We start from the raw sequence: 57671 nt of genomic DNA, 5'->3' as shown, positions 1-57671 counted from the left end.
CGTCTGGCGCGTGTACAAAGCTTAGCTCTCGAAATAAAGGCTTTTGCTCCCAAAACAACTCACGGAAACAAAGCGTCACGCGCACGGCAGCACCCATGCCCAGCTGCTGCAAAGCCGTCCTCCAGGCCGAAGGCAGCGCTGGTTCCAAGTGCAGCGCTGCCGGCCCTTCGCCCTGTAGGAGAGGGAGTGGGACAGTAAGCACTAGTGCCCGGGCCTCAAAGCGCCGCAGCTTACCCAGCTGGAGGGCATGAACAATCACGTGACCTGGCTCCCAGTGCACCTCAGTCACACGGGTTTGGAGCATGCAGGCTGCTGAGGCTGCCACCCTACGGTAAAGCCAACGTGCTAGGCGACCATAGCCGCCTAATGGACGAAACTGGGGATAATCGAAGGCTTCGCCGTCCCGCAAGCGCCACATAGCAGCCAGTGCCTGGAGGCTGAGTTGCCCTGGATCGGCAGCTTCAAAGCCTTCGGCGATAATACGTGCCAGCGCGCGTGTGGAAGGGGGCAGCGCGTCTGTCAGCACGCGCTGCCAAAAAGCAGCTACGGCTTCATCAGAAGCCTCTGCAGGAGGTAGTTGGCGAAGAAATGGCTGCAGCGTTTCCAGAAAATGAACAACCGATAGCTGGCCTTCAAGCCACACAGCGTGCGCTTCTGGAACGCGCAGCAAGGGAATACCTGCCTGCTGCATCAAGCGCAGCGTTACCTCAGGACGGCCATGAACGAACTCTGCCCCCAGTTCAATGGGGACGGGCAGCGTCGCGTCCGCATAGGTATACACCCGACCCCCGATGCGCTCACGGGCCTCCAGGAGCAATAGGCGCAGTCCTGTCCTTCCTAAGGCCTCGGCAGCCGCAAGGCCAGCCATCCCTGCGCCCACCACAATTACATCCCAGGCTGGTTTGCGACGCATAACGCCCTGTTAGTGCTCGTTCATGCCCCGCAAGAGTTTTTCGACCTCTTCCTTATGACGGGTTTCATCGCTGATAATCTCATCCAGATCGTTGGCCAATCCGTAGTCGCCAAAAGCCTCAGCCTGCTGGCGACGCTGCACATAGCGTGCGATGGTCTCGGTCTCAGCCCGTAGCACTTCCTCTAGCATAGCTCGGTTGGTTTCTTGCAGCGTCACCTGGGCCGGCTTAGTGGTGGGGATCCCTCCTAGGGCCGTGATTTTATTGGCCAAAAACTGGGCATGGCGTAGCTCTTCAGGAATTTCGGCTTCGAAGAACTGCTTGAGCAGCGGCCGGTGGATGCCGCTTGTCATGGCCGCATAGGTCGCATACATCAGCACTGCCTGGTATTCATGAGCCAGGTCTTCGTTGAGCCCCCGAATAAGCTGCTCGCGGGTAACTTCTTTGACTTTCGTTTCCATAAGTTTGCTTTCTGGTTTAGGTACCACCTGCTTTATGGTATGCCTGTGGGCGTGTAAGGTTTGCAGTCGGGCTGTGACAGTCCTGGAAAGATTACAGGCCCTGGAATTCAGCCCATACGGGAGCGTGGTCCGAGGGTTTAGGGCCTTTACGCTCTTCTCGATGCACACCGGCAGCCGTGCAAAGCGCAGCTAGCGGAGGCGTAGCCAGCAGGTGGTCGATGCGCAAACCGTCACCTTTAGGAAAAGCCAGGCCACGATAGTCCCACCAGGTATAAGGTCCTGGGCCTTCGTAGTGTTGGCGAATGAGATCGACTAGCCCCCAGTCCAGCAAACGACGAAAAGCTTTTCGAACGTCCTCATGGAAGAGCACCGAGTCGGCCCAGGCCTCGGGAAAAGCAACATCACGGGCTTCGGGCGCTACGTTGAAGTCGCCAGCCAGGAGCCATAGCGCCTCTGAGCTCGCCTGCATGGCCAGGTAAGCGCAAAGCCGATCAAGCCAGGCCAGTTTGTAATGCCAAGCTTCGGAGCCTACGCTACCGCCATTGGGGACGTAGACGCTGCACACCACAAGCTGCTTCCCACAACGGGCCTGAAGAAAACGGGCTTCGCTTTCACCATTAAGCCCGCGGCGCACCTCGCTCAGCGGCAGCCGACTCAAAATAGCCACACCGTTATAGGTTTTTTGGCCGAAGAGGGCCAGCTCGTAGCCTCGCTCGCGGAATGGATCTTCGGGGAAGTCGTCATCGATCACTTTGGTCTCTTGCAAGCAGACCACATCAGGCTGCGTGCGGTCTATCCAGGACAGCACCCGTTCCAATCGGGCCCGTATGGAATTCACGTTCCAGGTAGCGACCCTCATATTGCGGTGCAGGATTGGGTGGAAGTTTCGGGTTGGCCATACCAGCTCCGCAGTCCACGCTGCGCGGCTTCGCAAGCCGCGGCTTCCGCACGTTTTAGATCGGTAAAGACGCCAAACAGGGCTGCTCCAGAGCCTGAAAGTGCGCCATAAACGGCACCTGCCTCCAGGAGCCAACATTTCAGAGCTTGCAGTTCAGGATAACGGCTGAACACAGGCAGCTCAAAATCATTGATCAGCTCGCGCTGCCAGCGTTCAGGATCATTTGACCGCACCACTTCGACCAGTGGAGGGCTGGGGCGTTCTCGAGGCTGCACTAGCCGGTAGGCTTCGGCTGTAGCCACTTGCAGGGAAGGGACTACCACCACCAAGTAGTAAGGAAAGTGGAAATCCGGGAGTGGATGCAGCACTTCGCCACGCCCTGTAGCCAAAGCAACTGGCTGAGGCCACAAAAAAAATGGTACATCTGAGCCCAAAGAGGCAGCAAGACGCTGCAAGGCTTCCGACCCGAGACGCACCCCCCAGAGACGACTAAGAACCCGTAGCGTAGCAGCAGCATCGCTAGAGCCGCTGCCTAGCCCAGCGCCATAAGGCACATACTTTTCCAGGTGCAACCGTCCCCAAGGCCGGCGTTGCAACCATTCAGCCAAGCCGTAGGCAGCGCGCACGCACAGGTTTCGGGCATCGGTTGGAAGCAAAGGATCCGAACACGTAAACGCAAAAGACGTATCGGGGGCTGCGTGGACCTGGTCGCCCCAAGGAATACGCAATAAGACCGTCTCAATGTCATGGTAGCCATCCGAACGCCGCCGGAGCACACGCAAGCCCAGGTTGATTTTTGCCTGAGCTACTTCCGTCAGTACTGCCTTTGAGGTTGGCTCCTGCACGTTGCAAAACGACACAACTTTATCGTAGCTTTGTTCTGATTAAGGGTTAAAGTACTAATGCCTTGCCTTTGATCTGACGCCTATCGGCCAAGTTTGCTACAATTTTGTTTTCTCGCCTTCCACACCAGTTTGAGGGTACGGACGATGCATCGTTACGGCACTTGGGTAGTCTTTGCATTGCTAGGAGGGTTTTTAGGGACGGCAGCCGCTCAAAACTTAGGCATGCCTGCCAGGCAAGCGGAGCCGGTTTCCGTTGAACTATTACGTCGTCTTGAGCCGCCTGGGACCCCTTCGGCACTCGCGCTCGAAGGCCCCATCGATCCGCATCGTTATCGGGTAGGCCCTGGCGATCAGTTTATGGTGACCATCGGGAGCACGCCACCCCAAACCTTCACCGTAGAAGTATCGGCTACCGGCAGTCTGGTCATCCCAGAAGCTGGGGCGCTAAACGCAAGCGAGCGCATACTGGCCGAGGTGCAAGAAGCTGCGCAAAGCTTGCTTAAGGCGTACTATCGCAATGTGCCGGTCGAGGTGACGCTGAGCCGCCCTCGCACGTTTTATGTGCATGTGACTGGTGCCGTACCGGTGCCAGGGCGCTTTCTCGCTTCTGCTACTGCCCGCGTTAGTGATATTCTGCAGCAAGCCTTTACTTCACCTCGTTTGCCTGAAGAGGAAGAAAAAGGAGAAAACGCTGCAGCCATTGGTTCGGCACGTACAGCGCTGCATGCCTTCTATCAACCTTCTTTACGAAACGTACGCCTGCATCACCGCAACGGGGAAACCGAACACCTAGACTTGGTGCGCTACTATGCGATAGGAGACCTTTCGCAGAACCCTTACTTGACCGATGGCGACGTAGTGGAGGTCCCTGCGTTTCACACGAACCGGGATGTGGTGTTTGTTTTTGGCGAAGTCCCCTATCCTGGTCTGTATGACTATCGTGCAGGCGACACGCTCCTAGACGTGTTGCTATTGGCTGCAGGCCAGGAAGGACTAACCCGATTCGACCGCGTTCGGCTAAGCCGGCCTGTGGCTGGCTCAGATAGCGTGCAGGTTATGGTTCAGGAGTTTGCGATTGCTGATTTGCTGGCAGATCCCGCTCGTGCACCACAGCTCAGGCCTGGAGATCACGTTCAGTTTTTGGTACATCGCCAGCCTTATGTCTTGGTTACAGGTGCTGTACGCTATCCTGGCTCCTATCCGATTGTCCATGGCCAAACCACGCTAGCTGAGCTCATTGCGATGGCAGGTGGACTAGCCCCAAAGGCAACCCAACGCTTTGCTTATATCGAACGCGGCCCCGCGTATCCGCCCATGGTCTCAGCAGGAGACACCAATGCGGTAAGCTGGCTTCCCAGCCAAGCGAGCAATTTGGATGTTTTTGCTAAGATATCTTTAGCCCAAAATTTGCAACAACGATGGCTGCTTGTGGATTTGGAAAATGCTTGGGCGGGACGTGGACCGAATACGCGGCTCTTTGATGGGGATCGCGTTTATTTTCCAGAAGACCGCAACAGTGTGCTGGTTGTAGGGCATGTGCCTCGGCCGGGTTACGTTCCGTACGTACCTGGCCAGTCTGCCCGTTACTATGTTTCGGAAGCAGGAGGACCTGGTCCGCGTCCACGCGGTATTTATGTGTTTAATACAGCCACCGGGCGTGTACGCGAGGGGCTGCAGACCCCGGTGGCTTCGGGCGATGTGATCTTTGTGGATGCCCAGCCTGCTCCTGATACGCCAGAAATGGCGCGTCTGGTCTTGGAAGAGCAGGCTTCACGTCGCCAAAGTCGCATGCAAACGGCCCAGGTGATTCTTTCCACCTTTGCCACCATTGCTGGAATCATCACTGCCTATGCCGCCATCACCCGCTGACGGTGCTGCTACGTCGAATTTGCGCACCTGGGAAGCGCTGCGTACGCTCTATGCAGCCCGTAAGCTGCTGTTGGGCGTAACCCTCACGGCAGCCATTGGTGCCGTCATCTTGGCCCTTTTGCTCCCCAACTGGTACCGGGCTAGCGCCCGCGTGCTTCCCCCTGCAGGCACCGCGTTTTCTCCTTTGGCTTCACAACTTTTGCGCGACCTTCCGGGCGCTCTGGGCAGTTTCTTGGGAAGCAGTACGCGGGATTATAACCGCTATCTCAGCATCCTGACCAGTCGTAGCCTGCACGAGCGGGTCGTGGATCAGTTCAACCTGATTGCGGTCTACAAGCTAGAGCGGGAAAAACATCCTCGTGAAGCAGCCCTTCGCGAGCTGCGTGACAACACGTCCTTTGATGTCGATCGCGACTTTGAGTATCTGGAAATCTCGGTCATGGATCGCGATCCTAAGCGAGCAGCCGACATGGCCAACTTTATGGTAGCTGAGCTCAACCGTATCAATGCCCAGCTGCTGACCGAAAACGCCACCCGCTACCGCCAGTACGTTGAGCGCCGTTACTATGAAGCTTTGGCCCGGCTCGACTCGGTGCTCGATGCCCAGCAGCGCTTTCAGGAAAAGTACGGCCTTTTCAATGTAGAGGCGCAAACGCGGGGACTTTTAGAATACATGGCGGCGCTGCGCGCGCAGGCTTTGGAGACCGAGATGCGGTATGAAGCGCTCCGCAGCCAGCTGGGCGATGAAAATCCCCAGGTACAGCTGCTGGCCGAAATGCGGCGTGCGGCCGAAGCGCGCTATCGCCAGGCATTAGCAGGCCAAGAACGGTTGCTGCCTGTGCCGCAGCGCGAAATCCCTGCTGCACTGCGGCAGTACCTTGAGTTGGAACGCGAACGGGTCTTGCAAACCCGCATTCTTGAAGTGCTTGCTCCGCTGTATGAGCAAGCACGCTTTGAGGAAGAACGCCGCGTCGAAGCAGTGCAGGTGATTGATCCTGCCGTTCCCCCTGTTCGAAAGGCCTGGCCTCCACGCACGCTTTTGGTTATTGGAATCACGCTGGCTGCCTTTGCGCTGAGTGTGCTTGTGCTCTTGGCGCGCGCCTGGTGGCAAGCGCAACGCCCACTGTTTGACCACTATGTCCTTACGATGCCAACCCGTCAGTCACAGTCATCCCCTTAGCATCATCGCTGTGGAGAAGCGGCAAAACGCCGGCCCAAGTCAGCGCAAAGCCGCTCCAAATAGTGCTGGTCAACTTCGTCGAAAGCGCTCAGGTAATTGGAGTCCACATCCAGCACAGCTAGGAGGCGACCTTCGGGTGTAAGTACAGGGACAACAATCTCCGACTGCGTCGTTGCCGAACAAGCAATGTGATCGGGAAAGCGGCGCACGTCGGGCACCAGCTGGGTACGCCGCGTACGCGCTGCAGCACCGCATACACCTCGGCTGAACGGAATGCGCAGGCAGCCCTGCGGGCCCTGATAGGGTCCCAAAATAAGCAGATCGTCCGAAACAGCCCGGTAAAAACCCGTCCAGTGATAGTAATCGAAAGCGTGATGGAGCGCACAGGCTACGGTAGCCATGGCTGCTATCCAGTCCGTTTCCCCTTCAAGCAACGCATCGATATAGGCCAGCACCGCCTCGTAATGTTGGGTGCGTTCGATTTCAGGTGCGCCCAGCGTTAACGGAGGGTGTATAAACTGTACTTCAGCCATAAGCGCTATGGATTTAAACGGTTCGCTGCGGTTCTCGGGGAGCCACCTGGCGGATGAGCTCACGTGCGCTTTCTAAGGCAGCTTCGGTCACTGCTGCCCCGCTCATAAGCGCCGCAACCTGATGCGCTCGCTCTTCGTCTGACAGCCGCCGAATGCGCGTCTTGGCCCGACCTGCCTCGAGGATTTTCTCGACCAAAAAGTGCACGTCGCCAAAGGCAGCAATCTGGGGTAGGTGGGTAATGGCAATAATCTGATGATAATTGGCCAGCTCGTGCAACCGCTCACCAACCCGATGCGCAATGGCGCCCGAGATGCCGGTATCGATTTCGTCGAACACCAGAATGGGCAGGCGGTCGCTTTTAGCCAGAATCGTTTTCAGGGCCAGCATGATGCGACTGACCTCGCCGCCTGAAGCCACCCGTACAAGAGGTCGAAGCGGCTCGCCAGGGTTGGTCGTGAGGTAAAACTCGACCTGATCCATGCCGGTCGCAAAGGCCGCATAACGTTCGGGCTCGCGGCCAGGCACAGGCAACATGATCCAGCCTTCAGGATCTGCGCGACGCGTAAACCGCACTTCAAACTGTGCAGCTGGCATGCCCAGCACGGCCAGTTCAGCTTCGATAGCACGCTCGATACGCTCAGCCACTTCATGCCGCTTAACCGAAAGTCGCTGGGCAGCTGCAGCGAGGTTCTGCAGTGCTTCCCCGAGCTGCTGGTCTAACCGTTCCAGTGCTCCTTCGAAATCCACTGCCAGTGCATATTGACGGCCGATTTCAGCGCGATGGGCCAACACCGCCTCGAGCGTTCCACCATACTTGCGCTTCAGCAGCTCCAGCTCGACCAGCCGCGACCGAATGGCTTCAAGCCGCTCGGGATTAAACTCGATGCGGGCGTTGTAATCCTGCAGAAACTTAGCAATCTCGGCCACGCTGATCTGCGCCGAGCGGATCTCCTCCAAGGCCTCCTCAAAGCTGCGGTCGATGCGCACCAAATCTTGCAGCTCATTGCGGGCTAGCACCAGCTGGTCGTGGACGGCATTTTCTGACTCATAGAGCATTTCATAAAGCCGGGCTGTGGCTTCGTAGAGGTGCTCCGCGTTTTCCAAGATGCGCAGCTCGGCTTCCAAGGCTTCCTCTTCGCCTTCTTGGGGTCGCACGCGATCGATTTCTTCGATTTCGAAGGCGTAGCGCTCTTTTTGCTCCTGCAGCTCCCGCCGGCGGGCCATGAGGGCTTCACGCTCGCGCATTAGGCGCGCAACTGTTTCGTAGTGCCGCTGGTAGGTTTCGCGCAAGCCGCCCAGGCTGCCAAAGTTGTCGAGCAGTTCTAGGTGCGTTTCCGTGCGCAGCAGGCTTTGGTGTTCGTGCTGGCCGTGCAGGTCGATCAGCAAGGCGGCCACATCGCGCAGGAGCTGTACAGAAGCCGGCGTATCGTTGATAAAGGCTCGGCTCTGGCCTGCCATGATTTCACGCCGCACGATAAGCTGCGGCAGAGGCTCAATGGCATTGGCCTCAAGCAGCGCCTTTAGACGAGGCGTATCGGCTTCGTCAAAAATCCCTTCGACAATCGCTTTTCGGGCGCCACTGCGGATCATGTCGGTATCGGCGCGCTCGCCAAGAATCATCTTCAACGCGCCGATCAGAATCGATTTGCCTGCACCGGTCTCACCGGTCAGAATGTTTAGCCCGCTGCCGAACTCCACCTCCAGTTCTTCAATAAGGGCGTAGTCGCGGATGTAGAGCGTGCGCAGCATGGCTGGCGAAGCGTTCAGCCTAAGGCTTAGCGATTGCGCCCGTGGCAATGCTTGTATTTTTTACCGCTACCACAGGGGCAAGGGTCGTTGCGTCCGATTTTTTCGCCCACTACGACAGGTTGCTCTTTGGCCGTAGGGTCCTGCCGCGCTGGTGCAGGCACTGCCTGAGGGCTACCGATCTTTACCCCGTAGGAGTCAACGCTTGCGTGCTGAACGTGAGCCCGGGAAGGATCCAGTCGTCGCGTACGAGCGGCAGGCACTGCGGGCCGCGTTTCAACCAGCGGTCCGGCCCGAAAGATGAACGAGATCGTATCGCGGTTGATCTTGTCGAGCGTCTGTTGGAAAAGGCGAAAACCTTCAACCTTGTATTCGACCAGGGGGTCGCGCTGGCCAAAGGCCCGAAGGTTGATGCCTTCTTTGAGTTCATCGAGCTCGCGCAAGTGCTCGGTCCAGTGCTCGTCGATAAAATGCAACAGGGCTACCCGCTCTAGCGCATTGTTGATCTCCTGACCACGTGTGCGCAGCGCTTCGTCGACGCGGGCCACTGCGCGCAGAATGCGGCGGCCATCGGTAAAGTCGACCACCACGCGCTCGGGGGTGTGTTCCAGTCCATCTTGGTTGAGAAACGCCTGCAGCCGCTCATAAAAAGGCTGCGCCAGCATCTCTCGCTTGCGACGGTAAAAGTCCAGTGCTGCTTGGTAGAGGTGATCCGTCACGCCATCTTCGCCTAGGCGTGCGAACGTTTCGCGGTCAATTTCGTAATCAAAAGCTAGTGTGCGCAGCACCTCCTCGCGCATCGCCTCAAGGTCGGCCTCTTTGTAGTGACGCTCAACAATTTGTGTAACCACGTCGCGCAGCATTTCGAGCACGTCGTGGCTGGTTCGTTCTCCCGTAAGGGCATGGCGGCGGCGGCCGTAGATTACGCGACGCTGCGCGTCGAGCACGTCGTCGAACTCTAGCTGTCGCTTGCGAATGGCAAAGTTGTTTTGCTCGACCTTTTTCTGAGCTCGCTCGATGCTCTTGGTCACCCAGGGGTGCGTAATGACCTCTCCTTCTTCCATTTTGAGCCGATCCATGATGCGGGCAATGCGCTCTGAGCCGAAAAGCCGCATCAGGTCATCTTCGAGCGAGACGTAAAACTGGCTTTCTCCGGGGTCGCCCTGGCGACCGGCACGACCGCGCAGCTGCAGATCGATTCGCCGGCTTTCGTGCCGTTCGGTACCGATAATGGCCAAGCCGCCCAGTTCCTTAACGCCCGGACCCAGCTTAATGTCGGTCCCGCGGCCGGCCATGTTTGTCGCGATCGTCACTGCACCCCGCTGGCCAGCCTGCGCTACGATAAGCGCCTCCTGTTTGGCGCGGTCACGGCGGGCATTAAGCACGTTGTGCGGGATGCCCTCACGCTTAAGCATGCGGCTGAGCATCTCCGACACTTCAACCGAGGTCGTGCCTACCAGCACGGGCTGGCCTTTTTTGTGGTATGCTTTAATTTTTTCGATCACCGCGTTGTATTTCTCCCGCTTGGTGCGGAAGACGAGGTCTTCGTGGTCAACGCGAATGACCGGCTTGTGCGTAGGAATGACGATGACGTCGAGCTTATAAATTTTGTAAAACTCCTCCGCTTCGGTAATGGCTGTACCCGTCATGCCGGCCAGCTTGTGGTACATGCGGAAGTAGTTCTGGAGCGTAATGGTGGCGTAGGTCTGCGTAGCTGCCTGGACTTTGACGCCCTCTTTTGCTTCAATGGCCTGATGCAATCCATCAGAGTAGCGACGACCTGGCAGCACGCGGCCTGTATGTTCGTCGACAATGAGGACCTTACCGTCCTGAACAATGTACTCGACGTCTTTTTCGTAGAGGGTGTAGGCACGCAAAAGTTGCTCAACTGCATGCAAGCGCTCGGCCCGCTCGGCATAGCGATTGTAGAGTTCACGTTTTTTCTCTTCCAGCTCTTTGCGCAGCAGGCGACGATCGTTTTCCAGTTTGTTTAAGCGCTTTTCTTCGGAAAGGTCAGAGCGCTGTGCTAGTTCCGTTTCAAGCTGCTGCAGTTTTTGCTGGTATTCTTGTTCGATGCGGGCCGTCTCCTCACCCAAGTCGGGCAGCACAAACATGTCGCGGTCCTGACCGGCAATACGGGCAATCTCGTCGAGGCCTTTTTCGGTGAGTTCAATGGTATGGTTTTTCTCGTCGAGGGCGAAGTAGAGCACTTCGTCCACGAACGGCATGTTTTTGGCATTTTCTTGCAAATAGAAGGCCTCGGTACGTTGCAAGAGCGTTCCCACGCCCGGCTCGGCTTTGAGCTTCATAAAGCGCTTATTGCGTGGGAAGCCTCGCGCTACCCGCAGCAAGGCCAGTCCTGCCTCTTCCTCAAGGGCTGCAGCCCGTTTGCGGTCGCCAGCAGCTTCGGCCTCGTCCCGCTCTTTAAGCTTTTGTTCAGCTTCAGCCACAAGCTGCGCCACGAGCCGCTGCTGCAAATAGACAAGCTTCTCGATGACGGGCTTAAGTTCAGTGAAACGTTCGTCCCCCGATTGGGGCACAGGGCCGGAGATAATCAGGGGGGTGCGGGCTTCATCGATAAGCACCGAGTCGACTTCGTCGACAATGGCATAATGATGCCCGCGCTGCACGAGCTGGTCGGGATCAATCACAAACGAGTGGTCGCGCAGGTAGTCGAAGCCAAACTCGCTGTTGGTGCCATAGGTGATATCCGCTTGGTAGGCACGGCGGCGGCCTTCGGAGTGGGGTTCGTATTTGTCGATAACATCGACCGTCAATCCCAAGAACTCATAAATTGGCCCCATCCACTCTGCATCGCGTTGCGCCAAATAGGGGTTGACCGTCACCACATGCACCCCTCGACCGGCCAGCGCGTTGAGATAGACGGGCATAACAGCTACCAGCGTTTTGCCCTCGCCCGTCTTCATTTCAGCAATTTTGCCTTGATGGAGCACAATGCCGCCCAGGATTTGCACGTCGAAGGGCACCATATCCCAGACGATCTTTTGCCCGCCAGCCATCCACTCCTTGCCCAGTAAACGGCGGCAAGCTTCTTTGACGACAGCAAAGGCTTCGGGAAGCAGCTCATCTAGCGTGTGCTCAACGCGCTCCAGCCATTCCTTTTCTAGCTCGTCGAGTTCGTCGTAGAGGCGCTCCCGCTCCTCTGGCAAAAGCGCTTCAACGTGGCCGTCACCGCTCATATCGGGCATCTCGCCCCGCAGTTGGGCCTCAATCTCTGCCTTGCGTGCCTCAATGTCGGCAACAGCTTCCCGGATGCGCCGCTTAAACTCATCGGTTTTGGCGCGCAGCTCCTCGTCAGTTAAGGCCTTAAACTGCTCAGCGTAGGCGTTGACCTGATGAACAATCGGCCACAGTTTCCTCAGCTCACGCTCGTTGCGGTCTCCTAAAAACCGCTTAAAAAAATCAAACATGGTAAGCTTTGCTCGCTACAACTATAGGCTCAAGGGCGATTGGACGCATTTAGGTACCGGCACTCTCACGCCCTGCGGTGCAGTCCGTTCCCTTGCCGCCGACTAGGCGTGCGGCTTACATGCACTTTGGACCGAAAGCCTGCTCCTTGCTTACCAACGCGTGTGCTCCTCGATGGGCAAGGTACTGTACATGAGGTGCAGCAGTAGGCCCGAAAGATCCCACCGGCTTGCCCGCTGCTCTTCGACAACCGAGCGAAACCGCCAGTCGTCAAACGTATCGTCACACAAATAGTCCGTAGCCCGCACAAACGTCGGCCGCCCATCCACGTACAGCCCCACCTGCCGATGCAAAGTTACTTCCCGAAACGTGCACAACCCTTGCGTGCTGCGCACCTGACGCACCGTGACCTGGCCCCATGGCGTATCGCTTTGCCAAACCTTCATACCAGCTTCGGGCTCCTGCAATGCGCCCATGCCCCGACACCCGCTTAGGAGCAAGACGAGTCCGCAACCCAAAATCCAGCGCATGGGTATTCCCAAAGTGTTTTAGGAAGCTAAAGTCTTGTATGAAGTTACGCCCAAATAGGTCCCTACCCCACCTGCCAAGGGGCATTTTTCTTGAGCAGCTGCTCAGCAGTGCATTAGCAGGTTAGGGCGCAAACAAACCAACGGATTTGGTGCGTCAATCGGCATCCATTAGGCGGGGGCACCCGGGCCTTCAAAAAACCAGGAGTAGAACACCTGTGCTCCGCGCCCGTCTTTGCAGCCGGGGAGCATGTTTTTCAAATTGCGTCATGCGCTGGCCAAAAGTGCGTTTCTTCACCACACTTGTGTTGGATGCCTACCGCAAGCGTTCCCTAACCCTTCAGGAAACCGTCGTGGTTTTGCGCTTGCGCAGAGGTATTCCTTATCCAAAGGATGGTAACCCAGAGAGATGTTGTGGCCTGGCTTTTAATTACGCTGGCGTATCACCTCTCGGAATAGCTTGGCCGCTTTCAGCGTCGAACAGGTGCAGCTGAGCGCAGTCCACGCTAAGCGGTACTTCGCAGCCAGGATCAAACCGTCGGCTAGCCTCTACCTGAGCCACGATCGGCGTTTGGCCCACACGGGCGTAAAGATGCGCTATGGCTCCCAAAACCTCAACCGTCTCCACTCGGCCGTGCATCATGGCCTCTTCGGGTAAAGCAAGACGTACAGCTTCAGGTCGAATCCCGAGGGTTACAGCCCGCCCCATAGGCAGCCCTGACCAAACTGCCTGAGGGAGCGGAATGCGCACCCGCCCATCTTCAGCAATAAACCAGTGCTGTTCAACACGTCCTTCCAAAAAGTTCATGGGTGGGCTGCCGATAAAGCTGGCCACAAAGCGGTTGGCAGGCCGGTGATATACTTCCATTGGTGTGCCGATCTGTTGCACGCGTCCTTGATTAAGGACCACGATACGCTGGCCTAGAGTCATGGCTTCCACTTGGTCATGCGTCACGTAGAGCATCGTGCGACCCAGCTCACGGTGCAGCCGGGCCAACTCGGCGCGCATCTCTACACGCAAACGTGCATCCAGATTCGACAGCGGCTCATCAAACAAAAACACCTGGGGCTCGCGCACAATAGCCCGTCCAACCGCTACGCGCTGACGCTGCCCACCCGAAAGCTGGTGTGGTCGACGGTTGAGCACTTGCTCTAGCTCCAACACCCGAGCAGCTGCCCGCACCCGGCGCTCAATTTCGGCTTTGGGCATGCGCCTTAGCTTTAGCCCAAAGGCCATGTTTTCGTAGACGGTCATGTGTGGATAGAGGGCATAGTTTTGAAACACCATCGCAATGTCTCGGTCGCGTGGGGGCACGTCGTTCACCACCCGATCGCCAATGCGAATCGTACCGCGTGAAACGGTCTCTAATCCTGCCACCAGACGCAACAGCGTCGTTTTGCCGCAGCCTGAAGGCCCCAAAAGTACCAGAAACTCGCCATCGGCTACCTCCAGCGTGACATCTGCCACAGCCACGTGGCCATTGTCGTACATTTTCCAGACATGCTCTAGCTGAACTCCAGACATAGCTCTGTGAAATTTGCTCGCTTGTAAATTACGTTGACAATCTTGAAATCATACAGCGCTACTTTTGGGTGCATTAGGCTCAGCGACGTATGTTTCGGCTAGGACTCATCGGCTATGGCGGTTTTGGCCGCTTTCTCCATCATGCTTGGCAGCAGATGACCGACGTGGCGCTGGTAGCGATTGCGGACCCAGCGCTGCCCAAGTTGCCAGCGGGCATTCAGGGCTACACGGACTGGCAGGCTTTGCTGACCCATGCAGACGTAGAAGGGGTTGCCATCGCTGCCCCACCTCATCTGCATGCTGCTATTGCTTGTGCAGCTATGGAGGCTGGCAAGCACGTATTGATCGAAAAACCTCCAGCGCTTACCCTCGAAGAGGTTCGCTGGCTTCAAGAAACCCAAGCGCGCACCGGTCGGGTGGCCATGGTGGATTTTGTGCTTCGCTATACGCCGCTGGTAGCGCTGGTGCACACCTGGTGCCGCGAAGGTACGTTTGGCCGGCTCCGTCGCGTAGTGGTCGAAAACTACGCTCAGGATGCTACCTTGCCGCCAACGCACTGGTTCTGGGATCCCAGCCAATCGGGTGGCATTCTGGTTGAGCATGGTATCCATTTCATCGACTTGGTACAGGGCTGCACATCGGCCGCACTGGTTAAGGTACAAGGGGCTGGGGTATGGCGCACACCTAGGCAAATGGACCGCATGCTGGCTACGGTTGTCTATGCCGATGGTTTGGTGGCCACGCACTATCATGCGTTTGCCGGGCCTGGGTTTTTCGAGCACACTTCGCTTCGCTTTGTCTTTGACCTGGCGCGCCTAGAGCTTACGGGTTGGATCCCGCGCAGCGGACATCTGGTTGCCTTGGCTACCGAATCCGTTGCCCAGCAGCTCCAGACCCTACCCTTTTTTAGGACCCTACGGCAACTGCCGGTAGAAGCCGTGCCAGACGAGTCCCGCCCTGAAGGCTGGGGTCTAACCAGCACCTCTACCGACCCGCATGTTTGCCGCTTCGGGGAGCACGCCTACAGCGTAGACCTGCTCCTCGAAGGCACGCTTGCGCTTTCGGCTTCCAAAGCCGAAATCTATCAAGAGGCCCTTCGGGCTGTTTTGCAGGACTTTGTGCAGGCCATACGTCACCCAGACCACCAGCCGCGCGTTATGCTGCGCGAAGGGCTGGTCAGTTTGCAGGTAGCGCTTGAGGCCTCAAGGCAAGCCGGACTGCCCGTAGGCTATAATGGAGCATAAAGTTGCCGCTTATCGATCCGATCAAACCACTCCACGAGTGGATAAACGGTGGGCGCAGCCAGCAGACGATAGCCAAAGCCCAAGAGCCGTACCAGTACCATATTCATCGGAATGACGCGCGTTGCCTCGAGGGCCTCCAGGTCGATCGTCACCCTGTAAGTTTCAGCAAGGCGTGCTACGTAAGCGTTCACGGCTTCGCGTGCTGCCTCCTGAAAAGCAGCTTCTGGATCTTTGGGTTGTTTCCGATCGAGCAGCCGGTAAAGGCGCCACTGTTGCTCCTCAGCAAACGGGCCTAGCACAGATCCGGGCGCAGCTACAGCAGCCAGCTCACCGGCCAATCCTAGCGTAGGGGCCAAGCGGTAGTCCAGCGTGTCGACAGAAGCGCCTGTGCAGCTTCCCGGCGTTTGCTCCCACTGCCGACGCAGCACGCTAGCCTCTGCTTCTGAGGCTAACGTTGCGCGACATAATTTGACGAGCCACAAGCGACCTTGCCAAGCCTGGCGCAGCGAATCGGCCAGCACACGTTGCATGCCACGGGCCAGATAAGCCGTGCGCCAAAGCTGCAGGTCCTGTTGCAACTCAAACCGGTATTCAAGCCCCCGCGCCCGAGCTTCCTCAAGCAAAAACTCTTCGGTAATCAGCTCCCAGAGCTTTTGACGCAGGCGATAAGGCACTGCTTCCACTGCCTGCACGGCAAAGTCTTGAGAAGCTAAGCGGTCAAGCACGTAGTCGAGGGATCGCTGAAACGTGGCTGCCTCAATCAAAGGCTGCTCCAGCGCATCGGATAGCGTGAAGCGCACCCCTTCCCAGTCCGCTGAAGCCAATCTAAGCGGCACACCTGATGGCTGTTGTCTTTGCTGAAGGGCGAGCTGCGTCTGGATGGCCTCAGCGAGCTGGTAAAACAGGCTGTCGCGCACACGCGCGGCTTTGCCCTGACCAAAGCGCGCCATAAACGTTTGGAAACGTGCCCGCTCGCGCCGCTGGCGCAGTATGCGTCCGGCTTCGTAGCGGACTTGCTCCCAGGTGTCGGGAGTGACCAGCACGGGCGTATTTTGGTCTCGAAGCTGCACTACGTAATAGAGGCTGTCGATACGTACAGGCGGACCGGTTTCGCCTGGGGCTTTAAGTGCAACGTAGAGGAGGTTTTCAAAGGCTTCGGCCAGCTCGCCCCATCGGGCTGTTTTGTACTGTCCAGCTTGGCCTTGCAGCTGCGCAAGCGAATCCCAAGTGCCCACTGGGTCGTGGGACCGCTGCACGATCTGATAGAGGTGGACCGCTTGCAGCGAATCAGGCAGCGTCAGGTAGGCGAAAGTCACCGGACGCAAGCGGCACCGCGCTACCGAGTCGATTTCGGCCTCTGTAAGCTGGACTGGTGCTTGTACCTCTTGGCGATAGAGCGCGTCGAGCAGCAGCATGCGCTCGATTTCTTGCAGGATCGGCTTGAGCGGTCGCTCCTGGTCAAGTCCACGCCGAGCCCCCTCTTGCGCCAGGAGTTCCTCGGCAATGAGGGCCAGCAGAAAGGCATGCTTGGGCACGATGCTCGTGCCGCTACGCTCTTTGCCGATCCACACGGCATGCTCATAACGCTCCAGGAAGCGCGCCCGATCGATGACGGTTTTACCCACACGAGCTAGCGGGGTGCGCAAATCCTGTTGGGACTGCGCTTGCGCAGTTGCGGCGGGCAGCGTAGCCAATAAGCCTAGGGCAAGCAGCAGCGCGTTCATCTGGATGCCTGTTCTAGTGCACGCACCAAGGGTTCCAGAGGTACCGAAGCTCCAAAAATTCGGCTATCGGCACCGGCATAGGGAATCACTACTTGGCCGTTCCATAAGTAGGCAGCACAGGTAAAAAGCACGTTGTCTACGCCCAATTCGGGGTCGCCTTGCCGCTCGCCTTCAGCGGCTGGACGCATGAGCGGCTCGATGCGTCCCACCACTGGCGAGGCTGTTTGCGCGAAGTCCAGCAGTGCGGCTGCCAGGTTGTACTCTCGGGCACCCTCATGGGTGTAGTGGCCTTGATGGTAGATCATCAAGAATCGCCGATGATCTAGCGCAATTGGAGGGCCACCGGCGCCAATCCAGGATTGGGCAAATTCTCTATAAGTATAGCTAGGAAGAAGCATGCCTCGGCTTTTCCAAGGGCCAGTGACCTCTTGCGCCTCAGCCCAATGGATCGTCATGGCGTCTGGCCCGGCCATAGGCCGGTGTAACAGCAGCCAGCGACCGTCGACGGGTTCTGGGAAGAGCGCTGCATTTTTATTGTCTACTTGGTTTAGCTCACCTGGAATTGGGCCATGTAGCTTCCAGTCCAGAAAATCCTGGGTCGAGGCCAGGCAGATTTGAATCCGACGCGGCGCCTTAGGGTCTCCGAGGACTTCTGTGGCATAGCCCGTGTAGAATATGTAATAGGTATCGCCCACGCGGGTGCATCGGGGATCTTCGACCCCCAGGTTATGGAAGTCAGCCGTGGCATCGACTACAGGAAACGGAAAGCGATACACGAGCTCCAGGGTGGGCGTAAGCAGGGCCAGTCCTAGGCGCGATGGAGCATGATGGCGCATGGGGTCATACGCTCCTTGAGCCCGGTACACTAAGGCCACAACGCCTCCGGCCTGCGCAATCTGCCGACGCGCCGCCCTTGGAAGCTTCCAGCGCTCTGCGAGCCGATGCCACTCGTCAGCTTCTGTGATCAAGGCCGCAGCCGGATTAAACACGACACGCGACTCCCAGGCATGCTGCGCAATGGGCTCAAGCACCGGTCGCCCACCGTGCAACCGCACGGGCACTACGGGAGGAGGTGTAGTAATCGTACGCATAGTCTTTGCGATGAGCGCTTGGGCTACGAAGAAACCTCTGCGGGACAGGTGCGCAGGTAGGTAAGCACGTCTGAGAGCGAGGCCCGCGCCAGGCCGACTGTCCGATCTGCTGCCCCATAGTACACATACAGCATATCGTTGATCACGACAGCGCCTTCCGGAAAAACCACGTTCGGCACATCGCCTTCCCGTTCAAAAGGGAGTTCAGGGGCCAACACAGGTTCTGGCGTGCGGGCAATGACGCGCTTGGGATCCTCTAGGTCTAGCAATGCCATACCCATGCGGTATACGTACTGCATATCGACGCCGTGGTAGAGCAGCAACCAGCCCTCAGGGGTTTCGATCGGTGTTGGGCCAGCTCCGATTTTTTTGGCTTCCCAAGGAAACTCAGGCCGAAGGATCACGTGCTCGTCGAGCGTGCGCAGGTGGCGTTCCCAAAGCGCGGCTGGGGGATGAAAAAGCTGCTCTAGGTCCTCGAAGTAGATCAGCTGGATGGAAGGCGCGATGCGGTGCAACATCGCAATGCGTCCGCGAATGCGTTTGGGAAAAATCACGGCATCCTTATCGGTCATTTCAGGGCCGACGATGCCATGTTTGGTTACGGTACGAAAATCCGGACTCGAGGCTAGCCCAATGCGTACGCACCCCGGCGTAGCAAAAGCTGGAGCACCCAAGGCGGTGTACGTGATCAGGTAGAGATCGTCGATGCGGCTAATGCGGGGGTCTTCGACGCCAAAGCGGTCGTAGGGCGCGTCTGGATGGATAAACGGCTCCGGTCGTACGGTAAAGTGCACCCCATCGCTACTATGGGCATAGCCGATGTACGACACATACGGCTCAAATCCCCAGGCTGGCTCGCCAGGCCGGGTTTGCTCCAAAGGCACACGCCGGTAGCCTGCCGGCACGCCCCGAAAGAGCAGGTGTACTTGCGCGCCGTCGTACCAAGCGCCTGGATTAAAGACCGCGCCCGAAGCCCAGGACACCTCTGGCATCGGGCTGAGAATCGGTTCGGGATGGCGTTGAAACAAGGCTACTACGGAACTAGTGTACGACATACGTTTCTGGGTTTTAGGCACTAGGGGTTTGCAACTTTTGGGGTTACTGTTTGGAGAAAACGCTCCAGCTCTTTCCCTTCTAGAATCTGGAGCCGCTCTTCGGTCAAGTTGAGCACCACGGCCACGGTATGGGCCGAGTCGGCAGTAAAAACGCGGTAGGCGTAACGGATCCCATTATGCAGAGTTTCAACAGGGGGTGCAGCGCGCGCCTTAAGCCAACGGCGGGCTGCAGCGTGCTGCTGCACTTCAAGTAAGGTGTAGAGCGCTTCAATGGTCGACTCTGCGCCGGCATTGTAGTTGATGGTTTCTGGGCCTTGAATGCCGTCGTATCCGCGACCGGTAGCGGGATCATACATGGGCAGGCCCGCATCGTTGTTGCCTGTAAGCCAGCTTGCAGCCAGCCCAGCCATCGTCGCATAGCGCACCTCGCCTGTTCGTTCGTAGAGCCGGATGAGACCAACGCTTACTGTGCGCACGGCATAAGCAATTTGCTCGTAGCGCCCAAGGCGGGTTGAGTCGTCGAGGGACATTTCTTTCAGCCAGCCGTAGACGAGCAGTCGTGGATAAAAGTGTTCGGCCTCACGGATGGCCGAATCGAGGTATCCGGCCTCGGCCAGCGCCTGCGTTTGCGCATTCCCCCAGCCGTGCCACAGGTCGATCCAGGAGGCATGCGCTGCATAAGGATGGCGACGCATGGAGCCGTACTGCATCAGGGCTATGCCTTCGGCAAGCTGGCGGATGATGCGGCCTAGCGTTGTATCGGGATTAGCCTTCTGGAGTCGTACCAGTCCGAGTAAGAGTTCACTCGAGGCATCGGCGCCGTAGTGGTAAACCAGCCATTCAGGCACGCTGCGGCCGCTTACGCGCCGCGTGCGCGGGTAGTGCACCAACCAAGTACGCTCTAGCGGCACCAGGGCCTGGCGCGCAGCACGCGCAGCTTGCGCAGCCAACTTTGGATTGCCCTGTCGCAGCACGTCGGCCGCCATGCCCAGCGCCCATACTGCCCGCGCGGCCCACCAACCAAACGGCTCAGCCCGACTATTGGGGTGTGTGGCGTTGATATCAAGCCGGTTGGAGTAGACAAAGTTGTAGAACAACCCATCAGGTCGTTGCATGTAGAGCACAAAGCGCAGGAGCTTTTCGGCTGTGCTTCGCGCAGCTTCGTCGCCGGTCAGCTCATACAAGCGCAGGTAGAGCACGGCTGCACGCGCGGCATCGTCCACGCAAGCCGCTCCTTCATCGGGGTCATCCACCCAATCATAGTCGGGGGCTTCAGCATAGATGTGCACGATGCGCAGCACCGAGTCGCCCCGGACCACATCCTCGCTCAAATGCTCCAGGTGGGCCAGATTGATCGAAAAGGTTGTTGGCTCTGGGCGGTTGCGCAGCTCGGTTAAGCAGCCCGTTAGCAGCACCAGCACCAGAGCGCTATGTAGGGTACGGTGCATTAGCCTTTGAGCCCTCCTGTGGCAAAGCTTTGGATGAAGTAGCGTTGGAAAAACAGGTAGGCCAACACAATAGGCAGCGCTAGCAGGAAAGCTGCTGCCAGTTGGGGTCCGAGCTGCCCTTCGGCACCGCCACCTACAGCAAATAGCGCCACCATCTGGGGCATCGTCATCCACTGCAGCTCACGCACGACCAAAATCGGCCAGAGCACCTCATTCCAGCTAGCCATAAACGTCAGGAGCCCTACCGTAACCAATGCCGGTATGGACAGCGGCCAGATGATGGTAAACAGGATGCGTAGCTCGCCACAACCGTCTATCCGTGCAGCATCAAGCAGGTCTTGTGGAATGGTGAGGAAGCTCTGCCGTAAGATCAACACCCCCGTCGCGTTCGCCATAAACGGCACGATCAGGCCCAACAAGGAGTCGGTCCACCCCAGCCGAACTACAAGCGTATAGAGGGGAATGAGCAGCAGCAGAAACGGCACCATCAGTGTAAAAAGCAAGAGGGTAAAAACGGCTTCGCGTCCACGCCAGTGCAGTTTAGCTAGTGCATAAGCAGCCATTGAGTTGAGCACCAAGGCTGAGGCTGTCACGGTAACAGCCACGACCACGCTATTCAGCAAGGCTCTGCCAATTGGAATGCGTTCAAAAACCAGGCGGTAGTGGTCTAGCGTCCACCGGGAGGGCCACAGCGTCAGCTCGGGAATCTCAGGCTCCGGCGTAAACGTGGCGATTGCCATCCAGACGAACGGATAGGCAAACACGAGCAGGCCAGCCAGAAGCAGTATGTAGAGGCCCAGTTGACGCATGGCTCAGCTCCAAGTGTCGGCTTCTACCAAACGCCGCTGCAGCAGCACCACGACCAGAATGATCAGGGCAAAACAAAAACCCAGCGCTGCGGCATAACCCATATGGTTGAAGTAAAAGGCCTGGTTGTAGATGTACAGCACGGCCGATAACGTCGCGTTTAGCGGTCCGCCCCCGGTCAAGAGGTAGGGTTCAATAAAGAGCGAAAAACCACCAATGGTCGAAAGCACTACCACCGTCACTATGGCTGGATTGAGCATCGGCAGCGTGACATGCCACCATCGTTGCCAGGCGTTAGCCCCGTCGAGCTCGGCTGCTTCGTAGAGGTGTTTTGGAATGTGCTGCAACCCCACCAAAAACAGCACGATGTAGAGCCCTACGTTTTTCCATGTAGCCATCAGGGCAATCGAAGGCATAGCCAAAGCCGGCGATACTAGCCAAGGCACAGGCTCGCCGCCCAGAGCCCGCAGCATGCGGTTGATTAGCCCTGTATCAAAAGCAAACAATTGCTGAAACAGAATCGTGATCACCACGCCCGAGACCACCACCGGCATAAAATAGGCGGCACGGAAAAAGCCCCGGCCTTTAAGCGGACGGTTGAGCAACTCGGCAAAAAACAAGGCTACAACGATCTGCAACGGAATGTGTAGTGTCAAAAACAGTCCCGTATTGAGCAGCGCTCGAAAAAACAACTCGTCGCGGAGCAAGCGCGCAAAGTTCTTCAGTCCTACGAATTCCATTGGGGTAATGATATCCCAGCGGTGGAAAATGAGCACAAAGGAAAACAAGAGGGGATAGCCAAAAAACACGACCAAATGCAGCAGGTACGGTGCCACAAGCAAATAGCCCCCCAAGCTGCTGCGTTTGCGTAGGCGCAAGCGTTCAGGAAAAAAAGCAGCTATGTCCTTCGGTTTACGCATTCCAGTCCAGAATCATTTGCATGCGGCGTAGAGCTCGGCGGGTTGCTTCGGAAGGGGTGCGCACGCGGTAGACAGCAGCGGCCTCAAATTCTTGCGCAATGGCATCCAGCAGCTCCTTCAGGTCCGGCACGCTATCGACGCTGCGTGTGTAGGCGGCCTGTGCAGCAAAGTGCGCCAGCAGCGGGTATTTCGCAAATACGGGAGCAAAGTAGGGGTCTTCCAGCAGTCCCTGGCGTACGGGAATCTGGCGGGTTGCTTCGAGCAAGCGGCGGTCAGCCTCCCGAGAGACCAGAAAGCGTACAAAACGCCAAGCGGCTTCGGGATGCCGTGTGGTCGCAAAAATCGCGATGTTCTTGTAGTCTCCGTAGGTGTAGACCGGGCCTTCGTGGTCATCAGGCACGGGGATAGGGGCTACCTCATAGCGCAACGCTGGGGGAGCATTTTTTTCCAGCCAGACAAGGTGCCAAGGGCCAGTAAAGTCGGTAGCCAGTTGCCCGCGGATGAAAGGCCCGCCTCCCCCTTGAAGCGACGTTTTGGGAAAAGCGCCCATGGCATAAAGCTGGGCAAAAAACGCAAACACTTGATTGGAAGCGACCGTGTCTAGGGCCAACTGACCTTGGCGATCAAACAGCGTGCGCCCGCCTGAGGCAGCGATGTAGAACGCATAGTAATCGAAGTAGCGTTGCCACCAGATGGGCCGGATATCGCGGTAGCCCATCCAGCGGTCTATTAAGCCGTCGCCGTTGGTATCGGCTGCAATCCGCCGGGCTGCTTCGAGGTACTCGCTGTAGGTGCGCGGAGGTCGCTGCAGTCCTACCTCCTCGAATAACCCTGCGTTGTAGAGCATCATGATCGGGTTGGTTTTCCAAGGAAGCTGGTAGACGTGGCCATCAGGCGCCCGAAACACCTCGTGGAGCGTGGGAGGAATGCGGCTGTTCCAGAGAGAATCAAACCCGGCAAAGCGATCCAGCGGTAGCAAAGCCCCGGCTTTGACAAAATCGCGCACAATGCCAGGCCAAATGTTGGAACACACATCAGGTGTCGTGCCGGCAACTACGGCGGCCAGCAGCACCTCTTCGCTCGACTGTCCGGCTGGAATAGGCTGCACGACAACCTGCACCTCGGGGTGCAGTGCGTTCCACTCGGACACCAACGTTCGGGCCAGAGCGACTTCGTCAGGGTTTGGGGCAGTCCAGTAAACCAGCCGTACCGTCCCGGCCTCTGGCGTCGGCAAGGGAAGCGTGCGGTGACAGCCCAGCAGCATCAGGGCACTCAACAGCAGCACGTGCCATTTTGGGTGATGTGCACTGGTGTTACCACGCATGGGGGTTAGAACGTAATGCCCAGACCTACAATGTGTATGCTGCCCAGCCGCCCACCGTCTCGATACGCGTATTCCAGCTTTGCTAGACCGCCTGCGTAGGGCAGCACCTGGTGCACGGCCAAGCCGGCCGACAGTCCGCCCTCGGCATCGGGGAGAAATAGCGCGTGGTAGCCTCCGCGCAGAAAGACGCGCTGTTGAAAGCTGTATTCCATGCCTAGATTTATGCTTTCGTAGTTTGCTGCGGGGTGCAACGCATCGGCCGTAAAGAGCACCTGGTGCATGCGCGTTTGAAGCGGCCGCAGCGCTATGCCAAACTGAAAGTTGAGCGGCAGGCTCCAGCTGTCCGTTTCATAATTTGCTGGAATACGGTTGTTATTGCCCTCGCGGGTAGGATCGGGGTCCACAAACGTGCGCAGGTTGCGGCCGCTAAGGCGCATGTCGGTGCCAAAGTTGTAAATCGCTGCACCCAACGTCAGCCCGCCGAAAAAGTCGGTTCGGAACTGCACGCCTAAGTCTACGGCAAAGCCAACGGCTGAGCTGTGCCAGATGCGCTGTTGGATGAATTTCCCCGTAGCCCCGATGGCAAAGCGATCGGTAATGGCGCGACCGTAGGAAAGCCCTATAGCCAGATCGGCGGCGTCGAACCGCTCTCCAGTGCCTTCAGGTCGATCTTCTGTCCGCACGAGCATCTCGGGCACCGAGAGCATGGTGACCGAAACACCTAGCGTGCCCAAGGGGCCTAGCTGCAGCGCTGCGCCCAGGTAGTCGAAGCTCACGTCGGCGAGCCAGCGGCTGTGCACAGCCATTGCCTCGCCACCTTCGATGTGGGCCAGGCCCGCTGGATTCCAGTAAAGTGCCGAGGCGTCGTCTGCAGCAGCTACAAAGGACCCGCCTAAAGCCATAGCCCGAGCGCCTACGCCAATCTGGAGAAAGTCGGCAGCTACGGTGCCCGCCTTCGAGACCGTCTGTGCCCTGACCGGCAGGCTCAGCACCATGACTGTTCCGGCCAGTGCCATCCATCGCATCAGGTGTCCGCGTCGCATAGCTTTAGCTACTTGATGACGGCAAAGCGTCCTACGTACTCGCCTACACCTGGCGCTTCAACGTGGAAAATGTAGACGCCATAGGCGAGCTGCATGCCGTCTTTGGTGGTCAAATCCCAGGCAAGTTGGCCGTTTTCGATACCGCCATAGTGCTCCAGCGTCTGCACATGCTGCCCAGAAAGCGTATAGATGCGGATAGTGCATACTGGCGGCAGGTTCATGAAGTAAATGCGCCGCTCGCCACGCCCAATGCGGTAAACACTGGCGGGCTCAAACGTGCTTGTAGCGACATAGGGGTTAGGAACCACGTAAATGTCGCGCAACCCCTGCCGGGCCTTAGCGGCATCAAAAGCCGGTGGCTGAATCGCAAACCGAATGTGGTCGCCTGTCTGGAACGGCTTGTGCGTGCGAAAACGGAAGCTGGTCCCAGAACGGGGTGGGCGATCGGGCTTATCGGGATCAGCTACGGGATCAGGAGGCAAAAAGCGAATAGCCCAAGAGGCCCGCCAGCGGCTACCTTGCAGCTGCGGCTCGCTGTCGGGCGTCTCGCCCATGACCAAAATGATCAGATCGCCATGATCGTATCGGCCGTTTTGCAATGCTGGCCGGTCTTCGACGATGATAAAGGGCTGTCGCTTGCCCGTCGTTAGGTTTTTAATGTAAAAGGGCGTAGGAATTTGGCGCATGCCTAGTGCAAGGCGCAGCGAGGTATCGGCGAAGCTTTCGGTAAAGTGCACTTCAAAATCTGCGGGAAGCGGCACGTAGCGCGCTGTGCCTACGACAGAGCTGGTCGAAGCTGGCTGCACGATTCCCGCATAAGTGGTCTGCTCATCGGTAAACACAATTGAACTGCCATCGATGCTGACGCCTTCAGGAACCGTAAGCGTTAGCACCCAGCCACCTTCGAGCACCGCCAGTTCGTTGAGTCCCACATGCAGCGTTCCTTCCTGCAACACAGCACCATCCTCAAGGCGCTGCACGTGGTAGACAGCCTCTGGCTGGTTTTGCCACAGGGCTGGGTTTTCGAACGTTATTTCATAGGTAGCTGGGCTTTGAATGGCTTCCGGTGCTACCAGCTGAAGTTCAACCGCTCCGGTACCCACGGTCTGTCGTTCGAATGACGCTATTTCAGGCGGCACGTAGCCAGCGGCAGGCGCACGAGGCGTAACCACAGCTGTATTCAGATCCAGGGCAACAACCTGCCCAGCGAGGTCGGTTTTGATGGTGGCTGTCGTCAGGCTAGGAGCAATGCCGCGCACAAAACCTTCCGGATCGAGCACCACGTTACCGTTTTCATCACGGGCTACGTAGCCTCGATCGTAAGCAACTACGGCGTAGTAGTACGTTTGGCCATTTTGCACGTCACGATCGATGTACACGTGGCGCAGGCCGGTATCGTTACCTAGGTCGAAGTGCACCCCATTGACTGCTACTGGATGCAACCCGCGGATACCATTTTTTAAATCAAACTGCGCGATTGGCTTGCGAAAAGTTGGGGTGCCATAAGCATCCGTGATCAGGAAGTTTTCATTGAAGTTAGGCTCACTAGAGCGGTAGATCAGGTATCCTTCGAAGTCGTTTTCTCGCAGGAAAGGATCAAACGACCGCTCTGCCACGTCATCCCAAATGAGTGTTACCTGTCCATCACCGGGGATAGCAGTTAGGCGCGGCTTGTCTGGCGGACGGGCAAACTGGTAGTTGGCATTGTAGATTTGCTGTACAGTCTCCTTTTTTCGGGCCAGCGAGGAATTATCAATATTGCGCGGACTGGCAAAATCCCGCTCTGCAAAAAGCAGCGCCATGGAGAAGCGTTCGGTCTGGCCTGGCTGTAGGGGGAAAGGTCCGGAAGAGAAAAACATGCCTAGGTTGCGCCCCCCTTCAAGCAGGATGTCTTCCAGCGGAGGCAGTGCCTGCGAAAAGACGCGGTAGTTTTCTTCGTCGTCGATCAGCTCGTAGCGGTGCACGTCGAAGATGGCAAAGCCCGTCAAGCCGATCTGATCTGACTCGTCTTTATCCGTAGCATCAAAGTTGCGTTCGCCGGGGGTGGGGCGCCCATCAGCTTCTCCACGGTCGGGGCCCGTATAGCCTGGATCGCCCGGGCAGACGCCGTCTTCGCCACAATCGTCATTCACTGGTTCACCCGGATCCCAAATGCCATTGCCGTTTAGATCGGTAAAGCCAACCCAGTTGAGGTTCTCATCGCCCGTCCACCAGCGGCCAGCGCGGTAAGCCGGGCGCAGCTCTAGGGGTCCATAAAAACGTTCAAAACGCTGCAAGTCGTAGTGCTGCGCTACATAGGCCCGGATAGCTTCTTGGCCTTCGATGAGTTGTCCTGGACCGCTGTCACGGCGCTCGTCGGTAATGCCGTCTTCATCGTTGTCAATGCCGTCGGTATGGTTGCCAGGTGACTCCAAGAAAGCATAGCCGGCCACGCCGACGGGTCCCCAGCGACCTGGAGTACCAATCCCATCAAAATCCCAGGCAAAAGCCAGGTCTAAGCGTGTGTTATAGGCCCCTTCGTCATCGCCAGAGTCGTCTGTGCCGCCTACGCCCCAGTCGATATATTGGGCATAGAAGATGTCTGGATAAAAAACATCGCACTCATTGGTGATTTCGTAGTGCCAAAAGATGACATCCTGGGCCAGCACGTGCGTCCACTGAAAGCCGCGTGTAGCCACTTCCAAGCCGAGCCCGCCGCGGGTGGTGTCTCCGCGACAGGGAAAGAAGCGATGGGGCGGCTGTGTCCACTCGAAGTCGTACGCATCATCAAAGACGAAATACGTTTCCAGGTCGGCATTTTGGATACCTCGGCCGAAGTAGCCATTCCAGTAGCCGGCCCATTCGATAGGTCGATCAGGCCAAGATGCAGGCCAGGTGCTCGGATCGTCGCTGCGGGCAGGGGAGGCTTGGCGTGGATTGGCGTAGCCTGGCAGCGGTGCCCATCCCCAGGGGACCTTAGTTACCGGGTCGCGGTCGATGAATTCCCGGTAGTTTGTGCTCATAGGATAAATCGTGCGCCCTTGGCTATCCTGCGTGCGGGCCGATACGATCAGGGCCACGCCGTCGACGTAAGATCGACCTGTGCCTTTAGGCCACTCGCCGGAGGGTTGGTCGGGCCAGCGGGCCACCTCGCCATGGTTGGCATAGAGCGTGCGCACGCGGTTGCCATCCATAATGCCCCATTGCGTCAGTCTCGGGTCGCCTTTGTTTGGGTCAGGCGTGCGCTGTCCATAAGCCGACGCGACCAGCAACAATCCAATCCATCCAAGCTTGCCTGCACGTACCTGCATTGCGCTAAAACGTTACGTTCATGCCCAGATTGACCAGCCGGGGCGCCGAGTAGAAGTCGGGCCGGCGTAAAAATTCTTCCTTGGTGTTCAATCCCTGCGGCTCACCGGAGTAGTAGCGCAAGTTGGGAAAAGCTCGTCCGGTATCGGTGTAGACCTGGATTTCATTGCGGTTGTCGAACACGTTGTAGATGCGGGCAAAGAGCTGCAACCCAACGGGTCCAAGCTGCCACAGCCGACTGGCGTACAGGTCAAACTGCACAAAACCAGGTCGCCGCGCGGAGTTCTCTACACCGATGCGCTCGTCGGCAATCGAGGGTGTATAGGGCAGGCCTGAGCCTAAGCGACCGACCAGCGTCACTGTCCAGCGCCGCACATCCCCTACACTCAAGCTGGTATTCAGTTGGTGGCGCCGGTCCCAGTCGAGCGGCACCAGTTGTTTTTCGGGCTCAATCCCGGCCTGCTCATCAATAAGCACAGCGCGCGGGTCACTCGCATTACCCCGCGCAATTTGGAACGTGTAGTCCACCGAAAGGCCAAAGCCGCCCGCCATGCGCCGTTCTAAGGAGACCAAAAAGCCTTTGACCTGCCCATAGTCGCGGTTTACGTAGCGGCCGTACTTTTCAAGCTGAAACGGTTCGTCAAAGCCTGGCGCAATAACTTCGAGACGTGTACCCAGCAGGTTGCGGATGTCCTTGTAGTAGAGGACCACATTTAAGCCGAGTACATCCGAAAAGGCCTGTTGCAGACCAATTTCATAAGCCGTAGTCTGCTCTGGCTCTAGGCCAGCATACCCGAAAGCGCGGCTTAGCCCACGTTCTGGATCGTAGATGTAGTCGGCATTTGTGTACAGGTAGTCAAACGCTGGCATCTGGAAGAAGTGGCCGTAAGCCAAACGCACCGCGCCATTTTCGCTTAGCGGGAACGACAAACCTAAACGTGGAGAAAGTTGCCAGCGAGCTGGTGCCGGCCGTCGCGGCGAAGTGCGTGGTCGGCTAAAATCTTCAAGTACTTCCCCCTTTGGATCGAAATAGTCAAAACGCAGACCGATATTTACAATGAGATAGTCGAACTCCATCTTGTCCTGCAGGTAAGCGCTCAGCTCGACAGGTCGGCGGTGGTAGTAGACATGATCGGGCGTGTGCACGGGCGGAATAGCAGGTTGAAAGCCGGTGGAGGGGTTGCGCTTGACGGAAAAATCGCGTACGGTTAGCGTATGTTGCTTCAGCTCAAGGCCGGTTTTCACCTGATGCCGCCGCGTTATTTGGCTTGTTAGGTCTAGGCGCGCTGTGAAGGTTTCAGTTTTGCGTTGGAAGTGCTGCATTATCGCGCCTCCGCGATAAAAAGCAAAGTTACCCCCTAGCAGGCGTAAGGCATCATCGCGGGGATAGCGAGGGTCCAAGGGGTCTTCGTAAACGTAGCTGCGCACCTCGTTGGTAAAGTAGGCCCCTTTGAGCTCCGCAAACGTACTGGCCGTAAACACCTGGGTGTAAGTAGCCAAAAAAGAACGAGAATCCCCATAGACGGTGGGGATGCCATTCGGGTTGTAACGGAACAAATGGTTGTAGTTTTGGCCCTGGTCTTGTTGCCAAAGCCCACTAAGCGTCAGCTTTTGCTGGCCAAACAGGCGAGCCGTGAGCTTAGCCTGAAAGGTGCGCTGTTCGCTCCAGTTCATCGAAACCAGTGCTGAGTCGCCCAAGGCTGGGACAAACACCTGCCGGCCGTTAACGGTCACGTACTGGGCACGGGGATCGCTTTGATCGACTGGTAGCACGATGCGACGGCCATAGAGATAGCCGTCGTTGCGCACGTAGCGTCCGGAAGCAAAAAACGTTAGCCCAGAAAAGCCGGGAAGCAGTGGGCCGCTCAGGTCACCCTGCACCGACCGCGCATGCATCGGAGAAAATCTGCCCAAGCCCATAAACAAGTCGCTATCCCGGCTTAGATAGTCACCCATATAGGCTCCTATCGAGCCTTGATAGCGCACGCTGCCTTCCCGCGTGACAATGTTCACCACGCCCGATTGGGCACTGCCGTACTCGGCATTGAAGGTGCCCGTAATCACTTCGATCTCCTGGATGGCGTTGTTTTCTACCTGGAAGGCAAACGAGCGGTCGTAGACATCGTTGATCTGGATACCATCCACCAGGTAGGCTACTTCGCCGATGCGTCCCCCGCGAAAGTGTCCTTCCACAACGCCAGCTTGCAGGTTAACCACGTCGGTAAAGGTTTCGACAGGCAATACGGCCAGCTCTTCGCGCGATACGGCAGCGGCCGTAGCCGTCAGGTCGCGCTGGACCAGTGGACGCGTTGCCGTAATGACTACTTCTTGCCCTACGAGCGCTTCTTCTTGCAGCGTAAAGTTGACCTCCGTCGTTAGGTTAATTTGCACGCGCACGTCTTGCACCACCTGCGTAGCAAAGCCAACCATCGACGCGCGCAGCGTGTAGGTGCCAGGGCGCACGTTAAGGATCACGTAGTAGCCTTCGAGGTCGGTCGAGGCTCCTTGCTGCGTTTCGACCACCAGCACATTTACGCCAGGGAGCCCTTCGCCCGTTTGGGCATCGGTTACGCGTCCAGTGATTTTACCGGTGGTCTGTGCCCAGAGTGGCAGCACGCCCACGAGTCCCCAGAGCCCGATCCAAGCAGCGCAACGCCTCATCATAACGCGTACATTCGCATAGTCTAACAAAAGGGGCTGGGAGCTGCGGCTTGCAGCTCCCAGCCCCCGCGCCTCACTTCACCAGCAGCATGGTACGGGTTTCTACGTAAGCTCCAGCCCGAAGCTGGTATAGATAGAGGCCTGCTGGCAGGTCGCGGGCATCAAAGCGCACCTGGTGTGTGCCTGCTTCGAGCAACGCGTCCTGAACCAGCGTAGCGACCTCTTGGCCCAGGAGGTTATAGACCGTCAGCGTAACACGGGTAGGCTGCGGCAGCGAAAAGGCAAGCGTAGTGCTGTTGCGGAAGGGGTTAGGATAGTTGGCATGGAGCAGAAAACGCTCGGGCCGACTGCCCAGGCTGCCCTGACGGATGCCCGTTGGCGTCAGGACATTGCCGCCAATGCGTACGATGCTGACGTCGTCCCAGTAGGTAGTGCCGGTGAAAGCATGCCAGTAGCGCAAACGCAACTCCATCCCCACCGCCCCAGCCTTCGGATACAACACAAACGCATACTGACGCCAACCCGACGAATCCACCCGCTCCGCCAACGGAATCACCTGATCGTTATAATCCCCATTCAAACGAATATCCACCCCACCAATCTCTCCCCAACCCGCCGCACCACTCTCCATCTGATTATACCACAACGCCGTCAACCCAATATTGTAATTACCCAAACCAATCGAATCCGGATTACCTACCCCCTCATACCGCACCCAAAAACTCACCAACACCGGCTCCCCAGCAACCACCGGAACCCGCTCACTGATCGCCACCGCCTCGTACTGCGCCGTACCCTGCAAATCCTCTATCCGCAACGCCCGCTGACCACTACGCACCGAAGCCCCCGTCACCGTCACCGCAAACTCCTGACCCTCAGGCCAAACCTCCAAACCCCGCGGAAAATCCGGCCACCAATAATACCAACCCCCACTGACATCCATGTTCGCATTAAAGAAATCCCCCTCCCAACCCGGCGCCCCAGCATCCACCTTCCGCACAAACACATCGTCCAAATACACCACCCCCGTAGCCTGCGAACCCTTCCGAAACACAATCCGCACACTCGCCGCATCCTCCGGCAACACCAACGACCCCAACGACGCATTGTCTATCCGTACCCAACCGTTCGTCGACGCCTCCTGCTGCGGCACATCCAACACCAACGGCCCTCCCAGCAAATCCTGACCCTGGGCATTGTAAAACTCAAAAACCAACTGAAACTTCTCCTCCTCCGTCTGCGGATTTACATTCACCCCCTCGGTCCATACCCAACCCCCCACCAACAACTCCAAATTCCCCGCAATCCGCGGCGTCCAGTTCCGAACCGCCTCATCCTGAATCCATGCCGACGAACCCGACCCCGAAAGCTTCAAACTCCACTCCGGCGTGCGCGAACGCTCCCGCGTCCACTCCGCACCCAAACCCTCCGCCCGCCAATAACTCGGAACACCCAACTCAAATCCCCCATCCGAAAGCAAATTAGGTAGTGCCGCGAGCACCTGGGAAACGGGCGCAATGAAGACGTCGTCCCAGTAGGTAGTGCCGGTGAAAGCATGCCAGTAGCGCAAACGCAACTCCATCCCCACCGCCCCAGCCTTCGGATACAACACAAACGCATACTGACGCCAACCCGACGAATCCACCCGCTCCGCCAACGGAATCACCTGATCGTTATAATCCCCATTCAAACGAATATCCACCCCACCAATCTCTCCCCAACCCGCCGCACCACTCTCCATCTGATTATACCACAACGCCGTCAACCCAATATTGTAATTACCCAAACCAATCGAATCCGGATTACCTACCCCCTCATACCGCACCCAAAAACTCACCAACACCGGCTCCCCAGCAACCACCGGAACCCGCTCACTGATCGCCACCGCCTCGTACTGCGCCGTACCCTGCAAATCCTCTATCCGCAACGCCCGCTGACCACTACGCACCGAAGCCCCCGTCACCGTCACCGCAAACTCCTGACCCTCAGGCCAAACCTCCAAACCCCGCGGAAAATCCGGCCACCAATAATACCAACCCCCACTGACATCCATGTTCGCATTAAAGAAATCCCCCTCCCAACCCGGCGCCCCAGCATCCACCTTCCGCACAAACACATCGTCCAAATACACCACCCCCGTAGCCTGCGAACCCTTCCGAAACACAATCCGCACACTCGCCGCATCCTCCGGCAACACCAACGACCCCAACGACGCATTGTCTATCCGTACCCAACCGTTCGTCGACGCCTCCTGCTGCGGCACATCCAACACCAACGGCCCTCCCAGCAAATCCTGACCCTGGGCATTGTAAAACTCAAAAACCAACTGAAACTTCTCCTCCTCCGTCTGCGGATTTACATTCACCCCCTCGGTCCATACCCAACCCCCCACCAACAACTCCAAATTCCCCGCAATCCGCGGCGTCCAGTTCCGAACCGCCTCATCCTGAATCCATGCCGACGAACCCGACCCCGAAAGCTTCAAACTCCACTCCGGCGTGCGCGAACGCTCCCGCGTCCACTCCGCACCCAAACCCTCCGCCCGCCAATAACTCGGAACACCCAACTCAAATCCCCCATCCGAAAGCAAATTCATAGGCGAATCGGCTGTCAGCCGATCCAGCAGCGTCTGCTGTCCCTTTGCAGACCAGTTTCCTATACCTAGGCATAGCAGGCTAAGCCCAATCACTCGGCCTGCTTGTCGTAGCAGTGTACCCATGGCTGTTCTTGGTTGGTGAATGGCTTATGCGAACCCGCTGCCGGAACGCGAAGCGGTTCCACCAAGGCATCGGGAAAGGCTTTATTGCTCTTGCCTAAGTTCTTGGGCGCATCGACGAAGCACGCACGACCAGTTCCGTAGGCACAACGATGGTGTGCTGGCCGCGGGCGTAGGGCCGCCGCGCTTGCGCGGGTTCAAGCAGCTCCACCAGATGACGCATGGCCAGCTCACCTAGCTGCTCTTTGTAAACCCGCACGCTGGTCAGCGGCACTGGCGCTTGCGCTGCACCCTGCACGTCATCAAATCCGACCAGCGCCATATCGTCGGGCACCCGCAGTCCAGCTTGGGTAAGCGCATCCATTAGACCTAGCGCTAAGGCGTCATTCGCACAAAAAACCGCTGTTGGACGCTCGGGTAAGTCCAGCAGCCGTGCGCCCAGACGCTGCCCCGTGACCCGCGTCGGCTCGGCCTCGGGGTCGACCACCACCAAAGCAGGGTCAAAGGCCAAACCCGCACGAACCAGCGCAATCCGATACCCTTCCAAACGATGAGCAATGCTGGGGTGACCCAAATCCGCACCAACAAATGCTATCCGTCGATATCCCTGCTGCAGCAGATGCTCTACGGCTACACGCGCTCCCCCTTGGTTATCAATGACTACCGCCGGCAACCCAACCGCTTCATAGTCGATCAGCACCACCGGTACTTCCAGTGTCTGCACCTCTGCTAAAAAATCCTCGCTCACTTTACCTGCCACCAGCAAGCCGTCAATGCTACGCTCCCGCAAAAAACGCGGCGTGTCCTCCCCTTTCCGATAGGCCCGAGGAATAGTGGTCAACAACACGTACAGGTTATGCAACCGCGCCTCGAACTCCGTACCTAGGAAAATATAAGTGTAAAACGGTTCACTGCGGGTAAAGTGATCCTCCCGGAGCACAAAACCAACGTTGCCGGTGCGCTGTAGCGACAGGTCTCGCGCTGCACGTGAGGGTTTGTACCCCAAAGCTTGGGCAACCTCAAGCACCCGTTGACGGGTAGCCTCACTCACATTGCCTTTGTTGTTTAGCACCAGCGAAACAGTCGAAATCGAGACATTGGCCGCACGCGCCACATCCCGAATCGTGCTTCGCGATGTACCCATAGACTTCTTTTGTTTATCGAACCGCTTTACTAAAGTAAACGCTCTTTTTTTATGTTGTCAAGGGGAAAAATTTGTCTCCTTACCTATCCTGGTGTAACCTGCTTTCCGCGGCCTCCGTTAAATGTTTTGTCATTTAGGCACGCTGCTAAGGTCGTCCATGCGTATCCGTTTAGCCCGAAATGCGCACGAGGTTGCCCGATGCTTTCCCGTACTGACCCAACTGCGTCCCCACCTCTCTCCAGAGGACTTCGCGCAACGCTTGCCTCGCCTGCGCCGGCAGGGCTATCGTTTGGCCTATCTAGAAGATCGGGGACACGTATGTGCCGTGGCTGGCTTCCGCATCCTAGAAATGTGGTCGCGTGGCCGTTTTCTCTATGTTGACGACTTGGTGACAGAGGCCTCGCAGCGGAGTCGCGGCTATGGAGCTGCCCTTTTAGCTTGGCTGGTGCAATATGCCCGTAGGCATGGCTGCCAACGATTGGACCTCGACTCTGGCGTGGAGCGTTCTGCTGCCCACCGTTTCTATGAGCGCTGTGGCCTTCAGGTTGTTGCCTTGCACTTTGCACAGCCCATAAGAAAAGATGACCGCGAACCCTGATTTCAAGCAGCTTGCGCAAGTGCGCTTTTCGCGATTTGCCGAGCACTATGTGCACAGCCCGGAACTGGCGTCACAGGATGATCTAGCACGCCTTTTGGCGATCGCTCAGCCCCAGTCGCACTGGCACGTGCTGGACGTCGCCACAGGAGGTGGGCACACGGCCGCAGCTTTTGCCCCTTACGTGACTCACGTTTGGGCTACGGATCTAGTCCCAGCCATGCTTCAGGCAGCTCAGGCCCACTTTGAGCGTCTAGGCTTGACGAACGTGTCGTTTCTTGTGGCCGATGCCGAAGCTTTGCCGTTTCCAGATGCCTCCTTCGACTTGGTGACGTGCCGCATCGCTCCGCATCATTTTCCCAATGTGTCCTGCTTTCTTCAGGAAGCAGCCCGCGTGCTTAGGCCTGGCGGTCTATTGCTCCTTCAAGATCATCTGCTTCCGGAAAACGAGGCCTGGGGAGAGGCTATCGATGCGTTTGAACGGCTGCGCGATCCTAGCCATCATCGGGCTTACAGCGCTACGCAATGGCAAGCCCTGGTGGAAGCAGCCGGGCTTTGGGTTGAGCACCTAGAAACATTAACCAAAGTGCATCCTTTTGAAGCGTGGGCCGATCGTCAAGGCTGCTCAGCAGAGCTCAAGGCAAAGCTTATCGCTTGGATGAAAACAGCCCCACCAGGTGTGCAAGACTGGATGCAGCCCAAAGCATGGGGCACACCAGAAGCCACGTTTCTAGGCCATTATGTTATCCTTTCTGCTCGCAAACCTGGCAGCGCCTAGCCAGCCGCGCGCAGCACGTCGAGTGCTAGACGGTTGTACACGCGTCGGTTGCTCAGGAGTCCAATGCCCAGCGTAAGCCCAGCGGCGCCCAATAATGCCACAGGCAGTACCCAAAGCGGCTCTGCAGGGGCTGTATCAAACACGCCTGCAGCCAACAGCGTAGCCGATCCACTGGCTAGCAAGACACCCGCTAGGGCTGCCAGCGTGCCCAGCAGTCCGTATTCCACCATCGTTATCTGAAGCACTTGACGCCGCGAAGCTCCCAACGTTTTGAGCAGGATGGTCTCTTCTTCGCGAGCCACCCGGCTAACGGTTGTTGCACCTAGGAGCACGATGATACCGGTCAACACGCTAAAAAGCGCCATGAAATGGAGTACCCGGGCCACCTGTTGGAAAATCTCATCGGCTACCTGCAGCACCAAGCGCAGGTCGATGGTCGAGACGCTTGGAAAGGCCTCAACGGCTGCACGCTGCACCTGGGGTGCAGCTTCACCGGCCTGCACGAGCAGGACATACATCTGCGGTGCCGCTTCAAGTACGCCGCGCGGGAAAAGCACGAAAAAGTTCGTCCGAAAACGCCGCCAGTCCACCCGTCGAAGGCTTCCCACCACCGTAGGGATTTCCACACCTTGCACATCCCAGACCAGTGTATCCCCCAGCGTCACGCCCAGCGCTGCAGCAATTTCTTCCTCAAGCGACACAGGCGGCATAGCTGTACCTGGGGCTACAACCGGGGTAAAGGCACCTGCAACCAGGGTTTCCGTATCGGTCAGGTGATCCCGATACGACGAGCGGTATTCGCGTCGGAAGGCCCATCCCAGCCGAACGGTTGTATCAGCCAGTTGGTCAGCAATACGACGCCCATTGACTGCGGCCAGACGCATAGTAACAATCGGCACTTCTTCAACTACCGAGAGGCCATAGGCTTCTATGAGCTGGCGTAGGCTGTCGCGCTGATCGGGTTGCACATCGAAAAACACCAGGTCGGGCCGACCAGGGCCACCTGCTTGTCGCACTTGTACCAGCAGGGTCTGCTCGATCAGCAGCACGAGCACCACCAGGAATGTCCCTAGCCCAAGAGCCAGCATCAGTACCGACGTTTGGTTGTTTGGCCGGTACAGGTTAGCCACCCCTTGCCGGAGTACATAGGGCCAGTAAGTGGGCATGATGCGCCGCAATAGGCTGGTCAGGCCACGGGCTAGCAGGACAAGCCCGCCCAAAACGAGTATGAGTCCCAATGCATAGGCAACCCCCATCCACGGCTCCGGGGCTTCTGCTATGGCAAAAGCTGTCAGTCCTGCTAGTAGGACTAGCCAAGCACCTCGGTAGAGCCAGTCGCGCTTGACCGGCACTGGATCAACCGAGGCTTGCAACGCCCGCAGTGGCGTCACCCGTCGCACCGGAAGCAGCGGCAGCAAGGCAAAAAGCAAGGTAAAAACAGGACCGCCAACCAACCCCAGCAGTACTGCTGAACGCTCGATTTCTAGGGTAACTTCGAGGGGCAAAAAATTGACCAAAAGGCGCGCAAGCAGCGCTTGCACGCCCAAGCCCAGCAGCGTTCCCAGCAACCCGGCAACTGCACCCATAGCCAATGCCTGCAAAAGGTAGACGCTAAAGGTTGCCCAAGGTGTTGCCCCTAAGCATCTGAGCACAGCCACTTGGTCAAGACGCTGCCGAACGTACACATGTACCGCACTGCCTATACCAATACCCCCCAAAATCAGCGCAATAAAGCCAATGAGTCCTAGGAAACGGTACAGGTTGCGCAATACCTCATCCCAGTTTTCTCGGATTTCCTCTACCGTATCAACGCCAACGCGCAGCGGCCGCAAGCGGTCGCGCAACGCTTTACCCAAAGCTTCAGCGTCTCTGCCGTCATCAAATCGAAAGTAGATCGCATATTCTGCCCGGCTGCCAAAGCCAAGCAGTAGCGTATCGAGCATTGCCAGCGGCACGTACACACGTGGGGCGGCCAAAGCCATAATGGCCGACTCGGAGGGCGTTTGCACCAGACGCCCAAGGATAGGATAGCTTCGTCGACCAATGCGTACCGAGTCGCCTACGCGCACGCCGTAAGCGTCGAGCAGTGAGCCATCGACCAGCGCACCGCCTTCCTGCAGGTAACGGTCGGCTGCTTCGGGCGGATCGGTCTGCATCTGTCCATAAAGCGGCCAAGGGCCCCCAACCGCCCGTACGGAAACGAGACGTACATGGCCAGTACGCGGGAAGTAGGCCATCGAGGTCAAGTAAACTACCTGGGCCTGCTGCCCTCCAATCGTGTCAAGCAGTAGGCTCAGGTCATCAAAGGGTGCATCGCGCTCCAGCCGTAAATCAGCTCCAAGGAGTGCGCGTGCCTGCGCATCTACCCCTTTACGTAAGTTTGCCCCCACACCATGCAGGGCAACCAGTGCGGCAATGCCCAGCACCATAGCCGATACAAAAAGCAGCAGGCGATGCCGGCTCCCCCGACTGTCGCGCCAAGCCATGCGTAGCGCCCAGCTAAGCGAAAAGGTTGCTTGTTCAGCCATGCTGTGCAGCCCGAAGTGTTGTGCGGTGGAGCACGTCGGCCGTCATACGTCCAGCACGTAGCTGCAGGATGCGTCCGGTCCGTTGCGCCAGTTCCAGGTTATGGGTAACGATAACCAGCGTCGTGCCTGCTGTGGCATTGAGCTCAAACAGCAGAGCTTCGATAACAGCGCCGGTCTCTGCGTCTAGGTTGCCTGTAGGTTCGTCAGCAAATAGGATGCGCGGCTGATTCATAAACGCTCGGGCCAGCGCTACCCTTTGCTGCTCTCCTCCAGAAAGCTGCCGTGGGTAGTGGTGCATTCGATCGGCAAGCCCTACCCGTTCGAGCAACGCCATGGCACGTTGGCGCGCCTTACGGTCGCCCTGTAGCTCAGCCGGCACCATTACGTTCTCCAGCGCCGTCAGCGTAGGCAAGAGCTGGAAGGTCTGAAAGACAAATCCCACCAACCGATTACGCAGAGCAGCCCGCGCATCTTCGTTGAGCACGGTTAGATCATGACCGTCCAGCCACACCTTTCCCGACGTAGGCAGGTCCAGTCCGGCACACAAGCCCAGCAAGGTCGTTTTACCGCTGCCCGAAGGACCCACAATCGCGCAGGTTTCGCCTTCAGTCACGCTAAATGAAACGTCCTCTAAAACGGTCAGCACCCGCGAGCCGCTCTGGAAGGTTTTGGTCAGATGCGCAACCTGTAACATCATGATATCGACATGGGCCGTAAAGTGTCTGTTATAACGCTTTGGCTTCTGATAGTTCTGGGGATAGCAGCTTGCCGCCGGGCTTCAGGACCTGCCGTGCAGTCCGAAACACAGACCGATACCCTGGCAACGCAACCTACCGATACGCTGCAAACCAGGCAGGTGATCACGGTGCTTGTGCTGGGCAACAGCCTGGCAGCTGGCTATGGCCTTTCACCAGCCGAAGCCTTTCCGGCACTGCTCCAACGCAAGGTCGATTCGCTAGGCTGGCCCGTGCGCATCCTCAATGCTGGCGTTAGTGGCGAAACATCGGCCGGAGGCCTGCGCCGCATCGACTGGCTCCTCCGAGAACGCATCGATATCCTTATCCTGGAGTTAGGGGCCAACGACGGCCTGCGCGGCATTGATCCAGAGATCACGCGACGTAATCTGCAAGGCATCATCGACAAAGTGCGGGATCGCTATCCAGAAGCGGACATTATCTTAGCCGGTATGCAGATGCCCCCAAACTTGGGCCCAGACTACACTGCGGCATTTCAGGCAATTTATCCCGATTTGGCTCGGGCAAACCGTGCACACCTGATTCCTTTCCTGCTTGAGGGCGTGGGCGGCGTCCCAGAGCTGAACCAAGCTGACGGGATCCATCCTAAGGCCCAGGGCCAGCGTATTGTAGCCGAAAATGTTTGGCGCGTTTTGCGCCCGGTTCTGGAAGCACGCCTCGCTACCATTGTTTAAACCCGTGCCTTTTGATGCTGACGCAGGTAGTCCATCTCGGCTTTGAGCCTAAATGCTTAGCGCCCGCGTGTTGTGGAGCTTTTGCAGTCGCAGCGGTGCTGTTCTCCGAGTGTCTTAGATCACAGGAAGGGTAAGCACTACATGGTGGCTAGCGCCATCCTGAACTAGGGGAATCCGCACGTGGGTTGACGCAAAACGCAAAGCTTGGCCATCCAGCCAGACGTGGGGTTGTGTGCCTTCGCGACGGGCCTCGATGTGGTATTCTGTGTTACTTTGGGGGTGCCGATAGGTGAGCCGATAGCCTGGCCATGCCTTGGGCCAGCTTAGGCGCAACGTCAGCCAGCGACCTGCCTCGATGCCAAAGCCGATGATCTCTTCAAGGAGCACGCGGTACATCCAGCCCGCCGATCCAGTATACCAGGTCCAGCCGCCACGTCCTGTGTGCGGCGGTTCGGCATAAATGTCGGCTGCTAAAACATAGGGTTCTACTTGGTAGCACCCGAGGTCGTCGGGTGTTTTTGTCCGCGTTACGGGGCTAATCCACGTCAGCAGCTCGGTCGCCCGATCCAGCTGTCCCATCCGGGCCAGTGCCTGCACAACCCACAAGGCAGCGTGGGTATACTGGCCACCGTTTTCGCGAACGCCGGGGATGTATCCCTGGATGTAGCCTGGATGTGGGTGCATATCCTCAAAAGGTGGGGTCAGTAGCCGCACAAGTCGCGCAGCAGGATCGATCAGATAGGTTTCTACAGCGGCAAATGCCTGCTGTGCGCGTTCGCGTGAAGCTACCCCCGAGAGTACTGCCCATGCCTGAACCAGGGCATCAATTTGGCAAGCTGGTCCTTCCCGAGTGCCTAGCGGGGTTCCATCGTCAAAGTAGGCCCTCCGGTACCAGGCGCCATCCCACCCAGCCGCCTCCAAAGCCTGCCGGAGCTGCTCGCGATGAACCTGGTAGCGAGCTGCCCGCTCCTGTTCACCCCGTTGCTTACACAAGGGAATAAATCCATCCAGCACAGCATAGAGCAAAAATCCTAACCAGACGCTTTCGCCACGCCCTTCGATGCCTATGCGGCTCATGCCGTCATTCCAGTCGCCGCTACCCATAAGGGGCAGGCCGTGCGGGCCTGTTTCTAAGGAGCAATCAATAGCTCGCAGGCAGTGCTCAAAAAATGACGCAACCGGCCCTGCTGTTGGGTGCACGATCTGCTCGGTTACTCCTGGCGGCAGCAGCGGTCCTTGCACGAACGGCACAGGCACCTCCAGCAGTGCTTCATCGCCGGTTACTTGCAGGTAGTGCAGTGCAAGATAGGGAAGCCAGAGCCGGTCATCTGAAAATAGGGTGCGCACGCCTAGGCCTTCGGGATGCCACCAGTGCAGCACGTCGCCCTCGGGGAATTGATGGGCTGCATGCAGCAAAAGCTGCTGTCGCGTCCAATCCGGGCGTACATACACCAAGGCGGCAGCATCTTGCAGCTGGTCCCGAAAGCCAAACGCACCGCCGGCCTGATAGTACGAAGAACGCGCCCAAAGCCGACAACTGACGGTTTGATACAGTAGCCAGCCATTGGCCATCAGATTGAGCGCTGCACAAGGGGTTTGCACCTGGAGATGCCCACGGAGTTCTGCCCAGAACTGCTGCACTTCCGCTAAAGCCTGCGCAACTTGCTCCGGTTGGCTGTAGGCCTGAGCTAAACGTCCAGCCTCGGCTTGGCTTACGGCTTCACCTAGCAAAAAGATGACCTCGGCCTGCGCTCCTGGGCTCAAGGACAACTGCACCTGCAGGGCTGCGCAGGGATCTAGGCTGTCTCCAAAACGAGCCTTAAGATGCCTGTGGTGCGTCAGCGCTTCTGGCGCTTCAGGTCGACCTGCAGCACCAAAAAAGCTGCGGCCGTCGCCGCTAGCCCACACAGCAGCTGCTTCTGGGGCAGCGCAAGCCATAAATGCTACTGGACGGCCTTCTTTTTCCGCCAGGATCATCCGATTCGTCGGGGAGTAGCGGGTGCGTATGCCGGCGCGATCGCTCAGCGTTTCGCCCAACACCCAACGGGCTACATAAAAAACCGAAAGCAGGCGTGGCTGCAGGCTTTGATTGTGCAGGCGCAGGCAAATCAGCTTAACAGGAGCGCCTCGGGGCACAAAGCAGCAAACTTCCTGCGCTAGTGCTTGGCTGTGATGCCGAAAGCGGGTGTAGCCCATGCCATGCGTTACCTCATACGGTGCTGCGACAGGAGCCGGTGCCGGAAGTGGTGACCAATAGACGCCTACCACCTCGTCGCGCAGATACAATGCTTCGCCGCAAGGGTCAGCCACTGGATCGTTGTACCAAGGCGTCAGCCGATTTGTCCGGCTATTTCGCGTCCAGGTGTAGCCTCCCCCCCGCTCGGTCACGATGAAACCCGCCTGTTCGTTAGCCACCACATTCACCCAGGGCATTGGTGGCAGCGCTAGGGTGCCCTCAGTCTTAGGCCTTAAGCGCACCACGTATGCATCGCCCGTCTCTGTAAATCCCCCCCAGCCGTTGTCGTAAACCAGCGGCGCTGTTGGAAGCGGCCCGACGCCTTCCGGTGTTGCGCTTCGATAAGGAGCGGACCGAAAATGCTGCACTGCAGCAAAAATTTTACGGCGTTGTCCTTTGCGCGACGGGCCAAGCTGCGTTAGGCTGCAGCGGAACTGCTCAAGGTGTACGGGCAGTGCATAGTGATCTTCAAGCATGCCCATGCCAAAATGTAATTCTTTGCTGCCTTGAGGCCTAAGCACGATCTGGGTGCGTAAACACAAAATCGGATCAAGCACATTGCCGGTAGTTTCGCTCAGCCGAAACGGTCCTGAGAGCGCCTCCGGTATCCTTAGTGTGTGCCCGCGTCCTAAAAAACGCCGTCGATCGGTCTCCCAGGTTAGTTTGCCCTCGTGACCGTAGATTAAATGGACCAGCGTCCTACTGGGCTCTTCAGGACTGCGCGCGCGGCGCCAAACTGCCAGTCCATCAGGAAGGGCGGCCGTCTGCATAAAAAGCTTCCCAAACGCAGGGTGACATGCGTCAACGTAAGGATCGGCCAGTACAGGCTCGGCATAGCTGGTCACTTCAAGGTGGCGGGTGCAGCTGGTGTGGTTGATGAGCCGCAGCCGCCGCACTTCCATCATTTCGCACAGCCACACCTCCAGCATAAGCTCAAGGCCCCCATCCTGACGCACCAGCCGCCAGCATTCTGGTCCTTGGTAGAGGGTGTACGTTTCCGGCTGCCAGCCGCTTGGACGCAATCCGGCCGACCAGTACCGCCTCGTTTCCAAATCCCGTATGTAGAAAAAATACCCTACTTCTGGCGCAGCCGGATCTGGATGCCAGCGCGTGAGCAGCATTTGTTCCCAGCCTAGACCACCCCCGCCATCATCACCCAAAAAGCTCCAAAGCTTTCCTTGACGGAGCAGCCAACCGCTGCGGTTGATCCAATTGGCCTCATCAAGCCACTGAGGTAAAGCAAACAACATGGGTTTATCCGGCTAGACCACTCCGAAGCAGTACAGGGAGATAAAACCGCTGCAACCCCAGAAACAACAACAGGACTGGCAGGATGGTGACAACCGACCCAGCCATCATCAGCTCGACGTCTTGCACGTGCTCGCCCGCTAAGTTGGCTAATGCAACCGGCAACGTGTAGTGCGTGTGCTGCGTCAGCACTACCAATGGCCACAGAAAGTCATTCCAAGCCCCCAAAAACGTAAGCATCCCAACCGACGCCAGCATGGGACGGCTAAGCGGCAAGGCCACGCGCCAGAAGATTTGAAACTCTGAAGCGCCATCCATTCGCGCAGCTTCAATTAGGCTCAACGGTAAGGTGCGCATAAACTGATACATCAAGAAAATGCCCAGCACGCTGGCCAGGTTAGGCAGGATGACGCCGAGGTACGAATTGATTAGCCCCATAGCCCGCAGCATCAAAAAAAGCGGCAAGATGGTGATGTGGATGGGAATGAGTAAGGCCATAAGCAGCAAGCGCAGCAGCGCTTCCCTACCACGAAAACGCAACACGGCAAAGGCATAGCCTGCCATGGCGTTAAGCAACAGGGCTCCTAGCGTAATACTTCCCGAAATGAGCAGGCTGTTGGCCAAGTAGCGGGCCATGTGAAAGTGGGCAAAAAGGGTTGCGTACTGGACCAGTGTAGGGGTATCGGGCCACAAGGGAACCGGAGAGGTGCTGGCTGCACCAGAAGGCATAAGCGAAACGGCAACCATCCATCCCAGGGGCAGCAGCGTCCACATAGCGAGCAGGACGAGCCCCGCATAGCCCAGAAGGTGATGGCCTAAGCGTATCCAGCGGTAATTCATGACCTATGTTGACGCCAGAGCATCCAGGAAAGGCCGAGCATCAAGACAAACAGCACGAAGGCCAAGGCAGCCGCATAGCCTAATCGCCACCACCGGAAACCCTGCTCGTAGAGCAAAAGCACCAGCGTTAGCGTGGCGTCTAGCGGACCACCCTGCGTCATCACGTACGGCTCGGCAAAAACTTGCAGGTAGCCATTGGCCGTAATGAGTCCAGCCAAGGCAATCATCGGACGGAGGGCAGGCAGCGTCACGTAGCGCAGCTGTTGCCACACGCTGGCCCCGTCCATTCGGGCAGCATCATAAAGCTCTTCAGGGATAGCCTGCAGTGCAGCCAAAAAAATGAGCAAATCATACCCGTAGTTTTTCCACACCGCCATCAAGATGAGTGCGGGAAGTGCCCACTGTGGATCCCCTAGCCAGTCGATGGGTGGCAGCCCTAACCAAGCAAGCGCTTGATTTGCTAAGCCATAGCGCGCGTGCAGGAGGTAACGCCACACGATAGCCACAGCCACTAGCGAAGTCACAACAGGCGCAAAGTAGACCATACGCCAGAAAGCTTTCCAACGCACAAATCGTTGATGAATCCACAAGGCAGCCCCAAGGGCTAAGCAGAGCGTAAGCAGTCCGCCCAGACCCACAAAAATCAGGGTATTTTGCAGTGCTTTCCAAAAGCGCCCGTCTTGCAACAAAGCCAGGTAATTGCGTAATCCTACCCATCGAAGGGCTGCCGGCTCGGCAAAGGTGTAGAGATCAAAATCCGTTAGGCTAAGCATCCAGGCAGCAAGAGCCGGCAAAAACAAAAAAAGCAACACCACCGCCAGCGCTGGGGCTAAAAACCAAGTAGCAGCTCGCAACTCAGTCCAGGAGCGCTTCATCGCGGTACGGTGGCTATCCGACGTCTTTTTTCCAGTATCCGGTCTACCTCCTGATCCAGGCGTGCTAGGGCTTCGTCGAGTCCCAAAAGACCACTTGCCGTGGCTTCGGCGTAGTAATGAATGCGAGCTGCAATCGCTTCCCATTCTGGGACAGCTGGCAACGGCTCGATCCGCTCGAGCTGCTGCCAAAAACCTTCAAGCTGCTGGTCACGCTGCAGGATTGCTTGCTGCCACACCGAGCGACGTGGTGGCAGATTGCCAGTTAGCCTATAAAACTGCAGCTGCACTTCTGGCTGTGCCCAAAACCGCACCAAGGCCCAAGCCGCTTCTAGATTACGGGTATTTTGGAAAATGACCAGGCTTGATCCACCAGCCAACGAAACACCCGGCCCCTCAGGTCCAGGTAGCGGCGCGGTTGCCCAACGCAGCGCCAGTGAATCGGGCAACCGCGCCCGCAACTCTCCCACACTCCAAGGGCCACTCCAAAACATCGCCAGTTGTCCCCGAGCAAACTCATGGTACAGGTTGCCCAGCTGCGTAGCACCAGAGCGCGGGACCAAACGTGCGTCAACCAGATGCACATAAAACGCCAGCGCACGTCGGAAGCGCTCATCCCGGAAGTTGCCGTAACGCCCGTTGCCTCCCAGCAGTGTGGCGCCTTGTTGCAACCCCAGAATGACTACGGGAGACCAATCCGGCAACAATGCCAACGCAAAGCGAGCATTGACCGGAGGTGCCACCAAACGGTGCAAGAGGCGCTCCCAGCCAGCCCAGGTTTGCGGCATGGTGGCATAGCCAGCCTGTTTCAGTAAATCGGTGCGATAAAAAAGGACGCGCGTGTCTACGTACCAAGGAAGACCATACAGCCCTTGGGGTAAGCGGTTGGTTGCCCAGATGCCTGAAAAGTAGTCCGCTGTATCCAGCCGATCCCGAACAACCCACGGCGTTAGCTCCACCAACGCCTGCAGTGCTGCAAACTGGGGCAGCCAGCTATTGCCTATCTGGGCCACATCGGGCAGTTGTCCTCCAACGTAGGCCGTGACAAGTTTTTCGTAAGCTGCCGACCAAGGGATTTGCTGGAGGGAGACCTGGATGCCCGGATGCGCTGCTTCGAAGGATTCAAGCAGGGGAGCTACCTGTGCTCCTTCACGGCCAAAAGCCCAAAAGGTCAGCTGCACGGTCTGCTCCGGTTCATGACAAGCAGCTATTCCGGCTAGGCAAAAAAGGACGACCGCCCTCACCAATGGCGCTTGGGAATATGCCGCACGCGAATAGGGCCAATCGCCCATAGCGCAGCTTGTTATTCCTGTCGGTTGTGAATGACCACGCGCAGTTCAGGCAGGGTTATCTCTTCGAGCCAACCACCGGTAAACCCAGCCCGCTGTAGGCCTTGTACAACGTAAGGGCTCTGACGCATCAGGCGCCAGAGCAATTCACTTCGGTAATTTTCTGCCATAAGCAAGATAGGGCCTTGGTCGATTCCCAGATAATCGGTATCGAACCAACCTAAGCCAGGAATGACCCGTCCATGCTTAAGGGGCACATCGGTCACCTGAAACGTCGGGTTAAACGCGTCCAGAAAGCCGTATTGTCCCCACAGCGCTTCGCCATAGCGTGCCTTCATGGTTTGCAGCGCGGCCAGCGCTAGCTCGGGCGTAAAGGGCAGTGAACCTCCTACAGCTGTAGGGGCAAGAGTCCCATCGTCCAGAACGTAAACCAAACTGGCGCCACGCGCTGCATAGCTTCGAAACGTGCGTTCCTGCCCACTAAGCACCAGCGTGGTATCTATCGGGCCGTCGCAGGCGGTTAGCCCCCATAGGTCGGGACCGTAGCCTTGCCAGCGGCCTGGGTTATCTATGGCGTAAGCACGCTGGGCTAGCGTAGCCCGACGGCTGTTCTCGAAGTAATCGATGCCCTTTTGGCGCATGTAGGCATCCTGAATACCTCGAAAATCAATCCATACATGGCTATACTGATGCGTAAAAAGTGGGCTGTATTGCACAAACGTCTGTCCATAAAACGTCCCCCACTGGTAGGTCTGCGTCCAGGCTTGCCAAGCTTGGGGTGCTACAGGAAACGTCGGTGAGCCCAGCGCCAGCACGTAAAGCAGCATCGCCTCGCTGTAGCCTGTGTAGTCGTGCGTGTGATAACCGCGTTCTGGATACCAACCCATGGCAATGAGCGGTGCCCGCGGCTGCATCCAATCCCACTCTACGCGCTGAAAAAGTGAGTCGGCATAAGCCCGAATAGCCACCTCCAGCGTATCGCTGCCGTCAAAGTAAACCTGCGTAGCTAGCACACCGGCCATCAGCAACGCGGTATCGATCGAGGAAAGCTCGACATCCCGGAAGCGGTGTCCGGTATCCATCTCCAGAAAATGGTAGAAAAACCCCTTGTAGCCAGCCGTACCGGAGGCAGCTGGACCTTGGGGTGCTTCCCATAAAAAGCGCAGTGTGCGATAGATGCGCTCGGCGGCTTGCTGGCGGGTGATGTAGCCGCGCTCTACGCCTACCAGATAACCACTCAGGCCGAACCCGACAGCGGCAATACTTGAAAACGAAGGCGTCGGCCAGCGATCGGGAATCAGTCCGGTCTCCGGATGGGCGGTTTCCCAAAAGAACGCAAACGTACGGGCCTGAAGCGTATCTAAAAACGCATCTGAAGCTTGCGGGCTGTCATGCTCCAGCCTGCAACCCATTCCCCCAAGCCCTACCAAAAGGACGCCAATCCATCCCCATGGAAATCTTTTCATCACCTTGATCGAATTGTACTTTGGGCCAAGACCTCAAATCGGGCTTCGAGGCCTTCTGCCGACGAAGGTCCCACTTGCAGCGTAAACCATCCAGGTTCCACCACCCATCGATTTTCCAAGCCCCAAAAACGCAGGGCTTCGACGGGCAGCTCGAAAGTCACGGTCTTTGTTTCTCCCGGTGCAAGTGCCACGCGCTGAAAGCCTTTGAGCTCACGCACCGGACGGGTGACCGAGGCGGCTTCGTCGCGCACGTAGAGCTGCACTACCTCTTCTCCTGCCCGCGTTCCCGTGTTGGTCACTTCCACGGTAAGGCGCAACGTATCCTGCAAACCTAAGCGGCTAGAGCTCAGGCGCAAATTTCGATAGGCGAACGTGGTATAGGTCAGGCCGTATCCGAAAGGATACAGCGGGCTCCAGTGCACGTCGAGGTACTTTGAGGTGTACTTTTCTTCTGCACGCGGCGGTCGACCCGTTGGTTTATGGTTGTAATAAAGGGGTTCCTGACCGGTTGCCCGTGGGAACGATACCGGTAAGCGGCCACCTGGGCTAGCCCGACCCAAAAGTACATCTGCCACAGCGTTCCCCATCTCAGAGCCCAGAAACCAGGTTTCCAAAATGGCTGGTGCAGCTTCGGCAAGATAAGGAATAGCCAAGGGCCGGCCGTTCATGAGCACCACTACCACGGGCTTCCCTGTCGCCAAGATGCGTCGGGCCAGCGCTTCCTGAGCCCCAGGCAACGCTACCGAAGCCCGACTGGCAGCCTCGCCGCTGAGCTCTCGGTGCTCACCGAGCACTAAGAGGACCACATCGGCCTGCGCTGCTACCGCCACGGCTTCCGCAAACCGACTGGTGTCGGGGCTTAAAGCAGTGGCAACAATTTCCTGAAAACCGCCTGGCGGCGCCTCAGGATAGCCCGGGGCATAGAGTACCCGTGTCTGGGGCAAAGCTGCCCGAAGGCCTTCAAGGATCGTTACGGCCTCGCCTGGCCGACCCGTTGCTGCCCAAGGTCCCAGCACACTCGCTGAATCGGTCGCCAGCGCGCCAATAACGGCCAGCGTACGTAGCGTATCGGCCAAAGGCAGCAGGTTGCCCTCATTCTTAAGCAGCACGATGGCTTTTGTAGCCACTTCACGGGCTAAACGCCGATGCTCCGCGGCCAACAACAACCGCCGCTCACGCTCCGGATCACGGCAATAGCGGTAGGGGTCTTCAAAAAGTCCCAGCCGGTATTTCACCCGAAGCACGCGTCGCACCGCTTCATCCACGACTGCCTCTGGTAGCCGACCCGACCGCACCTCCTCGGCCAGCTTGTGCACGTAAATGCCGCTAACCATGTCCATGTCGACCCCAGCGACAAGCGCTTTACGACCTGCTTCGGCACTGTCGGCCGCAATGCCATGAAAAAGCAATTCCCAGATAGCCGTGTAGTCGCTCACCACCAGACCTTCAAAACCCCACTCCCCCCGAAGTACATCGGTCAACAGCCGCCGATCGGCCGAAGCGGGGATGCCGCCAATCTCGTTAAAGGCCGACATCACAGAAAGGGCCCCTGCCCGAACAGCAGCTTCAAACGGGGGCAGGTAAACCTCCCGAAGCGTACGCTCAGAGAGGTCTACCGTATTGTAGTCTCGACCGCCCTCGGCACCACCATAAGCTACAAAGTGCTTTGCACACGCCATAATGGTGGAGGGCTCGCGCAGATCCTTCCCCTGAAAGCCGCGTACGCGGGCAGCTGCCATGAGCGATCCTAAGTAGGGATCCTCTCCACTGCCTTCTACAATGCGCCCCCAACGTGCATCCCGCGCAATGTCGACCATAGGGGCAAACGTCCAGTGCAGCCCGGCCGCCGAAGCTTCAAGCGCGGCTACACGAGCAGTTTGCTCAGCCAGCTGGGGATCGAACGTGGCTGCTTCGGCCAGGGGTACAGGAAAAATCGTTCGAAAGCCATGAATTACATCCAACGCAAACAGGAGGGGAATGCCTAGCCGGCTTTCCTCAACAGCTTGCCGCTGCAGCGCACAGGTTGCTTCCGCACCAAAAAGATTCATAACAGCCCCAACCCTCCCACGACGCACAGCATCTGGATCAGCAGTCATCACAACCGGTCCTGTTTGCGCCAACCCTCCATTGTAGAGGGTGAGCTGCCCAAGTTTTTCTTCAAGCGTCATGCGGGCCAGCAGCGCTTCGATCAGAGAATCTTCCCGGGCTTTTTCTAGCGACTGGGCCCGAGCCGTCGTAAAGCCAATCAGCGTAAGCAGGAGCACCAGGTACAGGCGCAACATAGGTCATTAGATTTATGGTTTGAGATGAATAAGTAGACAGTTTGCTCGCATCGAGTCCCCACGCAGCTCAAGCAGTAGGGGACCTGCCGGCCAGCTCGTAGCCTCTAGCACCATGTGCTGCAAACCAGATGGTTGCCAATGCGGTGCATAAACCGCCACCACACGTCCCAGCACATCGTACACGGTAACCCGTGCTACCCCTTCTAGAACATACTGCACTTCGAGACGCCGTGTAAACGGATTAGGGAAACACCGGAGCGATTGGGGGTCGCAGGTGCCAAGTGGAGCAGCGGATGTAGATACAGGACGAAAACCTGCCCGTGCTAATCCTTGCACAATGGCTTCGTGCGTCATCATGCGCCGCCAGATGGCACCTGTGCGCAAGTTCTCGATCATGAGCACTATTGGACCCTGATCGATCCCTAGGTAGTCGGTTGCAAACCAGTTTTGCTGCACGTTATAGGCATCCCGAAAACCATAGGGCCCCCATAAGCGGTTGCGGTAACGGCGGTACATGGTGCGCAAAGCCCAGAGGGAGGCTTCTGGTGTGAATACAATTGAACCGGCAGGGGCTGTGGGGGCCAAGGTACCTTCGTCGTTCTGGGGCGGTGGTGCCCCTCGAGCTAGATAACCTCCGGGCACATCCGAAGCCGTCAATCCCCACTCGTCAGCGCCGTAGTTCGGATAACGGTTAGGATTAGCCAGGTGATAAGCCTGCTGGGCTAGCGTAGCCCGACGGCTGTTCTCGAAGTAATCGATGCCCTTTTGGCGCATGTAGGCATCCTGAATGCCCCGAAAGTCAATCCATACATGACTGTATTGGTGTCCAAAAAGGGGTGGAAATTCCACAAAACTGTAGCCGTAGTGCGTAGCCCATCGGTAGGTTTGCGTCCAAGCTTGCCAAGCTGCCGACGGTAAGGAATCTGCGGGAGCGCCAAGGGCCAGCAGATAAAGGATCATGGCCTCGTTGTATCCGGTCCAGTCATAAGGCAGAAAGCCGCTCTCCGGCGTCCATCCCAGTGCCAGTAGCGGCATGCGGGGAGCAAACCAGCGCCAACGGACGCGATGGTACAGCGAGTCGGCCAAGGCACGAATGCGGACTTCTTCTGGCTCCTGACCATCGAAGTACTGCCGCACGTGAAGCACTCCAGCCAGGAGTAGGGCTGTGTCGATCGTAGAGAGTTCAGACTGCCAGGCCCTTTGCCCGCTTTGCATGTCCAGAAAATGATAGAAAAAGCCCTGGTAGCCCGTTGCATTCGAAGCCGCATGCTGAGGTGCCTTCCAGAAAAACTCCAGTGTACGCAGGACCCGCCCGCGCCCCTGGTCCCGAGAAATCCAACCCCGATCAATGCCCACGGTCAACGCCGAAAGCCCAAAACCCACGGCCGCAATGCTGGCTGGACTTTCAGGACGGCTTCGGTCTCGGATAAGGCCATTGGTCGGGTTGGCCTCCTGCCAAAAGTAGGTAAATGCTCGGCGCTGCACGAGCTCCAAAAACGCATCTTCCAGACCGGCTTGAGGGGTAGCCTGAACTGGAGCGCTGTCGGAGCTCACGCGCCCCTGAGCATCCACGCTGCGCAGCACGTAGGTATAGGTCTGGCCGTTACGAACCGCTAGGTCGGCATAATCTTCGGGTGGGACGACTTCGGCCAGCAAGTGAAAAGGCAACGCCTCCTCATCTTGGCGGTAGACACGGTAGCGCACAGCACCAGCTACCGGCTCCCAATAAAGTACGACACTGGAATCGCCGGCCACCGCACGCACGCCTTGGGGCGGTGGCAGTGGCGTCCCTTCAAGATCATGGCTAACAGCTTCAACCCGCCCGATCCACAGCTCACGTAACCCATACGTGGGCTTTGCACCAGCTTGCAGGCGGAAGCCGGCTACGCGAGCAGGATCAAAACGACCCAGGGGGCCAAAATCACTCCAAGCAATCCGGAAAATTTGCCAGCTGTTGGGATCGCTATCGATCCCGTCGTTATCTACAGCCAGCAGGTAGCGATCACCTAGGCTGGGGGGACGGGACGGGGTGCGGATAACTTCTACACGCCACGTAGGGCGCAGCCGACCTGTTTCTGGCTCTGGGGTAAGCACCTCGAAATATTCACCCACTGCGCTGAGCGTCTGATCGCCATTGAGCTCCTGGTATCGAAACGGCAGCTGCGTTCCGGAAAAGGTTTGCACCATAAAACGGGCAGGATGGGCTGGTAAGCCAACAGCTGCCTGCGAGGTATCGAGGGGAGCATCGGCAAACGTGATCCAAAGGTCTTCAGGATAGCCTAAGCGTGGCAACTCAGCCGGAAGCGCCGACACGTAGCGCACCGACAACGCCAGGTCTGTCTGGCTACCGGCCTGCCAGCCGCTACGGACCGCGTTCCATCCTATCCCTGCAGCTGCCCTGAGCGCCACTGTAGCCGTTGCATGGCCTTCTTGATCGATTAGGGCAATTTCAGGCAACCAAACGCCCGGCAGTGCAGCTGGCGCGTTGAGCCACAAGCGAAGCGTGTCGGGCGTTTGCAAGTCGCTTAAGCGCTCAGGCTGATACATGACCAGCTGCCAAAATCCTCCTTCAACATGCTGGAAGACCAGCCGAGCTACTGCTTGTCCATCGGCAAGCGTGCGCAGCGGCAAATATCGGTTGCCAGGACCGCTGAGGACCAAGGTGTCGCCCCCCCAAAAACTGCCCGTTGAAGCAGCTTCATAGGCTGCCCCTGCGGTCCCTTCCCACAGCGTCCATGTGGCCTGTTGGGCCCAAGCAGTGGGCAGCAGTCCTCCCCATACGAGCAGCAAGCCGAGCCATTGCCACATAGACGCGCTTTGTGATTTAATGAGGCTCAAAAGGCAATGCTGGCACTCAACCGGTGAATTGCGCTCAAATGGGCATGGCTAGCCCAGGCATAATCAAACTGAAAGCGCAGCTTCGCTACTTCGTACGACAGACCCATACCCAAGGTTAATCCCAGCTCCGAATCCTGCTCAAAGAGATTTTGATAACCCGCCCGCAAGGCCAACACGTTCATCAACTGCCATTCAGCACCTAGGCTTATGCTTTCGGTGTTGAAACTGGGTTCAAATGCATCGGCAACAAGCAGCAGCTGCTGCCCCGATCCAAGCTCGAGCGGCAACCCCATCCCGACCCGAAACAGGATAGGGAGCTGGTAGCTTTCGGTGTGCAAAGCGGCCGGCAGGTTGCTATTGTCTCCATGGCGATTGGGGTCCTGATCGTAGCGCACACGCAAATCCCTTCCATCATAACGCCCCCGCGTGCCGAAGTTCGATAAGCTGGCGCCCAAATAAGCCCGAAAGGGCAGCTCGTAAAACACGCCTACATCCAAGGCCAACGCTGAGAGGCTACTATGCCAGATCGTCTCGTGTAGCCACTTAACCTGCACGCCTGCGCTAAAGCGGTCCGTCAAGCGGCGGCTGAAGCCCAACCCCAACACCAGCTGCTCGACCGTGAAGCGCTCACCCGTACCCAGCGGCTGCTCAACCGTGCGCACCTCCATTTCGCCCGAGTTTAGCGTAGTAAGTGCCAGCGAAAGCGCACTAGACCCTAACTGCACCAAAGCTGTTGTATACGTGTAGTTCAAATCGGCCAACCAGCGGCTATAGGTTATGGCAACGGCCGAGCGTTCCAACGTAGCTGGGAGTCCTGGATTAAAGTACAAACCAAAGGCATCGACCGTTACGGTGACACCTGCGTTTCCCATAGCTGCCGCGCGTGCACTGGGCTCAATTAAAAGCACTTGCCCGATCGTGGTAGCCACTTTCGTCTGCGCCAAGGCACTCAAGCTGCTCAGCATCAGCCCTCCTGCCAGAGCAATCCAATAGCCACGCTTCATAAGCTTGAAGGTCGGTTTTGCTATTTGATGACAGCAAACTTACCAATGTATTCGCCCACACCTGGTGCTTCAACGTGGAAGAGGTAAAGCCCCGGCGCGATTTCCAAATTGTCTTTGGTACGTAGATCCCAGGGCACCATACCGATGCTGGAGCCGTCGTGATGGAGGGTCTGCACGAGCTCGCCACGCACAGTGTAAATCCGGATTGTGGCACCTGCCGGAATGTTGCGAAATTCCAGACGGCGCTCACCGCGTCCGCTTACAGCAAAGCGTTCAGGTTCAAAAGCCGCAGCGGCTACATAGGGATTGGGAACAACATACGGCTCCTGCTCGCGAAGCTGATCGCGCGCCTGCGCAGCATCCACGTAGGCCCCTTGGGTGGTAAACTCGAAGACGTCTTCTGCCGTTAGCGGCAGCCGCATGCGGAGTCGATACACGTCACCTTGACCGGGCGGCATAGCGTCAGCAGGCGTACGCGCAGCATCGTAGAAGATGCGCCAGGTAGGGATCAAGGGGCCGCCTTCGCGCTCCGGCAGCAGCACTTCGATAAACTCTCCGTCGGCGCTGAGCGTGCGGTCTCGGTTTACATCCCGAAAGCGAAAATCAAACTGCCACCTGCCGTCGGCCGTGATCACCTTGAAGTGCGCTGGCGTAGCCGGCATGCCAATGGCCGCGCGTGACGTGTCGAGCGGCTCGTTGGCAAACACAATGAGCAGGTCCTCTGGGTAGCCAGGTCGGCGCAGATTTGGGGAGCGCGTCCTTTGATACAAAGGCCGCAGGCGCACACGGGTTTGGCTCTCAGCCGTAAATCCGCTGGCCAGTGTATCGACCTCAGGCCAGAGGGCTGTCTGAATGACTGGGAGCAGACCAGCTCCAACTGGTCCCGTGCCCGCCCCCTCAAGGTCTCGTCCATGCTCGAACAGCACTTCACCTGTGGTAACATCTACCAACCGATAAGACTGGGCGCGAATGCTGTCGGTGGGGGCGTCAAACGTCAAGCGAAACACATGCCCCTCGGGAACGCGGTCGGGGTGCACTACGCGCAGCTGCACTGTACCCACGCCACGGCCAGATAGCTGACGCAAGCTCCCTTCGACTACCGCACCTGGAATATATCCGGGTACCGGGGGATTAGGCCTTACAGCCACCACATTACGTGGCAGGATCGTACCGCCGCGAACCGTGCGCGAGACCGAAATGGCATTCTCGGAAGGATAAAAGTTAAACGGCGGTCCCACACCCCGGTCGTAGGCGGTTACGGCGTAGTAGTAGAGCTGACCATTGATGACTGTTGAATCCGTCCAAACGTGCCGAATGCCGTTGTCTTCGCCCAACCAGTACTGCACGCCCTGCACCGCCAGCTCCGAAAAACCCCGAATACCATTAATCAAGTCAAATTGGGCAATCGGCCGTCCGTTACCCACGGGTCCCCCACCCCGAGCATCCCGAATAAGCTGCGCATCGAGAAAGTTAGGATCGGTGGCCCGGTAGATCCGGTAGCCTTCAAAGTCGCGCTCACCTGTGACCGGGTCGACAGCTGTTTCGGCCCGATTGTCCCACATGAGCGTTACGAAACCATCGCCAGCATAAGCCTGAACGGTTGGCGCTGGAGGCGGAGTAGCAAACTGATAGTTGGCATTGTAGATCGACTGGACAACACGCACGGTGCTTTCCAGGTCGATTAGGTCTTCTCCGTAAGCTAGCGCCAAGCTGAACCGTTCTCGCTGACCGGCCTTAAGCGCAAAAGGTCCAGAAGCAAAAAGAAAGCCGATGTTGTAGTTCAGCACTAGGGGAGGATCGAAACGAACAGCCGGGTCAGGATGCGTAAACTGCTGATAGAGCCGCTTAGGCCATTCGTTTTGATCCATGAAAAAGACGATGTTGTCGGTCTCCGTAGCCGGTGAGCCGGTACCGGGACGAATGCGGTTCATCTTAAAGCCAGTCAGGCCGATCTGGTCACTTTCGGTAATGTCGGTGCGGTCAAAGTTGGGCTCCCCCTCGGTAGGGATGCAGTCCCCCTCGCCCGTATCTGGCTCGATGCCTTCCTCTGGATCTGCAAAAATGCCATCAGCACCGGTGTCGTGTGCTTCACAAACCCAGTCAAGGTCTTCGTCGCCCGTCCACCAAACGCCTGCCAGATACGCAGGTCGGTTTTCTAGTGGACCATAAGCCCGCTCAAACCGTGCCAGGTCGTAATGCTGCATGACATAAGCCCGAATGGCCTCTTGGCCTTCGATACGCTGACCTGGACCGCTGTCGCGGCGTTCATCGGTGATGCCATCTTCGTCGTTGTCGAAACCGTCAAAGGGATTTCCAGGAGTTTCCAGATAGGCATATCCCACGTAGCCTGTAGGTTCACAGGTGGAGCGCAGGCTGACGCCATGGCCACCTTTATCCCACGTATAGACCAGGTTCAATCCCAGCTCGGTATTATAGAACGCGTTGTCGTCGTCGCTTTCGTAGACCCCGTCGCATGAGAGCTGCGAGCCCCCTACGCCCGAGTCCATGTAAAGCCCGAAGATCATGTTCGGGTAGTCCGTCGTGCTTTCATTGATGATATCGTAGTGCCAGAAGATGACATTCTGGGCTTGGGGATTAGACCACTGAAAGCCACGCACTTCAACCCGCAGGCCAAGACCGCGCCGCGTTTGGTCCCGAGCATCTGGGTAAAAATCAAAGGTGGCGTAGAAATTATCGTCCATCACAAAAAACGACTCCTGATCGGCATTAGGGCGTTTGCCAAAGTAGCCATTCCAAGAGCCGCACCAGCCGGGGTCGTCCGGATCATTGATTTTGTCATACCAGCACTGCTCTGGCGAAACACCCTGGCGGGGATTGCCCGCAGCATCAACAGCACCTGGCCAGGTACGGGGATCGTTCGAGACTGCTATCGAGCGACCTCGGTTAATCATAGGATCTGGTTCAAAAAAGCCTGGCCGAGGCTCAAAGCGGAGTTGGCGCCCGGGGTGAAAGGGGTCGACCGCCTGTCGCTCCCGATAGCCCGTGAGCATCACATAAATCGAGTCGTTTGGATTCGAAGCCCTTGCTACCCGCGTAAGCACAAACGGGGTAATGCCATCCGAATAATTCAGTCCAATGCCTTTGGGCACCTCAACCGAGTGGAAAACGCTTAGATCGGGATTAACCTCAAAGTTGCCCACCATGCCAAAGTTGTAAAACATGGTCCGGATGCGATTGGCATCGTGCAGCCCCATGCGCTCAGCACTGATTTGGCTACGCCACTGGGGTGGTGTTACCGGTTCCAAGTGCTGTGCATGCGCTGCCCAAACCCAAGCAATAGACCATGCCACCAAACCACAGCAGTGCTTGAACATCATGCTTGTGCTATTAGCGTGCGTTTGCTGACCAACTTCCTTGAAGCCGAATGCCAAACTCTACCCGTCGAGGCGGATACAAGCGGGCTGGATCCGGGTTACGCTGAGCTATCGGGTTAAGCGTGTAAAACGGACTTCCGGTATCGGCAAACACAAAGCCGTTGAAATAGTGCGTATCGAGCACATTGAACACCCGAGCAAAAAGCACAAGCGGCAACCCTGCCAGGCGGAAATACTTTTCCGCCTGCACGTCGATGAGCACAGCCGAGGGCTTACGGCCCGAGTTGGGTTCCAGCTCAGCCCCAAAGCCAGAGCCCAGCGTAGGGGTATAGGGCTGTCCTGAGGCCAAACGTAAAATTCCAGTTAGCGCGTAGCGCTCAGCTTGGCTAAGCAATACGCTGACATTTAGCGTATGCCTTTGGTCCCAATTGAGCGGCACCTGCCTCGGACGCGGATCTTCGCCAGCCGCTGCCCGATTGGCTGTTTCGCGTGGATCACTACTGTTGCCTAAAGCCTCTTGGTAGGTATAGTCGATCGCCAC

At 57.7% G+C, this 57671-nt stretch carries 39 protein-coding genes (2 of these 39 cut by a window edge); 6 read left to right on the top strand and 33 right to left on the bottom strand.

The features are described from left to right. The 4 genes from J8E65_RS08095 to ispE all read right to left on the bottom strand — a co-directional run. Window positions 1–913: the 5' portion of a flavin monoamine oxidase family protein gene (locus J8E65_RS08095; protein ID WP_210375251.1), read on the bottom strand. Its footprint begins 422 nt before the window's first position; the window shows 913 of its 1335 coding nt (coding positions 1–913); it begins with the start codon at window positions 911–913; its stop codon lies off the left edge, out of view. Between the two features lie 9 nt (window positions 914–922). After that, complete coding sequence (locus J8E65_RS08090) at window positions 923–1372, bottom strand: ferritin-like domain-containing protein (RefSeq protein ID WP_210375250.1); 450 nt, start codon at window positions 1370–1372, stop codon at window positions 923–925. Window positions 1373–1463: 91 nt separating this feature from the next. Then, window positions 1464–2231, bottom strand: coding sequence for an exodeoxyribonuclease III (gene xth, locus J8E65_RS08085; RefSeq protein ID WP_210375249.1), 768 nt, complete (start codon window positions 2229–2231; stop codon window positions 1464–1466). After that, window positions 2228–3130 carry a 4-(cytidine 5'-diphospho)-2-C-methyl-D-erythritol kinase gene (gene ispE, locus J8E65_RS08080; RefSeq protein ID WP_210375248.1) on the bottom strand — a complete coding sequence of 301 codons (903 nt, stop codon included), beginning with the start codon at window positions 3128–3130 and terminating at the stop codon, window positions 2228–2230. Before ispE ends, xth begins: the two co-directional genes overlap by 4 nt. Before the next feature lie 207 nt (window positions 3131–3337). Here ispE and J8E65_RS08075 point away from each other — a divergent pair, with 207 nt between their 5' ends. Continuing rightward, window positions 3338–4984, top strand: a complete 1647-nt coding sequence (locus tag J8E65_RS08075) for a polysaccharide biosynthesis/export family protein (RefSeq protein WP_210375247.1) — start codon at window positions 3338–3340, stop codon at window positions 4982–4984. Continuing rightward, window positions 4965–6164 carry a GumC family protein gene (locus tag J8E65_RS08070; protein WP_210375246.1) on the top strand — a complete coding sequence of 400 codons (1200 nt, stop codon included), beginning with the start codon at window positions 4965–4967 and terminating at the stop codon, window positions 6162–6164. Before J8E65_RS08075 ends, J8E65_RS08070 begins: the two co-directional genes overlap by 20 nt. Before the next feature lie 2 nt (window positions 6165–6166). Here the strand turns inward: J8E65_RS08070 and J8E65_RS08065 are convergent, their stop codons facing one another. The 5 genes from J8E65_RS08065 to J8E65_RS08045 all read right to left on the bottom strand — a co-directional run bounded on the left by J8E65_RS08065 (window position 6167) and on the right by J8E65_RS08045 (window position 13925). Then, window positions 6167–6697 carry a GAF domain-containing protein gene (locus J8E65_RS08065; RefSeq protein WP_210375245.1) on the bottom strand — a complete coding sequence of 177 codons (531 nt, stop codon included), beginning with the start codon at window positions 6695–6697 and terminating at the stop codon, window positions 6167–6169. Between the two features lie 13 nt (window positions 6698–6710). Further along, complete coding sequence (recN, locus tag J8E65_RS08060; protein WP_210375244.1) at window positions 6711–8447, bottom strand: DNA repair protein RecN; 1737 nt, start codon at window positions 8445–8447, stop codon at window positions 6711–6713. Window positions 8448–8473: 26 nt separating this feature from the next. Beyond that, window positions 8474–11875, bottom strand: a complete 3402-nt coding sequence (gene secA / locus J8E65_RS08055) for a preprotein translocase subunit SecA (RefSeq protein WP_210375243.1) — start codon at window positions 11873–11875, stop codon at window positions 8474–8476. A gap of 150 nt (window positions 11876–12025) precedes the next feature. Further along, entirely contained in the window at window positions 12026–12403 is a 378-nt protein-coding gene (locus tag J8E65_RS08050; RefSeq protein WP_210375242.1) for a hypothetical protein, read from the bottom strand. Between the two features lie 427 nt (window positions 12404–12830). Then, window positions 12831–13925 (bottom strand): ABC transporter ATP-binding protein, encoded by a 1095-nt coding sequence (locus J8E65_RS08045; protein ID WP_210375241.1) that lies wholly within the window; start codon window positions 13923–13925, stop codon window positions 12831–12833. A gap of 89 nt (window positions 13926–14014) precedes the next feature. On the opposite strand from J8E65_RS08045, the gene J8E65_RS08040 reads away from it, so the two are divergent. Beyond that, window positions 14015–15169: a Gfo/Idh/MocA family protein gene (locus J8E65_RS08040; RefSeq protein WP_210375240.1), complete on the top strand. Its 1155-nt coding sequence runs from the start codon at window positions 14015–14017 to the stop codon at window positions 15167–15169. Here the strand turns inward: J8E65_RS08040 and J8E65_RS08035 are convergent. The 12 genes from J8E65_RS08035 to J8E65_RS07980 all read right to left on the bottom strand — a co-directional run bounded on the left by J8E65_RS08035 (window position 15154) and on the right by J8E65_RS07980 (window position 34390). Then, window positions 15154–16893 carry a hypothetical protein gene (locus tag J8E65_RS08035; RefSeq protein ID WP_210375239.1) on the bottom strand — a complete coding sequence of 580 codons (1740 nt, stop codon included), beginning with the start codon at window positions 16891–16893 and terminating at the stop codon, window positions 15154–15156. The genes J8E65_RS08040 and J8E65_RS08035 overlap by 16 nt on opposite strands. Then, window positions 16890–17984 carry a glycoside hydrolase family 130 protein gene (locus J8E65_RS08030; protein ID WP_210375238.1) on the bottom strand — a complete coding sequence of 365 codons (1095 nt, stop codon included), beginning with the start codon at window positions 17982–17984 and terminating at the stop codon, window positions 16890–16892. The genes J8E65_RS08035 and J8E65_RS08030 overlap by 4 nt, the downstream gene beginning before the upstream one ends. Before the next feature lie 23 nt (window positions 17985–18007). Then, window positions 18008–19039 carry a glycoside hydrolase family 130 protein gene (locus tag J8E65_RS08025; protein WP_210375237.1) on the bottom strand — a complete coding sequence of 344 codons (1032 nt, stop codon included), beginning with the start codon at window positions 19037–19039 and terminating at the stop codon, window positions 18008–18010. A gap of 20 nt (window positions 19040–19059) precedes the next feature. Beyond that, on the bottom strand, window positions 19060–20487 hold the full coding sequence (locus J8E65_RS08020; RefSeq protein ID WP_210375236.1) for a hypothetical protein: 1428 nt from the start codon (window positions 20485–20487) through the stop codon (window positions 19060–19062). Then, entirely contained in the window at window positions 20487–21296 is an 810-nt protein-coding gene (locus J8E65_RS08015) for a carbohydrate ABC transporter permease (protein ID WP_210375235.1), read from the bottom strand. Before J8E65_RS08015 ends, J8E65_RS08020 begins: the two co-directional genes overlap by 1 nt. 3 nt (window positions 21297–21299) lie before the next feature. Continuing rightward, a complete protein-coding gene (locus tag J8E65_RS08010) occupies window positions 21300–22214 on the bottom strand; it encodes a carbohydrate ABC transporter permease (RefSeq protein WP_237181782.1) in 915 nt (304 codons plus the stop codon). Next, window positions 22207–23538: an extracellular solute-binding protein gene (locus tag J8E65_RS08005; protein WP_210375234.1), complete on the bottom strand. Its 1332-nt coding sequence runs from the start codon at window positions 23536–23538 to the stop codon at window positions 22207–22209. The genes J8E65_RS08010 and J8E65_RS08005 overlap by 8 nt, the downstream gene beginning before the upstream one ends. A 5-nt stretch (window positions 23539–23543) precedes the next feature. Then, complete coding sequence (locus J8E65_RS08000) at window positions 23544–24581, bottom strand: PorV/PorQ family protein (RefSeq protein ID WP_210375233.1); 1038 nt, start codon at window positions 24579–24581, stop codon at window positions 23544–23546. A gap of 8 nt (window positions 24582–24589) precedes the next feature. Then, window positions 24590–27871, bottom strand: a complete 3282-nt coding sequence (locus tag J8E65_RS07995; protein ID WP_237181781.1) for a hypothetical protein — start codon at window positions 27869–27871, stop codon at window positions 24590–24592. Between the two features lie 4 nt (window positions 27872–27875). Further along, entirely contained in the window at window positions 27876–30533 is a 2658-nt protein-coding gene (locus J8E65_RS07990; RefSeq protein WP_210375232.1) for a TonB-dependent receptor, read from the bottom strand. A 70-nt stretch (window positions 30534–30603) separates the two neighbouring features. Then, window positions 30604–33249: a T9SS type A sorting domain-containing protein gene (locus tag J8E65_RS07985; RefSeq protein ID WP_210375231.1), complete on the bottom strand. Its 2646-nt coding sequence runs from the start codon at window positions 33247–33249 to the stop codon at window positions 30604–30606. A 94-nt stretch (window positions 33250–33343) separates the two neighbouring features. Continuing rightward, window positions 33344–34390 (bottom strand): LacI family DNA-binding transcriptional regulator, encoded by a 1047-nt coding sequence (locus J8E65_RS07980; RefSeq protein WP_210375230.1) that lies wholly within the window; start codon window positions 34388–34390, stop codon window positions 33344–33346. 157 nt (window positions 34391–34547) lie between these two features. On the opposite strand from J8E65_RS07980, the gene J8E65_RS07975 reads away from it, so the two are divergent. After that, window positions 34548–34988: a GNAT family N-acetyltransferase gene (locus J8E65_RS07975; RefSeq protein WP_210375229.1), complete on the top strand. Its 441-nt coding sequence runs from the start codon at window positions 34548–34550 to the stop codon at window positions 34986–34988. Beyond that, the gene (locus J8E65_RS07970; RefSeq protein WP_210375228.1) at window positions 34972–35763 is read left to right on the top strand and encodes a class I SAM-dependent methyltransferase; all 792 of its coding nucleotides are present in this window, start codon (window positions 34972–34974) and stop codon (window positions 35761–35763) included. The genes J8E65_RS07975 and J8E65_RS07970 overlap by 17 nt, the downstream gene beginning before the upstream one ends. On the opposite strand, the gene J8E65_RS07965 is transcribed toward J8E65_RS07970, so the two are convergent. Together J8E65_RS07965 and J8E65_RS07960 are read right to left on the bottom strand one after the other, a co-directional pair. Continuing rightward, window positions 35760–38291, bottom strand: coding sequence for an ABC transporter permease (locus J8E65_RS07965; protein WP_210375227.1), 2532 nt, complete (start codon window positions 38289–38291; stop codon window positions 35760–35762). The genes J8E65_RS07970 and J8E65_RS07965 overlap by 4 nt on opposite strands. After that, window positions 38284–38985, bottom strand: a complete 702-nt coding sequence (locus J8E65_RS07960) for an ABC transporter ATP-binding protein (protein WP_210375446.1) — start codon at window positions 38983–38985, stop codon at window positions 38284–38286. The genes J8E65_RS07965 and J8E65_RS07960 overlap by 8 nt, the downstream gene beginning before the upstream one ends. Before the next feature lie 12 nt (window positions 38986–38997). On the opposite strand from J8E65_RS07960, the gene J8E65_RS07955 reads away from it, so the two are divergent. Continuing rightward, window positions 38998–39720, top strand: coding sequence for an arylesterase (locus J8E65_RS07955; protein WP_210375226.1), 723 nt, complete (start codon window positions 38998–39000; stop codon window positions 39718–39720). Window positions 39721–39834: 114 nt separating this feature from the next. On the opposite strand, the gene J8E65_RS07950 is transcribed toward J8E65_RS07955, so the two are convergent. The 10 genes from J8E65_RS07950 to J8E65_RS07905 form a co-directional block, all read right to left on the bottom strand. Further along, window positions 39835–43206 carry a GH36-type glycosyl hydrolase domain-containing protein gene (locus J8E65_RS07950; protein ID WP_210375225.1) on the bottom strand — a complete coding sequence of 1124 codons (3372 nt, stop codon included), beginning with the start codon at window positions 43204–43206 and terminating at the stop codon, window positions 39835–39837. 4 nt (window positions 43207–43210) lie between these two features. Next, window positions 43211–44044 carry a carbohydrate ABC transporter permease gene (locus tag J8E65_RS07945; protein ID WP_210375224.1) on the bottom strand — a complete coding sequence of 278 codons (834 nt, stop codon included), beginning with the start codon at window positions 44042–44044 and terminating at the stop codon, window positions 43211–43213. Then, window positions 44041–44919, bottom strand: a complete 879-nt coding sequence (locus tag J8E65_RS07940) for a carbohydrate ABC transporter permease (RefSeq protein ID WP_210375223.1) — start codon at window positions 44917–44919, stop codon at window positions 44041–44043. The genes J8E65_RS07945 and J8E65_RS07940 overlap by 4 nt, the downstream gene beginning before the upstream one ends. After that, complete coding sequence (locus tag J8E65_RS07935; protein ID WP_210375222.1) at window positions 44916–46097, bottom strand: extracellular solute-binding protein; 1182 nt, start codon at window positions 46095–46097, stop codon at window positions 44916–44918. Before J8E65_RS07935 ends, J8E65_RS07940 begins: the two co-directional genes overlap by 4 nt. A gap of 122 nt (window positions 46098–46219) precedes the next feature. After that, complete coding sequence (locus J8E65_RS07930; protein WP_210375221.1) at window positions 46220–47671, bottom strand: glucoamylase family protein; 1452 nt, start codon at window positions 47669–47671, stop codon at window positions 46220–46222. Further along, window positions 47671–49953: a beta-glucosidase BglX gene (bglX, locus tag J8E65_RS07925; protein WP_210375220.1), complete on the bottom strand. Its 2283-nt coding sequence runs from the start codon at window positions 49951–49953 to the stop codon at window positions 47671–47673. The genes J8E65_RS07930 and bglX overlap by 1 nt, the downstream gene beginning before the upstream one ends. Window positions 49954–49965: 12 nt before the next feature. Then, complete coding sequence (locus J8E65_RS07920) at window positions 49966–52761, bottom strand: glucoamylase family protein (protein WP_210375219.1); 2796 nt, start codon at window positions 52759–52761, stop codon at window positions 49966–49968. 26 nt (window positions 52762–52787) lie between these two features. After that, window positions 52788–53795: a PorV/PorQ family protein gene (locus tag J8E65_RS07915; RefSeq protein WP_210375218.1), complete on the bottom strand. Its 1008-nt coding sequence runs from the start codon at window positions 53793–53795 to the stop codon at window positions 52788–52790. A gap of 20 nt (window positions 53796–53815) precedes the next feature. Next, the gene (locus J8E65_RS07910) at window positions 53816–57106 is read right to left on the bottom strand and encodes a hypothetical protein (RefSeq protein WP_210375217.1); all 3291 of its coding nucleotides are present in this window, start codon (window positions 57104–57106) and stop codon (window positions 53816–53818) included. A gap of 37 nt (window positions 57107–57143) precedes the next feature. Continuing rightward, window positions 57144–57671: the final stretch of a TonB-dependent receptor gene (locus J8E65_RS07905; protein ID WP_210375216.1), read on the bottom strand. The gene runs 2157 nt beyond the window's last position; 528 of the gene's 2685 nt are visible here — the last part of the coding sequence; the start codon falls outside the window, past its right edge; its stop codon occupies window positions 57144–57146.

It is taken from the genome of Rhodothermus bifroesti, from assembly GCF_017908595.1.
GTDB classification, from domain to species: domain Bacteria; phylum Bacteroidota; class Rhodothermia; order Rhodothermales; family Rhodothermaceae; genus Rhodothermus; species Rhodothermus bifroesti.
The sequence above is the reverse complement of the archived record's forward strand: the minus strand, read 5'-3'. Positions and strand labels throughout refer to the sequence as shown.

Excerpts from the sequence above, each read along its gene's own strand:
- J8E65_RS08090 (WP_210375250.1), bottom strand. The coding sequence starts at position 1,372 with ATGGAAACGAAAGTCAAAGAAGTTACCCGCGAGCAGCTTATTCGGGGG.
- xth (WP_210375249.1), bottom strand. The coding sequence starts at position 2,231 with ATGAGGGTCGCTACCTGGAACGTGAATTCCATACGGGCCCGATTGGAA.
- J8E65_RS08075 (WP_210375247.1), top strand. The coding sequence starts at position 3,338 with ATGCCTGCCAGGCAAGCGGAGCCGGTTTCCGTTGAACTATTACGTCGT.
- J8E65_RS08070 (WP_210375246.1), top strand. The coding sequence starts at position 4,965 with ATGCCGCCATCACCCGCTGACGGTGCTGCTACGTCGAATTTGCGCACC.
- J8E65_RS08065 (WP_210375245.1), bottom strand. The coding sequence starts at position 6,697 with ATGGCTGAAGTACAGTTTATACACCCTCCGTTAACGCTGGGCGCACCT.
- recN (WP_210375244.1), bottom strand. The coding sequence starts at position 8,447 with ATGCTGCGCACGCTCTACATCCGCGACTACGCCCTTATTGAAGAACTG.
- secA (WP_210375243.1), bottom strand. The coding sequence starts at position 11,875 with ATGTTTGATTTTTTTAAGCGGTTTTTAGGAGACCGCAACGAGCGTGAG.
- J8E65_RS08050 (WP_210375242.1), bottom strand. The coding sequence starts at position 12,403 with ATGCGCTGGATTTTGGGTTGCGGACTCGTCTTGCTCCTAAGCGGGTGT.
- J8E65_RS08045 (WP_210375241.1), bottom strand. The coding sequence starts at position 13,925 with ATGTCTGGAGTTCAGCTAGAGCATGTCTGGAAAATGTACGACAATGGC.
- J8E65_RS08040 (WP_210375240.1), top strand. The coding sequence starts at position 14,015 with ATGTTTCGGCTAGGACTCATCGGCTATGGCGGTTTTGGCCGCTTTCTC.
- J8E65_RS08035 (WP_210375239.1), bottom strand. The coding sequence starts at position 16,893 with ATGAACGCGCTGCTGCTTGCCCTAGGCTTATTGGCTACGCTGCCCGCC.
- J8E65_RS08030 (WP_210375238.1), bottom strand. The coding sequence starts at position 17,984 with ATGCGTACGATTACTACACCTCCTCCCGTAGTGCCCGTGCGGTTGCAC.
- J8E65_RS08025 (WP_210375237.1), bottom strand. The coding sequence starts at position 19,039 with ATGTCGTACACTAGTTCCGTAGTAGCCTTGTTTCAACGCCATCCCGAA.
- J8E65_RS08020 (WP_210375236.1), bottom strand. The coding sequence starts at position 20,487 with ATGCACCGTACCCTACATAGCGCTCTGGTGCTGGTGCTGCTAACGGGC.
- J8E65_RS08015 (WP_210375235.1), bottom strand. The coding sequence starts at position 21,296 with ATGCGTCAACTGGGCCTCTACATACTGCTTCTGGCTGGCCTGCTCGTG.
- J8E65_RS08010 (WP_237181782.1), bottom strand. The coding sequence starts at position 22,214 with ATGCGTAAACCGAAGGACATAGCTGCTTTTTTTCCTGAACGCTTGCGC.
- J8E65_RS08005 (WP_210375234.1), bottom strand. The coding sequence starts at position 23,538 with ATGCGTGGTAACACCAGTGCACATCACCCAAAATGGCACGTGCTGCTG.
- J8E65_RS08000 (WP_210375233.1), bottom strand. The coding sequence starts at position 24,581 with ATGCGACGCGGACACCTGATGCGATGGATGGCACTGGCCGGAACAGTC.
- J8E65_RS07995 (WP_237181781.1), bottom strand. The coding sequence starts at position 27,871 with ATGCAGGTACGTGCAGGCAAGCTTGGATGGATTGGATTGTTGCTGGTC.
- J8E65_RS07990 (WP_210375232.1), bottom strand. The coding sequence starts at position 30,533 with ATGATGAGGCGTTGCGCTGCTTGGATCGGGCTCTGGGGACTCGTGGGC.
- J8E65_RS07985 (WP_210375231.1), bottom strand. The coding sequence starts at position 33,249 with ATGGGTACACTGCTACGACAAGCAGGCCGAGTGATTGGGCTTAGCCTG.
- J8E65_RS07980 (WP_210375230.1), bottom strand. The coding sequence starts at position 34,390 with ATGGGTACATCGCGAAGCACGATTCGGGATGTGGCGCGTGCGGCCAAT.
- J8E65_RS07975 (WP_210375229.1), top strand. The coding sequence starts at position 34,548 with ATGCGTATCCGTTTAGCCCGAAATGCGCACGAGGTTGCCCGATGCTTT.
- J8E65_RS07970 (WP_210375228.1), top strand. The coding sequence starts at position 34,972 with ATGACCGCGAACCCTGATTTCAAGCAGCTTGCGCAAGTGCGCTTTTCG.
- J8E65_RS07965 (WP_210375227.1), bottom strand. The coding sequence starts at position 38,291 with ATGGCTGAACAAGCAACCTTTTCGCTTAGCTGGGCGCTACGCATGGCT.
- J8E65_RS07960 (WP_210375446.1), bottom strand. The coding sequence starts at position 38,985 with ATGTTACAGGTTGCGCATCTGACCAAAACCTTCCAGAGCGGCTCGCGG.
- J8E65_RS07955 (WP_210375226.1), top strand. The coding sequence starts at position 38,998 with ATGGGCCGTAAAGTGTCTGTTATAACGCTTTGGCTTCTGATAGTTCTG.
- J8E65_RS07950 (WP_210375225.1), bottom strand. The coding sequence starts at position 43,206 with ATGTTGTTTGCTTTACCTCAGTGGCTTGATGAGGCCAATTGGATCAAC.
- J8E65_RS07945 (WP_210375224.1), bottom strand. The coding sequence starts at position 44,044 with ATGAATTACCGCTGGATACGCTTAGGCCATCACCTTCTGGGCTATGCG.
- J8E65_RS07940 (WP_210375223.1), bottom strand. The coding sequence starts at position 44,919 with ATGAAGCGCTCCTGGACTGAGTTGCGAGCTGCTACTTGGTTTTTAGCC.
- J8E65_RS07930 (WP_210375221.1), bottom strand. The coding sequence starts at position 47,671 with ATGAAAAGATTTCCATGGGGATGGATTGGCGTCCTTTTGGTAGGGCTT.
- bglX (WP_210375220.1), bottom strand. The coding sequence starts at position 49,953 with ATGTTGCGCCTGTACCTGGTGCTCCTGCTTACGCTGATTGGCTTTACG.
- J8E65_RS07920 (WP_210375219.1), bottom strand. The coding sequence starts at position 52,761 with ATGTGGCAATGGCTCGGCTTGCTGCTCGTATGGGGAGGACTGCTGCCC.
- J8E65_RS07915 (WP_210375218.1), bottom strand. The coding sequence starts at position 53,795 with ATGAAGCGTGGCTATTGGATTGCTCTGGCAGGAGGGCTGATGCTGAGC.